This window comes from Oceanobacillus sp. M65, from assembly GCF_052246275.1.
GTDB classification, from domain to species: Bacteria; Bacillota; Bacilli; order Bacillales; family Amphibacillaceae; genus Oceanobacillus_B; species Oceanobacillus_B jordanicus.
On the sequence record NZ_JBQQCJ010000002.1, the window covers coordinates 230,685 to 288,355 of the forward strand.

Below are 57,671 nucleotides of genomic sequence, written 5' to 3' on the forward strand. Positions count from 1 at the left end.
ACTTAAGTAAAATTTTATACACTCAGAAAGACAAACTAAGGAAAATTTTAGAAAATAATAAGAAAAGTATTGAAAATATAAATAAAATCTGCCATAGTATTGTTTAGTATATTTTTACTTATCATGAGAATTATTCTCAATTGATATAGCTAATCATTTCCAAGGAAGTCAGAAAAGGAGTGTTTTTTTAATGGCAATAGAGAAAAGCTTTTATATGACACAAGAGGGGAAAGAAAAGTTAGAACAGGAATTACATCATTTAAAAACAGAGCGTAGACAAGAGGTTGTGGAACGGATTAAAGTTGCTCGTGACTTTGGTGATCTTTCTGAGAACTCCGAGTACGATGCAGCAAAAGACGACCAAGCCTTTGTTGAGTCTAGAATTGCTCAAGTTGAAAAAATGATACGCAATGCTGTTATTATAGAAAATGATAACGATAACCCAGACATTGTTTCACTAGGTAAATCTGTAACGTTTCAAGAACTACCAGATGGTGATGAAGAAACGTATACTATTGTAGGTAGTGCAGAAGCCGACCCGTTTGAAGGGAAGATCTCGAACGATTCTCCGATGGCGAAAAGTCTTTTAGGACATGAAATAGGTACAGAAGTTTCAGTTGCAACACCTGGTGGAGACATTCAGGTTAAAATTACAAAAGTAGAATAGAGAAGAAAGAAAAAGCGGGGTGCATCCCCGCTTTTTTTATGTTTAACAATTATAAATTTATTTAACTATAAATCGAATGCTTTTTCGACACTTGAAGTAATTATAAAATACTCGTTTTCATAAGTATCCAGTTTCCATTGCTCCGCATCCTCATCGTAAACTAACTCTAATTCTCTACTACGCGTATATTCATCTTTCTCCCTGTCAGCTAGCAACCACCCAAGGTTTTCCACTGGTTCATAAAAAATATAGTGGGCTCTCATTGTTATCGTGTAGGCATCTAATTCCTCGTCGAATTCAGGGTTTGAGATTTTAGAGAGGTCATATTCTGCGCGTATAAGTTTACCTTGATATTCAGGATATTTTTTTGCAATATTTTCCTGTCTCTCCTTTAGTGTATCCTTCATTTTATTGGTAACACCAGTTTTCATTATGGATACGTCCTTTTCAGCTAATGCCTGATGGTACTCCGCAATTGTAGTATTAAGTTGTTCCATGATGTTTGTTTGCATTTCAGGCGTTAACGCATTTACAGTATCAAGTCCCACAAAATCGCTTTCCAATGGTTCTTCATCACTACTTACCTCCCCCCATGGAAAATCTTTATGGAATGAATAAGAAACGGACCCATCAGTTGGAAATACTCCGACTGCTTGTATTCCTTCATTAATCTCAATATCAGTTTTCTCCCCGTTGACAGCTAACGTATAGCCATCTAATAAGGATTCAACAGAAATCTCACTTATGGGTAACTTAAAAGACTCCTCTACAGTGTCCTGTCTCATTGTAAAGAGTTCTATTTCTACTTTTTCCTCTACTTGAGAATAATCATTTTCAAAATTGGCCATTGCTTCATAGGATCCAGGCATAAACGGTCCGTATGTATCCGTGAAATCTTCTTCAGTTGATTTTCCTGTCACTTCTCCGTTAATAAGTAATTGAACATCTTTATTTGCTGTATTTAATTTTATAAATGCTGGAACGACTTGTAACTGGTAGCCATCAAATAGGAGCCATTCCTTGCCGTCTTGTCTGATATTAACGGTTCCATACATATCATCTAAGTAGGCTGTTCCATTACTCTTTTCAGGCGTGGACTTGATGAATTCTACCTGGTTATGTAGTCTACTTAAAAGCTCTTCATACGCAGTAGGGTGATCCTTTAGATAGGTTATGAATAGAGCAGTATTTTCTTCCGTGATTTCAAGAGAATCGTGTGCTGGAGTCAACAAATCAGCTAACATGTCAGCATCTTCCTGTTCAACTGCCTCTTCAAACGAAGCTACAGTATTTTCTGGTGTGAATTTCCCCTTCGCTATAAAAAAGAAAACAGAAAGTACCGCAACGAGAACCAGAACGGGGACAATGATGAATAAAATCTTTTTACTTCTTCTTTTTGCCTTTACTTTTTGTTCTGTAAGATCTGCTCCACATTCAGGGCAAAATTTACTCGTATTGCTTTTTAAAGCGGCACCACAATGGTTACATTTCACTTGATAAATCCCTCCTTAAACGAATTGTAATAGTATGTAATTAATCGTAACATATTCAAGTTGATTAATTATGAACCAATTTTACTGTTTAGAAGTTTTTTATCTGGGTATATATTATTAATCTCGAAAACACCTGGCACTTTCTAAAAGGGTAATAGGTAATGCTACTACACATTTTTTATTCTACAACAGGTATAAAACTTCAATTTTTCTCCTTTGAAATATTACATTTTTGTTACAATCCCGGTTTATTTTTACTTTTAAACAAAATTAGATAAAAAGGATCAGGCATATGGTCTCTATACACTTCCATTAAATTACATTCTTGCTTTTTTGATTAATTATTCAAAATTATTAATTATTCAGTTAAAGACGGTTATTAAGTTAAAAACGCTTTTAATCCGAACATTACTCCTTATATTTTATAAAATTATACGTTTTTTGGATTAAATTCTCTAAAATAAGCCAGAAAATTATCTTGAATTTAAGATAATATACTAATGACAATGGGTAAATCGAACTGTTTTTGCTTATAGCTCTTAATTTCATGTTACAAATTTAGTAATATTTAGAAGTGACAAAGACGATAGTGAAATGACGGTGGTGAATGCATGAAAAAGTTACGTGTAGTCATATTGGATGATAATAAAGATTACTTGGAGTCATTATCCGCATTTATGCGGACCTCAGAAGAGACAAATCAGTTTATTGTAACGTGCTTTACGGAAGCTACTAATTTACACACATACATACATCAAGGTCAACAGATCGATATCTTATTGATTAGTACTTCTTTAGTAACAGAAAATCTTCAAGTAAATCCTGGCACAACGATTATGACGTTAGAGGATGATGAAGTTAAAGGAAAAAACGGATTGAATGCTATATATCGATATCAAAGATTAAACCAACTGATATCCTCCATGTTAGCTATTTATTATGAACACAATGAAGTAGCTGGAAAGCTTCTGAGTAGAAGTAAGCAAACAAGGGTTATTGCATCCTATTCAACAAGTGGCGGAGCTGGTAAAACAACCGTTGCAGTAAATCTAAGTAAACAGCTTGCACTTACAGATGCAAAAGTTTTCTATCTGAATCTTGAGTTATTTAATTCAACAAGCCTGTATTTTACATCTGCAGAAGATAGACCATCTTTGCAAATATTTTATTATGTAAAGGCAGAGACAGAGCAACTTCGCTCAAAATTAGAAGCATTAAAAAAATATGATCCCTATTCCATGGTTGATTACTTCGATTTGGAAATAAGTGCTGATGAGATGCTGGAAATGTCCGAAAAGGATGTAGGTACATTAGTGAACGGGATTGTAGAAACTGGTACTTACGATTACGTGGTAGTAGATCTTGACAGTTCATTGCATAAACGCAATATTGCCGTGTTGAAGGAAGCAGATCATGTCATCTGGACAATCGTGAACGATGTACAAAGTCAATTAAAACTTAAAAGCTTCTTTGCAGAGGAAGAGAAATTAGTAGGGAAAGAAAATCTTGTGAAAGATAAGACGCATGTTCTTCTAAACAAACATATAGGAACGCCTGTGCAACATATTGAAGCTGCAGAAATGAGCATTGATGGTTATCTCCCTTACATTGAAACCTGGTCTAGTATGCAGTCAAGCTCCGAGATTTTAGGAAATGAGCTATTTAATCAGGAACTACAGGCCATTATCCAGGACAAAATCATCCCAGTAAGGGAGGGTGTCGTAAGTGGAAACAGAGAAGGTAATTAAAGAACTAATCCAGCATTTACGTGAAACCCTTGATTTAATGCATTCTATCAAAAATGATGAGCTACGAGAATATGTAGAAGCCGCTGTTTTTGACTATGCAAGTGAGCACAAGTTGAAATCGAGTGAGATAAAATATCTTGTAGGTCGAATTTACAATGCATTTAGAGGCTATGATGTTCTTCAACCATTAATAGACGATAGAAGCATTACAGAGATTATGGTCAATAACCATAAAGAAGTATTTATCGAAAAAGATGGTTCTACCTCTCAGGTAGACATACAGTTTGAGAGTGAACAAAAACTGGAGGATATAATCCAGGCAATTGTTTCTAAAGTGGATCGTGTGGTTAATGAATCTTCTCCAATTGTGGATGCAAGGCTTCATGATGGATCGAGGGTGAACGTGGTCTTACCACCAATTGCATTAAAAGGCCCGGTCATGACCATTCGTAAATTCCCGGAAAAACCACTTATGATTGAGGATTTAATTGAGAAGAACTCTATCTCAAAGGAAGCATCCGAGTTTTTACGAAAGCTCGTTGTCTCGAAATACAATATTTTCATTGGTGGAGGTACCGGATCTGGTAAAACGACCTTCCTTAACGTACTATCTAACTTTATTCCACAGGATGAACGGATTATCACAATTGAGGATTCAGCAGAATTGCAAATCAAAAGTGTCCCAAACCTCGTAAGTTTGGAAACTAGAAATGCCAATACAGAAGGAAAGGGCGAAATTTCAATTAGAGATTTGATCAAATCTTCTCTAAGGATGCGTCCTGATCGGATAATTGTTGGGGAGGTCCGTGGTGCCGAGGCATTGGATATGCTTCAGGCCATGAATACAGGCCATGATGGCTCGCTTTCTACGGGTCATGCGAACTCAACGAAAGATATGCTCAGCAGACTGGAAACAATGGTGTTAAGTGGTGCATCTTTACCAGTAGAAGTTATTCGCCAGCAAATCAGCTCTTCTATCGATATTATGGTTCACCTCATGAGACTTAGGGACAATACGAGGAAAGTAGTCGCCATAAGTGAAGTGATTGGGGTAGAAAACGGTGAGGTCCTTCTCAACCCGCTTTATGAATTTGTTGAAGAAGGAGAAACGGATACAGGAAAAGTGATTGGTGAATTGCAGGCAACAGGTAATGACCTTCTGAATGAAACAAAAGCACAGTTGGCTGGAATTTCTGTTAATCAGGAAAGGCTGAGTGGGTGAATACATGACAGATATTATACTAATTCTCCTATTACTTTGTTTGGTCGGAGCCTATTTTTATACCGTTAGAAAAAGAAAAAAACAGGAAGCGGCAATACCGCTAGACAGTAAGCTAGCTGAGGCAAAAAACAAAGAATTGGAACTGCTGAAAAAAAAGCATTTCATGGAAAAACATAAAGAGAAGCAAAACAAAGAAGTAGAAGGCCATCTAGTTAATTACGCTGTTTATCGGCTTTCAGTGAAGGAATTTGTGTTTTACGCCGTTATAGCGGGGGCGTTTTTTGCCTTCGTAGGATATCTTTTTTATGAAAGTATAATCGCTGCTATTGTACTGGGTTCATTAGGGATACTCTATCCAAAAGTCCAACGGAAAACCTTATTAAACAAACGTAAAGAAAAGCTTAAGGTACAGTTCAAAGAAGCCATTGCCTCCTTGTCTTCTTCCCTAGCGGCGGGAAGATCCATCGAGAACAGTTTTCGTGAAGTGGTTACAGATCTATACTTGCTCTACCCCGATCCTAATACATTAATCATTCGCGAGTTTGAGGTTATTAACCGACGGATTGAAAACGGGGAAACGATTGAAAACGCATTGCTTGATTTTAGTAATCGTTCCGACATGGAAGATATACAGAATTTCACTAACGTTTTTATTACATGTAAACGTACTGGCGGGAACCTTGTAGAAGTAATTAGAAGAACATCAGACATTATCAGTGAAAAAATTGATATACAGCAAGAAGTTGCTGTAATGGTGGCACAGAAGAAGTTCGAGTCCCGAATTATGAGTATTGCTCCCATAGGGATGATTCTTTTACTTAAATACAGTGCAGAAGATTACTTGGCCCCCATGTATCAATGGAGTAGCAGAGGTCCGGTATTTATGACCATCTGCCTTGGATTGCTCGTTTTCTCATACTGGTATGGACAGCGAATCATGGATATTAAGGTGTGATAAGTATGGTTATTTACGCAATATTAACGTTTATTATAATCGGTATCTATTTTGGATTATCTTTAAAGGTTGGAAAGCGCTACGATGTTGTGGTAGAAAGCTTTAAGAACCAATATCCACTTTTATTTATGGCTCCCGTTTCTTTATATTTAATTGATCATTTTAAGGTCATGGAGCGATTATATAGTCAAATTGCTAAGATCCAGCAGAAAATGATTAGTCTCTATGGCAATCGTACAGCATTACAGCATACAAGAATGTATGTCGCGCAATTAATTTCCACATCGCTTGTCTGCTTATTGGGAACATTTCTTTTCACATTGCTCTCTGAAGGGGATACGACGATCTTATTTGTCGGAATTATCTTTACGGTCATGATTCCATATGCGATGGTTGCTAAACTGGCCAGTCAGGAAAAGGAAAGAAAAGAGGATATTTTGACAGAGCTTCCTGAGGTGGTAAATAAAGTTATTCTCTTAGTTAACGCAGGGGAAACGGTACAACAGGCACTTATTCGTTGTGTTACCACAACCCAAAATCCAAACTCTCCGCTTATTCGAGAATTAACAGAGACAGTAAATAAGATGGTAAGTAATGAGCCATTCCACCAGGTCCTAAATGACCTAAGTAAAAAGTGTGGTATACAAGAAATTTCTATTTTTACTACAACCATTCTATTAAACTATCGAAAAGGTGGAAATGATTTAATACTTGCACTCCGAGAGTTGTCTCATGATTTATGGGAAAAGCGGAAAAACATTTCCAAAACAAAGGGTGAGGAAGCATCATCCAAAATGGTGTTTCCCTTAATCATTATCTTTGTAGCTGTCATGATCATAGTGGGTTACCCCGCGATTACAATAATGTAATCAGGTTATATATATAAAATTTTAGGAGGAATCATAAATGAAAAAGCTTAAAAACGCTTGTAAGAAGTTTTGGAAGGATGAAGACGGTCTACAGACCTTGGAAATTATGTTGATAATTGCCGTTATTGTCGTTATTGCTTTGTTGTTTAGAGAGAACATTATGGGATGGATAAAAGAATTGTTGGAATTTGGCGACGGAGAAATACAAGATTTCAAAAGCAATGATTAAAAGCTTTTAGTACAAGAAAGGACAGCAAACTATGAAAACAGATAGTCTAAACTTTCGTAAGTTTAAAGAGAGTGAGAAGGGAAGCTTCACTATTGAAGCATCCCTTGTTTTCCCTATCCTTTTGATGCTTACGCTCTGTTTTATATTCTTTGCCCTTGTAATGTACCAGCAATCTGCCTTACATTACAGCGCCAATTCGGTAGCTGAAAAGCTTGCCTTTGTATGGAATAACAGCGACAAAGACATTAATACCGGCGAATTTGACAAATATACTTCATTTGATGGTGGAGATGGGCTCTACTGGCGTGTTACAGATGACCAGTTCCTTTCCCAGTTTGGCATTGATTTCTTTTCAAATGGAGGAGCCAGTATTCCAATTGGATCAGGAGGAGGCGATCTTCCACAGAAAAAGCTAGGAAGAGTTTCGTCTGGTATTCTACCTGCTGGCGCAACTGGGGAAGTTCGGTACGAGAACAATCTGACAGGTAGCCAGATTGTCGTCCATTTAAATAGTCCATTAAATTTCCCTGCCTATGTTACGAACTTATTTGGAATTGATCAAATTGAGGTGGAAGTAAGTCAATCTGTGGTAGACCCCACGGAATTTATTAGAACAACTGATCTTGTTATGTATGCAATTGAATCTCTGCAAGAATACTCAAATTATATTACGCAATTTATGTCTCGCAACTAGGAGGGTGACACTTGAAAGAAAAGTTCAGGGCAGCTTTTCGGCGGTTTGTTATAAAAGAAAATGGAGCTGTTTCGATTTATGTAATTATCGTTACCCTCCTGTTGTTTCTATTCAATGCTGTATTAATAGATTTTGTGCGTATTATGGTAGCAGAATACCAGGTCGACCAGGCTTCTAAATCAGCAATTCGATCCTCGTTTGCTTCTTATAATAAAGATGTACAAAATAAAGGATTATTTGTAATAAACGAAGGAGCAGAATCTCCAGACCAGATTTTTTCTAATGTTTTTGAAAAAAATCTCACTGTTGAGGAAGGCAGCTATTATAAATTCGTTGATACACGCGTAGAAAACGCTACTTTAGAAGTGAATGATCAACGGACCTTTGCCAACACAGAAATTGTAAGGCATCAAATATTAGAAGATATGAAATATACTGCCCCCATTGAATATGGAAAAATAATTGTGGATGGCATACTCCCATACACCTGTACGATGATGGAGGCAGAGATCTATGTTGATATATCAAAAGATATTAATGATTTGATTCAAGATAGAGACGAAGAAATGAAACAGGCTGTAACGCATTTGAAGAATGCTCACAGTGATATAGAATCAGTAAAAGGCAAGGTAAGGAACAATTCATCTTCTACCTATCCAAATTTAGATAATTTGAATGACGCCAAAAAACATTTTCCGGAATACATAGAGGAAGAAGACGGAAAATTTGAAAGGGATTTGGAGGACCTGTTAACCGATATCCGTAAGGAGGCAGGAGATGGAAATGCAGATCTAAAAAAAGCAAGAAAGGCTATTAGAGATGCTCAAACTATTAACCAATCAATTGAAAAAAAAATAAATGATACAAGAAAAGATGTTGAAGACAAGTACGATAATCTTTCTAATGGAAACTGTAGTCAAGGGTCTATGTCAGCAGTGGAAGATGAAATTGATAGTTTGACCCAACAAATTAACGATTACGTTATGGATAATAACTTCTTTAATACTGCACTTAATAAAACGGATGATGCAATGGAATCGGTTGATTGGGGATCTCCGGGAAATTCAGCATCACTCCACCCGTATGTTGATTATCAAATAATTCACTTTGATGAACTTTTGTTAGGGGAATCTATAGCATTCACCCCAGTAATGAACAAAATCCAGTCTCTTTATAGAAGTGCGCTTGATGACACTGAAGAAGCTCGTAAATATGCAGATGATAATTATGAAGAGACAGATACTGGAGATACGGGAGAAGAGGGTGGCCTTTCCGATGCTTTTCAGGCTTTAAATACATTGAAAGATTTAATAAATAAAGGTAATGGTTTTTTGGAAGATGCAGAAAAATATGAGACACTTCAAGGTCTAGTAAATGATTACGGATCAGCTTCAGAAAATAGTGCAGGAGATTTAGATATGGATGATCCAGAAGAAGGGGCCTCTGATGCCTTTGATATGATAGGTAGCCTATTCCATAATCTTGGAGAAATAGCAACAGATATGAGAGATCAAGCATATATAAACGAGTATATTTTAACAAGGTTTACCTCAGATGATAGCCTTGGCATAATGGAGCCTTCAAGCTATCCTGATAATTTTCTCTTTATTAATAGAGAAGTAGAATATATTCTATACGGTCAGCATTTACCAGGAGCAAATTATGTTAGTGCTTTACTAGAGCTCACTGCAACGCGATTTGCGTTTAACTTTATATCTGCGTTTACACAGAATGAAGTTAAGTTAATTCCTCACCCACTACCTAAATTTTTGGCCGCTACTGGGTGGGCCTTTAAGGAAACATTAGAAGATGTAAAGCATTTAACTAATGGAGAAGAAGTACAACTATTGAAGATAATGGGTATAAAACCATTTGATACAGACTACAAGTTTTACTTAAGGTTGTTTTTATTCCTACATCAAGATCCTGATGATCAACGAATTAACCGGATTCAGGCAGTTGTTGATGATAAAACAAATGAGGACATTATAGAGGCTCCAACTTATGCTACAGGAAAAGCAGAAGCATCCATTGATTTATGGTTTATACCAGGCGTAATAGATATGTTAGGAGCATCAGGTATTTTAGAAGGAAAAGTAAGAAATGGCAGGTATTATATCGAAGAACAGATAGATTACTCATATTAAAAATCTAACATAACTATAGGAGGAATGAGATAAATGAAACGTTTAATGTTAAGTATAATTCTAGTCTTAGCACTAGGTTTTCTATTAGTAGCCTGTAATGATGAGGGAGAACAGCAAGATGCTAATAGCAATAATGAAGAGTCTCTAGATAATGAAGATAAAAGTGAAGGTACAAACGAAAATGAAACAGATTCAGAACAGCAGGAGGAAGACAATGGTGATAGCACAAATGCCGAAGATAATAGCAATGAGGAAGAAATCTCTGCTGAGGATCAACTAGGATTGGAAATTGGTGACACTGCAGTGATAGAAAATAATTTCACCGAGTTTGAGATGACGTTGGATGCAGTTGAATTAACACAAGAAGCAGGTGAAACTCCATCAGAACAAGGGAACTATGTCATTGTTGATTTAACTGTTACAAATTTAAGTGATGAGCCGCTGACAGGTGGAGATGCATTTAGCAGTACCAGGTTAGAAACAAAAGAAAACACAAGTGGATTTACATGGTTTTACATCGAGGGTGTAGTGGAAGCGTGGGATAGCGAAATTGCACCAGGAGATACACAATCCGGAAAACTTTTATATGATGTTGAGCAAAGTGAAGAATATACGTTGACAATAGGAAAAAATCTGGAAGGGCTAACGAATCAAGTAACGTATACATTCACGCCTGAGGAAGCCAAGTAGATCGAATAAACGAAGCACTTGAGGAACTATTTAACTGAATAGTTCCCCTTAATTGCTTCTGCTTGGAGGAGCTGAAATTGCATTTTAGAAACGAGAACGGGAGTATCACTTTAGAAGCTGCACTTGTGTTACCTGTATTTATGCTTTTTATTGTATTTATGGCTTCGATAATTCGTATTTCTGTAGCGGAGATTGCCTTAAACAAATCCGTAAATGAAACTTCCAAAATTATAGCAACACATGCTTATCCTGCTACTATATTGGCAGAAGAGGCTAGTGGTTTGGTTGGAGACAAACTTTCTGGTTTGACGTTAGGAGAAGTTAGTTTAACAGATGTGGAAGATTTGGTTGGTACTTCTATTAGGGAATTTTTAGATATAGATGTATCTGGATCCAATTATTTGAACGATTTAGGAACGTCCGCCATAACACCGATTATAAAAGGAAAATTTGCCGAAAATATGAACTCTAATTCAGAGAGTATTAACAATTTAACGGTAGAAGTAGAAATGCCGAATTCGCTTAATGGTGGAGAAGGTTCTTACTTAGGAATTATAGCTAGCTATGATTTAGATTTGACCGTTCCATTTGTAGAAAAAACCATTACCATCAAGAAGCAGGCCTATGAAAGATTGTGGGTGGGAGGATATTAACAGATTTGCACTGCAATCATGACGGTAGGGGGAAGGAATTGAGGGAAATTATTCATTATCTATTATTTATATTTGTTATCGTTGCTTTTATATGGGACGTAAGGCACCAAAAAATTCCTAATTGGTTGACATTAAGTGGGATGTTATTTGGTTTAGTTTTTCATCTAATAAATGGAGCAATTGAAGGATTTTTATTTGCTATAACTGGTTTACTTGCTGCGGGAGTAATTTGCTTAATACTTTATGGATTTAAAGCTGTTGGTGCCGGGGATGTTAAATTGTTCGCAGCCATAGGGGCGTTTACTGGTATAGAAATTGTATTGTATATCTTAATGTATTCCATTGTTTTTGGAGGAATAATTGGAATGCTGTTGTTATTACTGTCAAGAACAAGTCTATACTTATCCTATAACAAACTTGTTATGAAACTAAATAAGCAACTAAAAAAAGAATGGAAACTTTTAGATAAAGAAAAGAAAATCATAACTTTTCCTTTTATGTATGCTGTCCTGCCGGCTATGATTACGGTATATTACTATACTTTTTTTTAACACTTCTACCTGTTTTATGAACTAGGTGAAAAATTCATACCTACTTAATAATCCTTTTAAAAGGAGAATTTTCATGACAGAAATAATAGATTTTTTATCTAATATCTTCTCGAAAATAATGGAATATATCGTTGTGGTCTTTTTCTGGTTAACTGATTTATTGGCCAATTTGCTTGTTTTAACTGGAATAGTCGACAAAGAAAGTAATGCAACCGTCGTAGCTATCATTATTATGGTTATCATCCTTCTTATAATATTGACTACCATTTTTGGCTCAAAGTATAAAGCTTACAGATCATAAGATGCTGGTGGTGAATAAATTACAGTAGAAGAAATCTATATCAATGATAAAACTAATTTTAAAAATTTATTCGATTAGCCAGGAGGGAAAAGAATGAGTGAAATTTATGGCCTTCGCTATGATTATTCGAATCATAACGGTCAATCAATTGTGTTCACAGAACAAAATGGTAAAAGTATTACTTCGGGAGATTTAAATGAGGTTCAACTGAAAATGATTCAGTCTAATTCAATTCCACATTTGCTTTCCCTTTCCGTAGAAAATATGGACTTAAAAACAAAGCTGTTTTACGATCTTACTTCAAAAAGTAAGCTGACATCTTATTTTCAGAAAAAGAATGCAACAATGAATGATTATTATCAAGTGTTCCTGTCTATTATATCTACTTTGGAAAGCTGTTCTTCCTATATGCTAGATCAAGAGAAATTTATCTTAAGACAGGATTTTATTTATATTGGAAAGAACCCCGGTGATATCTATATCGCCTATTTACCTGTGAAAAAACTAGACAAAGAGACCAATGTTACAGAGGATATGAAAAAACTTTTAACTGATGTTGCTGGAGAAGTAGAAGGCCTTCAAGGGAACGAATTTAAAAGCATCTTGAACTATATTAAAAACGATGGTTTTAGTGTAGGTGGTCTGAAAAAGCTTTTGTTAGAGTTAATTTCCTTACGGTCAAATGTGAACCATTCTAGCCAGGTTAGTGGATTTTCGAATGAAGCGGGAATAAATGAGATTCCGGTCCATTCATCGTCCAATACACAGCAGCCGTCCAGCAATAATGGAAGTAAAGTAACTACCTCACAAAATGAACAGTCAACCGTGACTCCAACTCAGTTTAAAACAAAAAAGAAGCTGCCAAAACTAACATCAAGAGAAAAAGTCTATATATTCTCTGGGACGTTATTAGCCTTAGCTTTAATATGGAAGTTATACGATTCAGTGACTACGCAGGCTATGCTGGGAGTAAGCAGTGGACTTTCTATTATCATTGTAGTTGCAGTTGTTACTTACATTAAATGGTGGCGCCCTGGAGTGAAGCCAATAGAAACACAAACTTCGAATCCAGTCAAAAAACAAAAAGGGAATGGCAAACAGTCACAGCCAGAGACGCAACAACCCCAGTCAAAGCCATATAGCCAACAAGCACCTGTTAGTTTCCAACAACAGGCACACTCACAGCAACCAGCATATGCAAGTCAACAGTTAGCCGCTGCAACAGCAATGGATACCACACTATTGACAACCCCATCGGATGATACGGTGTTATTGGAAGATGAAGCTAATCTATCGGCCACATCAACTGCTCCATCAAATGTAACAGCTATATTATCTAAAACTTCCCCTGATGGACAGGAGGAAACAATTGAACTGAATCGAAATAACTTTCTTATTGGTAGAAATGCAGACGCTGTAAGCTATGCGGAGGAAGCAACCGGGGTATCCCGATTACACGCAGAAATTATCCAGATTGATTCCACTTCTTATGGCATAAAGGATTTAGGGTCGAAAAACGGCTCGAAGCTAAATGGAAATACCATGGTCCCATACAAGGTGTATGCACTTCAGGAAGATGATGAAATTATGCTTGGAAAAGCCACTTATATTTTTAAATGGAGTCATTCCTCGTGAGCAGAAGATGGCAAACTGGTAAAGCTACACACAAAGGGACTAGAAAAAATAAGAATGAAGACTCCTATCTGCATCGTCATGCCATTGATAGCGAAGGAAACGAAATTGCGATGTTCGCTGTGGCAGATGGGATGGGTGGCTATGAGGTTGGAGACACCGCCAGCAAATTAGCAATATCTTTTTTTCAAAGATGGTGGGATAAGCGCATCATCAAACTATTAAAAAAGCGAGATATTATGGAACGAATTGCCCGAGAGGGTGCATCGACCATGAAACAGATAAATACTTCAATTAAAGCAACGAGTTTGCATACAGGGAAGAAGATGGGAACGACACTCTCCTTGCTCATTATGTTTAAAGGCCAATATGTTGTTCTCCATGTTGGGGATAGTAGGATTTATCAGATGAGAGGCTGGAATTACGGGTTACAGCAATATTTTCATCATGCTAACCAGGAGGACCTTACTAGTCTCCTGCAAGAACAGAGCACAGAAATTTTGGAATCAAACCCTGAACTAGTGAAGCTAACAGAGGATCATTCATGGGTGGAAAGACAAGTAAAGGATGGAATCTTAACAGATGAGGATGCCCGCAATCACCCGAAGCGAAATGTATTGACACAATGTCTTGGAATAGAGGATGAAATAAACCCGCAAATAAAAAGGGGGCAATATCAATCAAGTGATATGTTTCTTGTATGTTCGGATGGCTTTCATTCCTTGTATTCTAATGAAGAGATCTTAACTATGTTAATAAATCTGGAGAAGGAATACACAAATCTACAAATGATGTGTGAGTACTTAATAAACTTTTGTAATTTTTCCAATGCTGAAGACAACATTACACTCATGCTCATTCGGAACTTATATGTGGAGAAAACAGAAACAAAAGGAAGACGAAATTTGTTATCAATACTGGGAATGAAATGATAGTGGAGGCATGGGGTGTTAACAATGAGTAAACATAATATCTTCGTGAAGCCAGGTGACATTTTACGTGAAAAATACAAGGTAGTAGAGCACATAGCAACTGGTGGTATGTCAGAGGTGTATCGCGTACAAGACATGAACAATTCATTTCAAGAGTGGGCTGTGAAGATCTCAAATATGTCTAGTAAGCTATCGAGAAAGCTGATAGATGAGACAAAGCTATTAAGTGAACTAGATCACCCTATTTTGCCGCGTGTAGCGGACTTTTTTCAGGATGATAATTATTTCTACCTTGTGTTGGAGTATGTGGAAGGTGTATCTTTAACACAATTTCTGGAAGACGACTCTAATGAACTTAAGCTTGAGGATATTGTAAACATTGGGGTACAGCTTTGTGATGTACTATATTACTTACATACTCGCAAACCTCATACGATTATATATCGTGATCTGAAGCCAGGAAATATTTTATTAAAGAAGGATGATCAGATCAAGTTAATTGACTTCGGAATTTCTCGTAAATACCAAGAAAAACAGATGAGGGACACTGTTCAGATTGGAACAGTAGGTTTTGCAGCGCCCGAGCAATTCGAAAAAAAACAGACGGATAAACGTACAGATTTATTCTCTCTTGGAGCATTGCTTTATTATCTTTTATCTAAAGGGAAATATGTGTATATCGCACAAGAGCCAATAAAATCACTCAATTCATCTATCCCGAAAAGTCTTGAGACCTGTGTTGACCAACTTGTTGAATTGGATCCCGAAGACAGACTGCAGGATGTGAGAGAGGCGAAGATACTCTTATTAAAAGCTAGAGAAGAATGGGAACATCGAAAATCAAAGCAGTACTCAAAAAAAAATCTTTTACCATATGTAATTGGTTCTTTAGCAGTAGTTGCAACAATTATATTATTTTCTTTGTAAGGAGGCGAAAAAATGAGTGAGTTTAGTAAGCTACCATATGGTCGGATAATGGAGAACGAAGGGTTGGTTACATATCAGATTTCCAGAGAAGAGACGAACATTCAAGATGTAGAACAACTTGAAGAATTAAAACGCGATGAATCGCTGTTTTTCTCGTGCCAGCATTATCAAGTAAAGGAAGATCTTGTTACCATCTTTTATAAGAAAAAGGCTGGATATGTATGCTTGGCCCAAATTAAGACGATGGACGACAAGAAGAAGAAAAAAGTGACTGATAAACTCTTGCAAACAGAGAGCTTAGTTGGTACACAATTCAGCACTTTTCTGCATCCTGCAAACATTTATGTAAATGAGCGAGGGGATGTAAACTTTGCACATCGAAGTATCCGGTCTGTTTTACCACCTGAGGAATTTACTGAGCAAGGCTTATTAAACGAGCTAAAGCCAATATTAATAGCATTACACAGCAATCATACTTTTGAAGAAATAGTTGAAGATAAGCAGCTTTTGGTGTCAGGAAACAATAGCTTACTGAGTGCAATTAATGTAGCAACTTCTATCGACCAACTTCGAAAGCTCTTTGCCACACATGTTCCAGCTGTCTCTTCAGAAGACAAGAAAGCCCATAAAGATAGTCGCAAAACAACCGAAGTGCAACAACCAAAAAAGATAAAACTATCCCTTATGTCAGGTGTGCTAATTGGTGTTTTAATTGGCATGCTCGGGTTGTACCTTATTAAAGTGGTACCTTTGGCAGATTCAGCCAGCGCTCTTGAAAGTGAAATGAGTGAGCAAGAGAATAGTTTAACGGAAGAAAATCAGGAGCTTCAAGAGCAGGTAGATCAAAACCAACTTATTATAAAAGGATATCAAGAGGCAATGGCAGGCAATACTGAAGCAGCGATTACCAACTTGGAGAAAGTTAATAGTCCTGACAAAAATGCTGAGCAAACGTTAATCCAGCAGTATATCAAGTTGAATACGGTAGATAGTTTGAAAAAAGCTGCTGGAATGGGTGAAGCCTATCAAGCTGAAGTCGTGGAAAAATTAGCTCAGCTTGAAAGTGATGAAGCAAATGACGTCATTCTATCACTAACGTCCAATGCACCAGAAGTATTAATTGAACAAGCATGGCTAGAGAAAGATTATGAAACAGTATTAGAAGTATATAAGCAAATTTCCGACAATGGTCATGCTAAACTCTTAGCAGCTAATAGCTATCTTGAGCTTGATAACAATAAAGAAGCAATGAAGTTAGGAAAAGAGCTTAAAAACAAACAGGTACAAATTGGTAGCTTAGAAATAGAAAAGAAAAAAGCAGAAGATAACAAAGATATGGACAAAGAAGAAAAAGAAGAGAAATTGGATGAATTAAATAAAAAGATAAAAGAATTGAAGGATTAATAGCATATGCTGTGTAGGTTAGTTGAAACTATACAGCATTTTTTCTTAATTGAGACTAGTAGACAAAATTGAAGTATACTAAAAAAAATTTTAGTAAAGAGGTGGTAATAATGAAAAGTAAACTAACGAGTTTTTTAATAATTGTAAGTAGTATATTGATATTGGGTGCCTGTGCAAATGAAGAGGATACGAAAGCCAATGCGGATGAGCAAAATTTAAATGAAACGATCGAAGGAAATAGTAATAAAGGTGAGGATTCTTCAGATAACGATGCGAGTGAAGCTAGTACTGAAGATAACAATAAGTCAGAGGAGGATTCTGAGGAGTCCGAAGAAAACTTAAGTGATGTAGTTCTTGATAATCAGAGCGATTCAGTTGAAATTAGGGAAACAACAGCAGGTTTTGGAATTGAAACACCAGACCAGATAGGACTTAAAGTAGGTGACACAGGGTATTTTGATGACACGATGGGTACTTTTGAGGTGACAGTAAATTCTGCAGAGTTATTAGACGAATTAGATGGAGAGGAATCTCAAGCAGATCATTTCTTTTTAATGAATATAACAATTAAGAACACTGGAGAAGAAACATGGAATGCACAAGATTTTCTATACGGTCTTAGAGTGACAGATGATTTAGAGATGACTGGTTATGGTGATTATGCAGAGAGTTTTGATAGTGTGGAACAGATGACTGATGATATTGCACCAAATGAGGAGTCTACAGGTCAATTTGTAACAGAGGTCTATGATGGAGATACGTATTACTTTAAAATGCGATCAGGTATAACAGAAGGCTCAGGAGAGAGTAACAACGTTGTTTGGGAAATTGCAAAAGAGGAATTACAGTAATTGATTTTGTAAGTTTAACACACTCTAGATAGTTAGTTTAGACTATTTAGAGTGTGTTTTATTATGTGGTTTAAAGTGAAGTGTTTAAATTAATGGTATTGGGGTTGTTATTTTCAAATTTTTGTAAATTAGTTAAAGGGGTATTGGGTCGTTAATAGTGAAAATTGCAATTAAGAGAAGTCAGTATGAGAATGAGACATTTATATTTTAAAGGTAACTATTATTTCACTAAAAAAAGTTGGCAATATTGCTGCGGAGACCAGTAACCAGGTTATCTGGACTATTCATGCAGAAGAAGCAAAGTAGAACCCATACTATTGGAAGTGTAATAAAACACGAATGAAAATTATTGTAATATCCCTATCATATTATTCTATCTTAAAAATATGATACTATAGTAGAGTAAACATAGGGAGGGAAAGCCGTGAGTGATTTTGACAAAGATTCGAGAGTTGATAAATTTGAAAAAAGAAGGAAGAATACAAAATCCATTACTGTTTTAATGATAGGAGGTTCTCTTCTTGTTATAGTTTTGCTTGGTATGTGGATTTTTGGTGGTGGTGACGAGCAAACGTCAGAAGAAGAATCTACCAATACGGAATCAACAAATGAATCAAATAATAACGACACTGAAGAATCAAATGAAGAGCAAGCCGAAACGGGTGAAAACAACTCCTCTAATTCAGATGAACAAGCAAACGAAGCCAACGAAGATGAATCAGATGCTGAAACGGATGAAGAAGAGAATCAGTCTGCAGAAGATATTGAAACAGAACAGGTTGAACCTTCTGGAGATAATGTAAAAGAAGCTTACACTGGAAATTGGGAACCAGTTGGAACAGACCAAGAGGGGCCTCATACTACAAACTATGATAGTGGCTCGCAGGATAGACAGGAAATAGCAAGGGGTGTTGAGCTAGCCACAGGACTTAATGCTAGTACGATGACTACACATTGGGTCGGAAATGGTGGAGATCAAAAAGTAGAAGCTACTGTTTCTAACGAAAGTCAATCAGAAATTTACCGTGTCTATTTATCATGGGTGGAAAATGAAGGCTGGCAGCCAACCAAAGTAGAAGTCTTAAATTCAGTACCTAATAACAACTAATCGCACAAATTGGAGGCATAATCATGACAATAGGTATTATAGGAGCAATGGATGAAGAAGTTGCATTACTTGTACAAAATGTATCAAACCAAAGTGAGGAAACCATCGCCGGATGTAAATTTGTAAAAGGACAAATAAACGGAAAAGAAGTTGTCATTCTTCAATCTGGTATAGGAAAAGTGAACGCAGCAATGGCGACGACCATTATGCATGAAAGATACGAACCCTCGCATATCATCAACACAGGTTCCGCAGGTGGATTTGCTGAAAAAATGGAAGTAGGCGATGTTGTTATTTCCACTCAGGTGGTACATCATGACGTTGATGTAACGGCTTTCCAATATGCATATGGCCAGGTGCCTGGCATGCCGGCTATGTATGATGCCGATACAGATCTTGTATTAAAAACAATCTCTTCAGTAAAAGAAATGGGCTTAAGTTATCAAGAAGGAATCATTGCAACAGGTGATTCCTTCATGCAGGATCCAGAACGAGTAGCGTTCGTTAGAGAGAAATTTCCTGAGATGATCGCAGCAGAAATGGAAGCAGCTGCAATCGCACAGGTTTGCCATCAATACGGAAAGCCATTTGTTGTTATTCGTGCTCTTTCAGATATTGCTGGCAAAGAATCATCTGTTTCCTTTGACCAGTTTCTTGAGAAAGCAGCAAAAAATGCAGCTACTCTAATTATGACCATGCTCAAAAGTATGTAATATGTCCATTATTTACCTTCCAAAAATATGCATAATTTATGTTATGATGCGTTATAGAGGAGGGGACGTATTGGATAAACAAAAGAAATTAGAGTTGAAATGGAAAGATTATCAGCGTTTTACTGCAGTTCTACTAATATTAAGCAGTTACCTATATATGGGTGCCATCATTAATACGTTTATGAAACCCTCAGGCAATGGGGATATACTATTTGTATTGTCACTTGCTGGTATTGTAACGGGAATAATTTTAGCGGTTAAGCAGCTTAATATAAAGAAAGAAATAGAGAATGAGCGCTGATTCAAATCAGCGCTCATTTTTTAACTTCTACGTTCTTTACGGTAATATTCATGAAACACTTTCATGAGGGCCCGTTTTTCAATACGTGATACATAACTTCTTGATATATTCAGCATCTTGGCAATTTCTCTTTGGGTCATTTCTTTATGGTCATTTAAGCCATAACGGTAGATAATGACTTCCTTTTCCCGTTTATCCAAAATTGTAAAGTATTCCTGCATCTTGGCAATTTCCATATTTAACTGGATGTATTCGATAATATTATCGTTTTCAGCCTCTAGAATATCAATAAGGCTGATTTCATTTCCTTCTTTATCCTGCCCGATCGGATCATGGAGGGAAACATCTTTTTTTACTTTCTTTAATGCTCGTAAATGCATTAAAATTTCATTTTCAATACAACGGGCTGCATATGTCGCAAGCTTTGTGCCTTTATCAACAGAAAAACTCTCCACGCCTTTGATTAAACCAATGGTACCTATGGAAATCAAATCTTCTACATCTTCACCTGTATTCTCAAACTTTTTAACGATGTGTGCTACTAAGCGTAAATTATGCTCGATAAGCTTGTTACGAGCAGTCTCACTTCCTTCTTTCATTTCTTTCAAATATTTTATCTCATCTTCTGGGGGGAGTGGCTGGGGGAAGGCATGGTTTTTAACATATGAGACAAAGAAAAGGGTTTCTTTTATTAGAAGAGCAAGCACGCTTAATATTCCGGACAAATATATCCACCTCCTAAAAGTGCCGGCTGGGCTATTGCCTATAATTCGATTTTATGTAGATAAGGGGCTTTTCGTGTCTGTCCTTCTAAAGATAATTAGAAAAACTCGCATTCGCTCGTCTATTAGAGAATGTGTACGTTTTTCTTATACTTGGGACTTCAAAATTTTAACTACGTCGACATTGCTTCCTAGCTGAAATTTTATACTTTTCTAACGTGTAAAAAAAGCACTTCCCGAAAGAAGTACTTGGTATTTCATTTATTATATTTTCGGTTTAAGCACTCTGTTACTACCGTTTCATCACTATGGGGTTGTTTTGTGTTCCCTGTGATTTGATAATGCTCTTTACCTTTCCCCGCAATGATTAGGATGTCACCAGGTTCGCTTATCTCTACTGCATGTTCGATAGCCTCTTTACGATCGGCAATCATACCATAATTCTCGTGTTGCATTCCTTGTTCCATATCTTGAAGGATACTTGTAGCATCTTCGTTCCGTAAATCATTAATAGTTAAAATGACGATGTCTGCAGTGGATGCTTCTTTGGCCATAAGTGGCCGTTTTTCTTTATCTCGGTCGCCGCCTGTTCCAGCTACATAGATGAGGCGATTTCGTTTAAATGTTGAAACGGATGTAATGGAACTTCGGATAGCATCAGGAGTATGCGCATAATCGATAAAAACTTTAAGCGGCGCATTGTGCTTTACTTTCTCCATTCTTCCCTCAATTGGATTAATCGACTTGAGAAGATTCACGGTTGCTGACACCTGGATGCCTTTGACGAATAAAGTAGATAACGCTGCGAGAACATTATAAACATTAAACTCTCCAAGTAATCTAGTCTCTACAGGATAATCTCCTTCAGGGCTTTGGAGGGTAAACAAAGTCTTATCCTCAAAATATTGGATTTGTTTGGCTTGAAAATCGGCTTCTTCTGAAATTCCATATGTTAGGACCTCAGCAGGTGACATGTTTTCATAAATTTTTGACCAGGCATCGTCTTTATTTAGGATGGCATATTTACGTTTTGTTGCATCATTACCTAATTGGGCAAATAATAAGCCTTTGATATATCCATACTGTTCCATACTTTGATGATAATCAAGATGGTCTTGAGTTAGGTTGGTAAAGATAGCTATATTAAAATCAATGCCCCATACTCGGCCCTGCGCTAGCCCATGTGAAGACACTTCCATAACTACATCTTCGACTCCAAGATCCTCTGCCTCTTTTAACAATTTCTGATTCCCTAACACATCACAGGTCGTATTGTCCGTATGTTTGACTCCACCATTAATTGTAATTCCGTTTGTTCCAGCTAGAGCCGTTTTACGCCCAGAATGTTCAAGTAACTTATTTATAAGTGTTGATACACTTGTTTTACCATTTGTTCCAGTAACCCCGATAATATCCATATCTATAGAGGGGTAGGAATAAAATCTATTTGCGAGATGAGCAAGTGCTTTAGTAGTATTTGGTACGATAACGAGTGCTGTGTTGGGTAAATCCATGTCAGGTTTCTCTTCCGCTACTATAATAGTTGCACCACGATCAATAGCATCTTTTATGAAGTGGTGGCCGTCAACGGTATACCCCTTTATGCAAACGAACATCGAACCCTCTTCCACTTTTCTTGAATCTTGCTGAATTGATTGGATGTTTTGCGGAAGGGGACCAACTATTTGTTTGACATGGAGACATTCTAGTAAGTTTTCTGTATTCATTGACCGTCACCTCTAATTCTTCTTATTACTTATTTTATCCGTATGTAACATATTCTATTTATTTATATTTACTGAATTGATACCTTGTATTTTTTTAAGAAAAAAAGCAACTAGTTATAGTCGCTTTTAACTTTTATCTGATGATTGTTGCTTGATATACGCATCCTTCGCTTCCTGATATGCATCTCCGCGATTTTTCAGGACTGGTTTTACCCCATTGGCATGTGCGGCTCTTCCGATCATATGGGCCGACACTGGTGCCGTTAAAAGAATAAATACGATTGCGAGTAATAATTTACCACTCACAATGGAGTGCGCAGCGTAGAGATATAAGAACGCTGCGATTAATATAAAAGCAACGCCTAAAGTGGAGGCTTTGGTAGCAGTATGCAGCCTCGTATAAACATCTGGAAATCGCACAATCCCTATGGAGGAAGACAGGATGAAGAAGGTACCTGCCAACAGGGAGATAATAACAAGAATGTTAATGATAATATTAATCAACGTCTCTATCAATGATAACACCCTTTTCTAAATATTTTGCAATGGAAAGTGTTCCAAGGAATGCAAGAATTCCAACCAATAAAATAACATCATTTAGTTTGGATGTTACCAGATAGACTGCCATGATACCGGCTAAGGCCATAATGTTAATTCCTATTGCATCTAGCGCAACAGCACGGTCCGGTTGGGTTGGACCGACAATGACCTGATAGAGAAGCAATAGAAGTGAAATAGCTATACCTGCAAAACTGATGGTGACAGCTATGTCTAGAATATTTTCGGTCATGGATAAAACCTCCGTCATCTTGACACCTCCAGAATTGCTTTCTCAAATGTATTTTTAATTGAAGAAATGGCTTCCTCACTGTCTTGTATGTGCATTGCATGGATAAATATTTTCGTGTTATCACGAGAAATAGCTACGGATAGGGTACCAGGCGTTAAGGAAATTAGATTTGCTAGCAACGTAATTTCCCAATTGCTTTTCACATCAATTGGCAATGCAAAAATACCTGGCTCAAAGTCCTGCTTCGGTTTGTATACAAGTTTTACAATTTCCCAGTTTGAAGATAACAATTCTTTTATAAAGAGGAGGAGCAAAGCTCCAATCTTATATATTCGCCTCAAATAAAAGGTATCAGGAACAAAACGGCGCAGAAGGAAAAGCAAAAGTATACCTAACAAGTAACCAGCAATAAAGCTGGGAGCAGAATACGATTCACTTAAGAACATCCATAGAAATGCGATGATTAAATTTATAACAATCTGAAATGCCATTAGTTCACTACTCCTTTAACACAGAATCAATATAAATTTGCGGATCCATCAGGTATGCAGCTATTGAGTCTGCAATAGGGTAGAAATATTCAGCTCCGACTCCCATTATGACTGAAAGAGCGAGCAAGAATACAATTGGGGCTACCATCCCTTTGGTAGATTTTTTCTCTATTGGGCCCATTGCATCTTTGTCACCCCAGAAAGCATGGATGAAAATTTTTGCAACAGAATATAGGATAAGTAGACTTGTTAGAAGTCCAATAAGGATGATAATTATATGCTCACCCTCAAACGCTCCTTGTAATAATAGAAGCTTTCCAATAAAACCACTAAACGGTGGAATACCGGCTAGCACAAACGCTGCAATAAATAAGAGCCAACCTAGTAGGGGATAGGTATGAATAAGCCCTCCCATTTTCTTTAAGTCAGATGTACCTGCCACATAGGCGATAACACCAACAAGTAAAAATAATGCTGATTTAATAATCATATCATGTACTAAATAATAGATGGACCCACTTATAGCAGTCTCGTTCATAACTCCTATCCCAAGGAGTATGAACCCAATTGCTGGAATTATATTGTATGCAATAATTAGCTTAATATTGGAAGTTGAGAGAGCTCCGATTATACCGAAGACCATCGACAATCCTGCAAACCAGATAAAAACTTCGTGAGTTAAGTCCACTCGATGGACGAAAATTAGTGTGAAAACACGGAAGATCGAATAAATACCTACTTTTGTTAACAGGGCACCGAATAAAGCAGAAATCACTGGATTCGGAACGACATATGATTTTGGAAGCCAGTAGTAAAGGGGGAATAAAGCCGCCTTTGTAGCAAAAACAAAGAATAGTAGGATACCTACAGTTGTTAATATTCCTTGTTGATCTGCTTCTTGAACGCGCTGCGCTATTTGCGCCATATTAACTGTCCCAACTGCACCATACACGAAGGCCACTGCCGTAACGAAAAGCATGGAGGAAAATAAGTTAATAAGTAAGTACTTTAGTGATTCCCTTAATTGTACTTTGTCACCACCAAGTACAATAAGTGCATAGGAAGCCATTAACAATACTTCAAAGAATACAAATAGGTTAAATAAATCCCCAGTAATGAAAGCCCCTGAGACACCCGTGATTAAGAAAAAGAAAAAGGGATAAAAATAGTAATTTTCTTTTTCTCCAAGCCCGGAAGAAGGGGCGTAAAAAGCACAGGCAACTGCAATGACGTTCGTAGTCATCACAAGGACAGCTGCAAGGGAATCCATTACTAGGACAATGCCGTACGGTGCTACCCAGTCACCTGTCTCCAGTATAATCGTACCATTCTTTAAAACTTCCCACACAATGTATCCACTTAAACCAAGCCCAATTAGAGAAAAAACTTTTGTTAAGGTACGGGAAACGTTCACTTTAGAATTGAAAAATATTAACACAATGGCTGCCACGAGTGGCAGGATGATTGGTAGAACTGCTAAATTACTCATTTGCCTTACCCCTTAATTGTTCCATATTATCTGTTTTATTTTCCTGTGTCGTCCGGTATGCCAGTACGAGAAGCAGACTGGTCACACCAAAGCTGATTACAATGGAAGTTAAAATTAATGCTTGGGGAAGGGGATCCGTATAGTCGGATACCCCATCCGTGAGAATCGGGGGCTGCCCTGTTTTTAGCTTTCCCATTGTTAAAATGAACAGATGGGCACCATGTGATAGAAGAGCAGTCCCGATTACAATTCGTAGTAATTGTTTTTGCAGTAAATTGTAAATAGCCGTTGCAAATAATATACCTGATAAGATAAGGATGATTATTTCCATTATTCTGCCCCCTTGTTTTTCTTAAGTTTAATGAGGCTAAAGATGGCGAGTGCAGCAATACCGAGAACTGCTATTTCGAATAGGGTATCCAGCCCACGCATATCGACTAGGATAACGTTCACGACATTATCTCCGCCTCCTAGTTTGTAGGAGGTTTTTAGGAAGTAATCCGAAATGGAGTCAAACCAGTTCGTGCTATAGGCAGATATACCAATTAAAGTCATCATGGCACCAAACCCAATTGCCAATACAGCATTTAGCGTTTTGGACCCACTTGAATCGTCTGTTTTTCTTAACTTCGGCAAATGGTAAAAGCATAGAATAAACAATGCTACTGTTATGGTTTCTACAACAAACTGTGTTAGTGCTATATCCGGTGCTCGGTAGATAACAAATAGTAGAGCAACCCCATAACCAACCACTCCTAGTATAAGAAGAGCAGCCATATTATGTTTTGTAAATATCGTTGCGATGGCAGCCACTACCATGATAATGACAATAGACACTTCAATAATGGTAATGTCAGCAAGGTTATTTGAGCTAATCGTAAATCCATCTGTTAGCAACATAAAGCCGGTTGTCACGATAATCATCGTGGCGAGAATCAAGGACATGTACAGTTTTAATGAACCAGTCATATATGAATTCGTAATACCTGCAGAGTAGGTATCCAGCTTGTTAACAAGACCGTCATAAACTCGGTTAAAACTTAACTTGCCAGGTAGAACTTTGTACACACCACTCCACTTTTTCCGTGTTAAGAACAACACGATTCCAAGAGCAACAACGATTAGGGACATATGAAGTGGGGTGAAATCCCAACCGTGCCAGAAACCAATTTTATGGTATTCTGCATTACTGTTAACCGCTTCTGCAGCATGTTGAATGAAAGGTGCATTAACCATGTTAGGAAATAATCCAATTAAAATTACACCAAGGACGAGAATAATGGGTGATAGTAACATTCCAACAGGTGCTTCATGTGGTTTCTTCGGTAATTGATTAAGCTTTTTAGGTCCTGTGAAAACACCAAAAAAGAAATACATAGAGTATACAAAGGTGAAGATACTTCCAAGAATAGCTAAATAAGGAATTAGCTCAGTTAATAAGGAAGCACTCTCCAAATCCAAGGTAGCTTCAAAGAATAATTCTTTACTATAAAAACCATTCAGGAATGGGAACGGAACACCTGCCATAGAAAATGTTCCAAATATAGCCAATGTTGCAGAGATAGGAAGAAGTGTAAACAATCCACCTAATTTTCTAATATCCCTTGTGCCTGTTTCATGATCGATAATTCCTGCAATCATAAAGAGGCTTCCCTTAAACGTGGCATGGTTTAAAATATGGAAGACAGCAGCAAAGACCGCCGCAGTTGTACCAAATCCTAGCATTGCCATGATCATACCTAGCTGACTGATGGTTGAAAATGCAAGGATTGCTTTTAGGTCTGTCTGTCTCACTGCCATGTATGAGCCCCAGCAAAGTGTTACGATTCCAACGAGACTAACTGTAATAAAGAAACCTTCATAACCAGAGAATATTGGAGAAAATCTTGCTATCAGGAAGATTCCTGCTTTAACCATGGTAGCCGAGTGAAGATAGGCACTAACCGGAGTAGGTGCTTCCATAGCGTCTGGTAGCCAGATGTGAAATGGAAACTGAGCGGATTTAGTAAAAGCTCCAAGCAGAATTAATGCAAGAATTAATGGAAGATAATCACTTGAAAGTATGACATCTGTTTGGCTGATCATCTCTTGAATACTTGTTGTGCCTGTTATAACGGAGAGCAGAATGAAACCGCCGAACATGCTCAAACCACCAAAAATGGTAATTAGCATTGATTTTAATGCGCCATATCTCGATCTTTCTTTAAAATGCCAATAACCAATTAGCAGGAATGAAGAAATAGATGTTAACTCCCAGAAAGTATATAAGACAAATACATTATCTGAAAGAACAACTCCAAACATTGCCGTCATAAAGAGCAATAAGTAAACGTAAAAATGGCCTAGTCGTTCTTGTTTATCCAAATAGAAGATGGAATAAAGGACAACAAGTGATCCTATCCCGCTTATCAATAGAACAAATAATAAGCTCAACCCATCAAGATAGAAATCCAAATTAATTCCTAGAGAGGGGATCCAATTGTAGGTTTGTCGAATAGGTGTAAAGTCTTTTCCTAAAAATCTAATAAAATACAGAAAGATAAAGAATGGCACAAAGAAAGTGAATATCCCAGTATGTATCTTATTTTTAGCCTTGCTGAGTGTGGGAATAAAACAAGCAACAAGAAGTGGTATTAATACAGCAAATATCATCTAACGGTATTCCTCCTTATAAAATCTTAGTTGTATCTCTATGTGTAAATCCTCTGCTCTTCCATTGAGTAATTGGTTTTAATTCAAAATCTACTAGACCCTTATATTTTCTCCAAACACATTTTTAATACAAAAACGATGGTCTGCTGTAGGCTATGTAGGTTCCAATATTCAAGGATTAGTTTAACACAATATAAATTTAAGAAAAATAAATAACCCCTGTTATTTCGCAAAATAATAGGGGTTAACGCGTTTCTTCATATTTAAATATAAAATTTTTTAGACAGGTCTTTTTTCTGTGATTTTATGGGACAATCTCCTTCTGTGAATTTCCTCTTCAATTAAGTTTAGAAAGTCAGGGCTCAAATTTAATTCATTTGCTGTGTAATAAGATTCAATTAATAGTTCATCTGACAAATGTTCCATCAACTCAGCCCTCCTAAAGTTTGTAATTTTCCCAATTAGGTTATTAATAACTTACCACTTTATATATGGCAGGACAAGGCGAAAGTTATCTACAAACCCTTGTAGATAAGGTGTGTATAATTACTTTTTTATATCGACAAATGTTGTTACAACAACTTTTCTTATGTTAGTAAAGTTATCCACAATTGCGGATTTTAGGGATATTTGTCGAACGATTCTTGGAATATTTATAGCTATCTACAAGATTCAACACAGTTACGTTTCGTTTTTATAATGATAGAAAGACGATTTATGCAAAATTCCATGAAATTCCCCTAAAGAACTTTTTCTTTTAATTCACACTGCATTCTATGCCCAAGTGGTGAGATGAAAAGGGGATCTAACTCCAAGTAATTGTCCGATCCTGTCCAATCCCCTTTTTGGTCATACCCTCCTAGTATTACCAAGCAACCAAAAGAAATCCCCCACAGATTGAAGTTTTACATTATGGAATGTTATTATAGAATGGTTTATAATGGTGATTCGTATGAAGTTCGAACTGATGATTGAGAATATGAGGTGTGAAGGTTGTTAAAAAAGTTTTTGCCGAACGAACATGTGAAAAGCGTTTTTGATATTAATCCAGAAGTTTTAAAAAGCAAAGGTATTAAAGGTATTATTACAGATCTCGACAACACGCTAGTTGCTTGGGATGTGAAGGATGCTACTCCGGAAGTAATCGAATGGTTCAAACAAATGAAAGAAAATGACATTAAAGTAACGATTATTTCAAACAATAAGCAGGAGCGAGTCAAAGTATTTTCTGAGCCATTGGAAACGCCATTCGTTTTTAGTGCAAGAAAGCCTTTGAGCAAAGCCTTTAAGTCGGTAGCAAAACAAATGGGAATGAAGAAAGAAGAAATTGTAGTGATTGGCGATCAGTTGCTAACAGATGTTTTAGGTGGGAACTTTGCTGGTTTCTATACCATTTTAGTTGTACCGATAGTTCAAACAGATGGAAAAATAACGAAGATCAACCGGAAGATTGAACGAAGAATATTACATTATATGAGGAAAAAAGGAAAAATCACCTGGGAGGAATAGGGATGGAAGAATTATATTGTCAAGGTTGTGGTGTCCTTATTCAAACGTCAGACCCACAAGCGCCTGGTTACACACCAGCATCTTCATTGGAAAAGGAGAACATACTCTGTAAACGTTGCTTTCGATTGAAGCATTATAATGAAATTCAGGACGTAGCCATTACAGACGATGATTTTTTGAAGATGGTTAGTTCGATTAGAAGTGCGAATGGGCTGGTAGTACATGTTGTAGATATATTTGATGTGCATGGCAGCCTGATTAAAAGTCTACCAAGAATTGTAGGAGATAATCCCATTGTATTGGTCGGTAATAAGGTAGATCTGCTGCCTAAATCAACAAACAAGCGAAAATTGGAACAATGGCTTCGGTCCTCGGCCAAGGATGCTGGTATTAATGTCAAGGAAGTTTGCTTAATTTCCTCAACAAATGGATACGGTATGAAGCACCTGACTGAAGTTATTGAGGAACAACGTAAAAACCGAGATGTATATATAGTAGGGACGACAAACGTTGGGAAATCCACGTTTATAAATCGCTTGATTAAACAATCGACCGGGTATGGAGAAGTAATTACCACTTCTTATTTCCCTGGCACAACCCTTGGATTCATTGAGATTCCTCTTGATGATGAAACATCATTAATCGACACACCTGGTATTGTAAACAGGCAGCAAATTGCCCATTATGTATCTGAACAAGACTTAAAGCTTATTACACCGAACAAGGAAATTAAGCCAAGAGTGTATCAATTGAACAGTGGGCAAACTCTTTACTTTGGTGGATTGGCAAGATTAGACTTCGTGAAAGGGAAACGAACTTCCTTTGTATGTTATTTCTCTAATCAAGTTCCTATACACCGAACAAAATTAGAAAATGCAGATGAATTATATGAACAACATATTGGGGAGCTACTATCACCACCTGATCAAAAGACATTAGAGGTTCTACCAGAACTAAAAGAGAATGCTTTCCGGCTAACAGGTGGGGAAAAGACGGATATCGTATTTCCTGGCCTGGGTTGGGTAAGTGTGATCGCAGAAGATGTAACAGTTGCGGCTCACAGTCCAAAAGAGGTTTCCGCCTCTATTAGAAAATCATTATTATAGGGGGGGAGCTTATGGTCTATCGTCTTGGGTTAATTGGATATCCGATTGAACATTCTCTTTCTCCATGGATTCATGAGTCCTTTATGAATCAAGTTAGAGTAAATGGTAGCTATAGACGGATAGAAATTTCGCCTGATAAGAACTTTCAGGAAGAGATTTCCATGCTAAAACAGGAAAATTTAAAAGGCTTTAATATTACAGTCCCTTATAAGCAGAAGATTCTTCCCTTTTTAGACCAGGTCGATCCCGGAGCAGCTGATATTGGTGCTGTTAATACAATTTGTGTTGAGGATGGGCAATGGATAGGATATAACACAGATGGCATGGGTTATTTACGGTCGCTTGTAGAAGAATATCCAGAAATAATAAAACAGGATAATGTACATGTTTTACTACTTGGTGCAGGTGGTGCTTGTAGGGGAATCTATCATGCTTTTGTGAATGCAGGTTTTAAAAACGTCGATATTGCAAATCGGACAATAGAAAAGGCAGAGGAAATTGCACTTCTTCAAGGTGAGGGAACCGTGACAGAAGTGTTCACATTAGAAGAGGCAGCAAGACTAACTGGACGGTACGATCTCATTATCCAGACCTCTTCAGTGGGTATGAAACCAGAAACGGATACATCAATTATTCCATTAAACCAAATAAAAAAGGGCGCAATCGTAAGCGATATCGTTTACCAACCGATTAAGACTGCTTTTTTACAGCAGGCTGATGATCTTGGAGCAAAGCTCCACTACGGGCATACCATGTTATTGTACCAGGCACAGTATGCTTTTGAAATTTGGACAGGCAAGCGCGTACCTATTGGTGAGATGGATAGTGAATTAAAAACAATATTGGAAGGATGATACGATGTTAACAGGTAAGCAGAAACGATTTTTGCGAGCTGAAGCAAATCAGCTTAAGCCTATTTTCCAAGTAGGAAAAGATGGGGTAAATGACAACATGATAGAGCAAATAGGAGATGCACTCGAGAAGAGGGAATTACTTAAGGTAAGTATTTTACAAAATTGCCTTGAGGATAAGCATACTGTTGCGGAAAAACTAGCAGAGGGAACGGGAGCGGAAATTGCTCAAATAATTGGAAACAATATTGTGCTTTACCGCGAGTCTGAAGAGAACAAACAGCTTTTACTTCCCTAAAGAAGGGGTGTTTAATATGAAGAAAGTAGGTATCCTAGGTGGCACGTTTGATCCTCCGCATCTCGGTCATCTCATGATTGCTGAGGAAGCGCGTGAAAAACTTGAATTAGAGGAAGTTTGGTTTATTCCTTCCTTTACTCCGCCACATAAAGCGGATCTAGGTACAACTGCAGAAGATCGTATGAAAATGGTTAATTGTGCAATTAGTAATAATCCCTTTTTTAAGCTGAATACAATAGAAATAGATAGGACGGGAAAATCCTATACGATTGATACCATCAAGCGTTTAAAGGAAATGCACCCTGATCATGACTTCTATTTTATTATCGGCGCAGATATGGTGGAATATTTGCCGAAATGGTATCAAATTGAAGAGTTAGTTAACTTAGTACAATTTGTAGGGGTTAAAAGAGCAGGATCGACATTAGACACGGATTACCCTGTAATAATCGTTGATATTCCTAGTGTTGACATTTCTTCAACAGATTTGAGGCAAAGGGTAAAATTAAATCAACAAATCACTTATCTAACCACAGAACGTGTGCAAGCGTATATTAAGGAGAATTATTTATATGGAAATTAGTAAGGCGAAGGAGCTTGTAGAGCCTCACCTAACAGAGGCAAGGTTTGACCATTCACTTCGGGTAGCAGAAACAGCGCGCTATCTAGTTGATCTCTATGGTGGGTCAAAGGAAAAGGCGGAGTTAGCAGGAATTTTACACGATTATGCTAAGTATCGTCCTTTAAAAGAAATGGAACAGCAAATCAAAGCATTTAACTTGCCTAACGATTTATTGGACTTTCATTCTGAGCTATGGCATGCACCAATTGGAGCAATTTTGGTTGAAGAGGAATGTGGCCTAAAAGACGAAGATATTAAGGGCGCTATCAAATACCATACAACTGGAAGAGCCAATATGACGAAGTTAGAAAAGATTATTTTTTTGGCTGACTATATTGAACCAGGAAGAAGCTTTCCTGGCATAGAAGAAGTTAGAGAGTCGGCGAAAACAAATTTGGAGCATGCCTGCTGGCTAGCAGTTCGAAATACAATACAATATTTAATAAGAAAAAATGCTAAAATCTACCCGGATACATTCCATGCTTACAATGATTTAAGCAGTCACATAAACGGAGGTAATGAATGAATGGAAAATAAGGAAATTGTAAAATTAGCAGCAAAGGCTTGTGATGACAAGCGTGCAGAAGATATTACGGCACTTGATATGAATGAGGTGTCATTAGTTGCAGATTACTTTTTAATTTGCCATGCAAACACAGAAAGACAGGTTCAGGCAATAGCGCGAGGTATTAAAGAAGCGATGGATGAGGCAGGTGTAGCTGTTAGTCGAATTGAAGGCCTAGAACAATCCAGATGGGTTCTTGTTGATTTAGGTGACGTTGTATGTCATGTGTTCCATAGAGAAGAGCGTGTTTATTATAATCTTGAAAGACTCTGGGGAGACGCAGAACGCCTTCAGTTTGATCATGAGGGCTAGATAGATGGCCTATAAACAGATGGCTAACGTATACGACCGCCTCATGGAGAGTGCACCGTATGATGCCTGGCTTGAATTTACGCAATACATCTTTAAAGAATATGGAAAATCCGTACAAAAAATCGCTGATTTAGGTTGTGGCACTGGTGAGATAACCAAACGACTTGCGATGGAGGACTATCAGGTGATAGGTGTTGATTATTCCTCTGACATGCTAGCATATGCGGAACAAAAGTGTAGTAATGCAGGCCTTAAAGTCCAGTGGTTAAATCAGGATCTAAAAGAATTACAAGGCCTTGGGGATTTGGATGCAGCTATTAGCTATTGTGATGTAATCAACTATATTACTGAGGAAAATGATTTAACAAGCGTCTTTCAAGGAGTGGCGGATAGCCTTAAAGAAGATGGGCTGTTCATTTTTGATGTGCATTCCATCCATCAAGTCGAAAATAACTACGTAAACCAAACCTTTGCAGATGTACTGGAAGATGCTTCCTATATTTGGTTCTGTCATCAAGGAGAGGTGCCAGGAGAAATGTTTCATGAGTTGACTTTTTTTCAGTCTCAAGAGGACGACACATATGTACGATTTGATGAAAATCATCACCAACGGACATATAAACCGAATTTTTATATAAATTTATTAAAGAGGACAGGCTTTAAAAACATAAAAGTACACGGGGATTTCCAGGAGAATGAAGAAATTGACTTGGAACATGCGGAGAGAATCTTTTTTTCAGCTGAAAAAGGGAAGGATAGTTAAACTATCCTCCTCTTTTTTTGTTTGAAGGAATACGAGAGTTGGTATCGAATATAAAAGATATCCCCTAATTTTAATGAAAGGAGATGGAAAACGTTGTTAAAAACAGTAAAAAAAGCGGGGATCTTTATTGTCGCGGCTGCTGTTATGATCCTGTTTCTGTTTCTCTCAAGAGATAATTCTGCTACAGGTGATAAAAACCTCAATCAAGTAACCCCCTCCCAAACGGATGATCCTCCGGACGATACTGAAGATGCCTTTGTCGAGGATGTTTCAATTTATGTCGATATTAAAGGAGAGGTAAACAATCCTGGTGTCTTTGAAGCTACTCCAGAGGAACGAGTCCATGATATGATCCAAAGAGCTGGTGGCTTCACAAATGAAGCTGATCAAACTCAAGTAAATCTTGCACAAAAGGTACATGATGAGATGAGTATTACTGTCCCGACAACCGGAGACGTTATTGAAAATGTGTCCAATAACGAGATAGGCTCAGAAAAGGTACATCTTAATTCGGCTAGCAAAGAAGAAATTGAGACACTGAGTGGGATTGGGCCGAGTAAAGCAGAGGCAATTATTGCTTATCGAGAAGAAAATGGACTTTTTCAATCGTTGGAAGATTTACTTAATGTTTCGGGAATTGGTGAAAAAACAATCGAACAGTTACAAGATTCTATTCAAGTGCCATAACCACTTTATTCCGGTGCAACCGTCCGTAAAACTCTCACTTCCAAACATGAAGTGAAACTGTAAGTTTATAGTGGGAATAAACGGACGCTAACACCCCGATTCGTTCAAATAAAAATCAGTGGGGGAAATGAAAACCCCCGCTGATTGAAGTTTGACTTTATTGACGAACAGAAATAACGAAAGGTAAACTACTAATAGCATATTGAAAAAGGGGACTTAATAATGGAAAGAATATCGTGGGATCAGTATTTTATGGCACAAAGTCAGCTACTCGCATTGAGAAGTACCTGTACTAGATTGATGGTAGGTGCGTCCATTGTAAGAGATAAGCGAATTATTGCTGGTGGCTATAATGGGAGTGTCTCCGGAAGTATCCACTGTATTGATGAAGGCTGTTATGTAGTGGATGGTCATTGCGTACGAACCGTGCATGCAGAAGCAAATGCATTATTACAATGTGCTAAATTTGGGGTACCAACGCAAGATGCGGATGTCTACGTGACTCATTTCCCATGCCTCCAATGTTCTAAGCAATTAATTCAAGCAGGTATTAAAACGATCTATTATAAAGAAGATTATCGAAACAATGAATATGCCATTCAGTTATTTAAAGAAGCTGGCGTTTCTGTGAAAAAGGTTGCCTTGGATTACTTAGCTGTAGATTTAAATTATCAAGAAAAACAAAACTATGTTGACGAGTTGCTTGCTATGTTGTCGGATAGTACCGAGCATAAGGAATTTGAAAAACTAAAAGAGAAAGCGGATGCCTTATTTTCCGCAACAACTAGTAGGGGTTAAGCTTGAAAGGAAACTGGCATATCGTAGCGATGGCTGTCACGGTTAGTATTATCACCGTTCTGACATCGAATTATCTCTTTGTTACCTGCTATATTATATGGCTTGGATACTTATTATTTCAAAGAAGGCTGAGAAAGGTTACGTTACTTCTGGCTTCAGCCTTCCTTTGCTTTTTCCTCCTCTACATTCCAAAGATCCAAGATTCCCAACCTGGATTCTCAGGAACCTCGCTTCCTGAACAAAGCTTTATTGGTCAAATTAACGGGCCGATCGAAAAGAACCCAACACACATCCAATTCACCTTTGAAGATAACGCCACTAATCAACGTTACCTCGTTATGTACTTCCAAAATGATGCTTCAGAAACATTAACCTCATCTCATTTAAAGTCTGGCGCTACTTGCGAATTCCAGGGGGTTCCAGAACGCCCTAATCCGAGTACGAATCCTGGAGAATTTAACTATCGGGACTATTTAGCTTCGAAGAAAATAACGTATCAAGTAAATTTAAACGCTTTACATGACGTTACCTGTACAGGCCAAGACTTATTTCACCGCTTTTACACCTTACGTGAAAATTTATCCACCTATATAGATAAACGAGTATCTTCAAATACGAGTGCCTGGATGAAGGGCTTAGTACTGGGAGATGATTCCGCAATCCCCGAAGATACCATTGAACTTTTTCAACGATGGAGTCTATCTCATCTTTTGGCAATTTCAGGTTTACATGTTGGTTTATTTGTGGCTTTTTTGTATTTCGCCCTACTAAAACTCAATTTGCTTACAAAAGAAAAAGCACAGTGGCTTATACTATTTTTACTTCCTGCCTATGCAGTTGTAGCTGGAGGAGAGCCTTCGATTTGGCGTGCAAGCATGATGGTACTATGTTTTATCCTCTTAAGAAAATTTAAGAGAGCCTTTAGTTACACCGACGTCCTTAGTTTTGTGTTTCTACTATTTGTTTTAATCAATCCTTATATGGTTTACCATGTTGGGTTTCAACTTTCATTTCTCGTTACGCTAGGATTACTTCTCTCACAAAAATGGCTTTCTAATTCAAATTCACTGATAGAACAAGGGTTAAAGATTAGCTTTGTAGCCCAAATGATGATCCTTCCATTGTTGTTCCATCATTTCTACATTTTTCAGCCACTCTCTGTCTTGGTCAACACGCTTGTCGTTCCATATTTCTCTATTCTGATCATTCCCTCCATGTTCCTTTTTCTTCTCATTTCTCCTTTCCCGATTATCAATCTCTTCGATAAGTTATTTTCAATGGCGCAAAATGTACTTTTAACTTTGCTTACGTTCTTTGACGAGCATGTTAATTATCCATGGACAATGGACGGAATGGCAATTGAGTTTGTTGCTGTCTATTACGGGTTATTTTTTGTTTTTATGTATTATGTACAAAACAAAGACAACAAAAATGCATTTGTCGCCGGCTCAACTATCGTGATTTTTGTTTCGTACTTTGTAGCTATACCCTATTTCTCGCCGTATGGAGTGGTTACAATGCTTGATATTGGGCAGGGAGATGCCTATGTTGTTGAATTGCCATACCGCAAAGGAGTTTTTTTAATAGATGCGGGCGCTGGTGTATCGTTTCCTGAACGAACACCAACCAACTCGAAATATAAACAAATTATTCAGCCCTATTTAAAATCGAGAGGGGTTACCAAGCTTGATGCCATTATAATAACGCATAAGGATATTGATCATTCCGGTAGTGTCCAATATTTGGCAGAGGAGTATAAGACAGATCAGATTATAGTGAGTGATTATTATGAGATTGATCAGAGGTCAAAAGAATTATGGAATCAAAAAAATATTGCAGTTCAGCGTGTTAAACAGGGGGATCAACTTAATTTGGGCGGACAACAGCTACATGTGCTGGCACCAATGAATGATAAAGGATCTCCAAATGAAAATTCAATCGTACTACTAGCAGAACTTGGTGGACAATCATGGCTATTCACCGGTGATATTGGCAGAGAGGAAGAAAAGGAGCTTATGCGTTCTTACGAGCATTTATCTATTGATGTATTAAAAGTTGCGCATCATGGTAGTAGTTCATCATCGGATGATGCATTTTTAGACCATATCGAGCCAGAAATTGGGTTGATATCAGCTGGAAGGAATAATAGGTATGGCCATCCAACTGAGGAAGTCATTGCTGGATTGGAGAATATTGAAGCCACGATTTTACGAACAGATAAAGATGGAGCGGTACAGTTTGTATTTACCCAAGAAGCAGGAACCTTTTATAAATTTCTACCATAGGATAACGTATGACCAAAAGCGCAGTGTTAGGTTAAGAAGCAAAGCTAGCCTGATGGTGCTACTTTCATTAAAGAATGCTACGTGCTCATTTTATAACTCCAAGAAAAAAGAGACTGTATCGGAGCAGTCTCTTGGTTAATCAGCACGGCATATTGCTGACTACTTATTACTTTATTCACGTCTAACGGCCGGCTACGCTGATAATGACACCGATCGCAAAAATTAAAGTGAAGAAAATAAATGAAAAAGCAAAGCCTTTAATGGAATCAACTACATCATTGTTTTTGGATTGTACATTCTTTTCAAAATCATTCACTTTTACCCCTCCTATATCACCATTTAGTATAAATTAAAAACGTTAAAAAATCCACTTATGGCTAAATATTTGTTACAGACAATTTATACGTCTCCAATTATAGAAAGACTTAACAACCATACTTTAAGACATGATGGATACTCTATAAAGGAGAACAAATATCGTTTTGCTGATAGTTCCTAGGCCTTGAAGCAAAGCGTTTATATAGATATCGGAGGGAAATAATGAAGTTTATTTCCCTCTAAAAATTCCTTGCTATTCCACCTTTGAAGACGTACCATTATGGTATACATAGTAGTGGAGTGAGTGGAATGAGTTATCTGGAAGTCATGAAAAGTTTGAAAAAAGAAGTTGCTCCGGTTTATATGATTTACGGAACGGAAACATATTTTATCGAGAAACTTAAAAAGGAACTAATAAAGCAGGTGTTAGGTCAGGAGAAGGAAAATCTTTCGATATATGAATTAGATGAGACACCAATTCAAGAGGTCGTTACGGATACGGAAACCTATCCTTTTTTTGGTGGTAGGAAGTTAGTTTTTGCAAATAACCCAGTCTTTTTAAAAGCTAAGCCTGATAAATTATCCTTTGAACATGAGGTAAGTACATTAGAAACATACCTTTCTAATCCTGTTGATTACACGGTCCTTGTGTTGATAGCACCATATGAAAAAATCGATGAACGAAAGAAAGTAAGCAAGCTACTTAAAAAGCAAGCAACAGTGGCAGTATGTAACCCGGTAAAAGAATATGAAGTCAATAAATGGATTAAAGACTTAGCTGTTCAATTTAAAGTGAGCATTGCTCCTGATGCATTGGAAATTTTTGAATCAGAGTTGTCAACTAACCTGCAGATGTTAGAGAATGAATTGATGAAGTTGGCATTATATGTAGGAGAGGATGGAGTTATCACAAGGGAGATAGCAGAACAGTTAATTGCACATACTGCAGATAACTCATCGCTTCGTTTGGTTGATGCTGTAATAGAGGGAGATTTGTATAAGGCAATCTCTATCTCCAAAGATTTGCAGAAATTGAAGGAAGAACCAATTGCCCTAATTGGATTGCTTAGTTTTCAGTTTCGCACCATCTTAAGAGTAAAACTGTTAAAACAGAAGGGTTATACACAGTCCCAGATGCAAAAGCAACTTGGTGTACACCCTTATGTTATTAAAATTGCCTTAAGCAGGGAGAAGAAATTTCAGCTTCATGTGTTGCAACATATAATGGACAAGCTTGCTAATGCCGATGCAGCAATGAAAGTTGGCGGAATGGAAAAAGAGCTTACACTGGAACTTTTGCTTTATGATTTAGTCCAGATAAGATGATGTGGGTCATTGGAGGATTTTGGTCTAAGTAACGAAATTAGTTATTGGTAAGTAAAAAAACGATCCTTAGGGGATCGTTTTTTATTTGGTCTATTAAGCACCGATTGTATTAACTTTTTTAGTCAAACGGGATTTTTGACGATCACCGTTGTTTTGATGAATAATTCCTTTTTGAACAGCTTTGTCAATATGCTTGATTGTTGACTGTAAAGCAGCTTGTGCGTTTTCCGCATCATTTGCTTCTACAAGACGTTCAACACGTTTAATTTGAGAACGCATTTCTGATTTCTGAGCGTTATTTTGCAAGCGTTTTTTGCTGCTTGTTTCTACGCGCTTCATTGCAGATTTAATATTAGCCATTATTTCACCTCCTAAAAGAACTTCAACTTACATTCCAATTCTAATGTATCCCAATCTAATTTAAGCAAAGGCAATGCCTTCATTACTTTGTTAGTGGACAAGAGACATTTTACCAAAGGAACCGATTGTTTTCAATAGCTTTGTTGTCTTCTTCGGCAAATTGTATGTTTTAGGTGAATTTGTCAATTCTAATTACTAATGAGTTCTGAAAGGATGAGAGACATGAATGAGCAACAAGATAAGGTATTTCAAGTCCGTACAGACCTTGCTATTGAAGCAAAGGATATGTACGTGGAAAAGGATCAATCTGATGAAAGAAAGCTAACAGGGGTGACCATTAAAGAGAGAGAGCAAGACAACATAAAGATATCCTATGTTGATATAGACGAAGAGGGAGCCAAAATGCTTGGAAAGAAACCTGGTTCATACATTACCATTTATGCTGATGGTGTAAAAAAACAGGATACAGCCAGGCAGGAAGCAGCGGCTAAAATTTTGGCGAAGGAGTTAGAAGAACTAATCGCCAAAAATAATATAGGACCAGACAGTACTGGTTTAATTGTGGGGTTAGGAAATTGGAATGTTACCCCAGATGCACTAGGACCGATGACGGTTGAGAAAATACTTGTGACGAGTCACTTGTTTAAGCTTCAACAGGAAACGGTCTCTGAAGGATATCGCCCTGTTGCTGCAGTTACTCCAGGAGTGATGGGTGTAACAGGTATAGAAACGAGTGATATCATCTTTGGGATTGTGGAGAAATTAAAACCGGATTTTGTTTTAGCAATTGATGCATTAGCTTCACGCTCTATTGAAAGAGTAAACGAGACAATACAGCTATCTGATACTGGGATTCATCCAGGTTCAGGGGTAGGGAACAAAAGGAAAGAACTAAGTAAAGATACACTTGGTGTTCCGGTAATGGCAATAGGTGTTCCAACAGTAGTAGATGCCGTAACTATTACTAGTGATACAATCGATTATATTTTAAAGCATTTTGGTAGGGAATGGAACGAGAAAGACAGACCATCTAAGGCGCTCGCACCGGCAAGTATGAATTTTGGCGCCAAAAAATTTACAGAGGAAGACCTTCCAGATGATGAAAAGAGACAAACCTTTCTTGGTATTGTCGGCACACTATCTGATGAAGAAAAGCGGAAATTAATTACAGAAGTGCTGACACCGATTGGTCATAATCTAATGGTAACACCAAAAGAAGTAGATGGATTTATGATTGATATGGCAAGTGTTATTTCTAATGGTATTAATGCAGCACTTCATGAAAAAGTAAATGTCGACAATTTTGCTTCCTATTCGAGATAGTAAATGACTCTCTATTAAAGTCATAGCATTCTAAAAGAATTAGTTCTACTTCCGAAACACAGCTCATAGAGTTAACTATAGAGTTGGATTTCGGGAGGTTAGATGTATGCTGCGGAGAAATAAAGGGATACAGACTTTATATAAAAGAGGTGGGCTATACTTGCTCGGTATCATCGTACTATTTATTGGTATCGGGATACTCACCACCATAAAGCCAGCTTACCGATTATCATCAGAAGTCATTACCAATTTGACCAGTGATATCGATAGCTCTACCTTCCTCTATCTACTTGGAATGGAAAATAGAGTCTATAGAGAAGCATATCCAGAGGACAAAAGGATGCCAAAAATATCTTCAGCATTATTACAAGTTGCAACTAGTGTAAAGCCAAATGATCCACGAAGCCTTCTCGGCAATGAATTACCTGGATTTTCGGAGTTTGACAGTCGTATTCTGATCGCTGGAGAAGGCACTAACTATACAAATTTACCAATGGAATCATCTCCCCCTTTAGAGGATGTTCTAAAAGATCGTAATGCAGTAGTCAAAGAAAGCGAAGGCAATGTAGAAGAGGATAAGGAGAAAATTGAGGAGACAGAAGATACGCCTACCACAGGTGATCGAGATGTCGTTTATATATACAACACACACAATAGAGAGTCCTTTTTGCCGCACCTTCCTGGTGTGACAGATCCAAATCAGGCGAGTCACAAAGAAGTTAATATAACAATGGTGAGTGATCGTCTTGCTGAATCATTAGAGAAAAATGGTATTGGTACCAGTGTAGATGATAGTGACATTATGAGTATACTGAATGGCAAGGGTTGGGGCTATGGAAAGTCATACGACGCTTCTCGGGAAGTCGCAGCTGAGGCACTGGCAACAAATAAGGAAATCCAGTATGTCTTTGATTTGCATCGTGATTCGATTGCAAGGGAAAAAACAACCAAAAAGCTAAATGGAGAGAATTACGCCCGGATCATGTTTGTAGTGGGATTAGAGCACCCAAATCATGAAAAGAATCTAAAAGTCGCCACGGAACTTCATCATCTAATAGAGAAAAAGTACCCTGGTCTGAGCCGTGGGGTAATAACGAAAGCTGGCGCTGGTGTGAATGGTATTTATAATCAAGATCTTACGGAAAATGCGTTATTAGTAGAGGTTGGTGGAGTGGGAAATAATATGGATGAGCTTTACCGATCAGCCGATGCAATTGCAGATGTGTTTAGTGAATTTTATTGGGATGCCGAGAAAGTTGATGCCAATGCGGAAGGGGAGTAATCGATGTTACGTTCAATCGTTGTCTTGTTATTGCTCGCTGTCTTTTTCCTGACGGGGATGCTATATGGCCTCAATAAGGACGAAGCAATGATCCTTGAAGAACCGAAAGCAGAACAGCTTGATGAATCGAAGGAAGAGCTACCTGTTTCGGGGAATGAGAAAGAGACAGAAGAGTCACCTGATAATTCTGCTACCTCTCTCCAAATGGAAGAACCAACAAATCTTACCCAAAAGACGGCTTCTATAATGGAGGCCGGTGTTAAAGGCTTTTATGAAGCAATTGTACAGATTATGTACCAAATCTCACAGATCTTTTTTTAGGGGGGGAGCAAGGATGCTTATAACATCTTTGCTTTTTTTCGTTCTATGAAAGGATGCGTTCACACATGCTACCTTTCAATACTAGCGAGATTTTCTCAACTTAACAAAGAAGATTTGCTATAGATTTCAGCCAGAGACTTTCTTTCTATCTCATAAGTCAGGTGGTGACGCTTTATTCGTATTTCGATATTTCTTGAATATAAGGCAGGCTATTGCTATAATCAATGCTAGCCCTTATCGTTGTTAGAAGTAGGAGTTTTTAAGAGGTTGCTCCACCCGAGTTATAGATTATTATTTGATAGTGAACTTAAAGGGGATTCATAATCCTTATATAAAGTGAAACTTCAATCAGTGGGGGTTTTCATTCTTCCCCCACTGATTGTTAGTTGAGCGAATCGGGATGTTAGCGTCCGTTTACTCCTACTAACGGTTTCACCTCATGTTTGAAGTGGGAGTCTTACGGACGGTTACACCGGGATAAATTACAACGATAAATTTGGAACTTTTATCTAATTTAAGATAAAAGGCGTGTAGGAGTGAACACCAATAATGGCAAAAAAACAGAGAAATGTCCGTAACTTTTCAATTATCGCCCATATTGACCACGGCAAATCTACGTTGGCCGATCGGATTTTGGAAAACACCAAAGCGATAACACAACGCGAAATGAAGGATCAGTTACTGGACGCAATGGACCTTGAAAGAGAACGCGGTATTACAATTAAATTAAATGCAGTTCAGTTGGAATACACAAGTAAAAGTGGAGAAGAATTTATATTTCATCTAATTGACACACCGGGACATGTGGATTTTACATATGAAGTTTCTAGAAGTTTGGCTGCCTGCGAAGGAGCAATCCTAGTAGTGGATGCAGCCCAAGGGATTGAAGCACAGACGTTGGCCAATGTTTATCTAGCATTAGATAATGAACTAGAAATAATTCCAGTAATTAATAAAATTGACCTCCCGAGTGCGGATCCAGAACGTGTGAAGCAGGAATTGGAAGATGTTATTGGCATTGATCAGGATGACGTTATTCTAGCAAGCGCCAAATCGAATATCGGTATTGAAGACATTTTGGAACGGATTACCGAAGCGGTCCCTGCGCCAGCGGGAGATGTTGAAAAGCCCCTTCAAGCATTAATTTTCGATTCATTATACGATTCTTATCGTGGGGTTGTTGCCTATGTATGTATTAAAGAAGGATCTGTAAAAGTTGGAGACAAAATACAGATGATGGCAACCGGAAAAACATTCGAAGTGAATGAGCTAGGTGTTTTCGGACCGAAGCCTATTAGTAAAAAGGAACTTACAGTAGGAGATGTAGGTTTCCTAACAGCCTCCATTAAAAATGTTGGGGATTCTAGAGTTGGGGATACCATTACACTTGCTAATAGACCTGCTACAGAGCCGTTACCAGGCTACCGCAGACTGAATCCTATGGTATTCTGTGGTCTTTATCCTGTCGATTCGAATGACTATAATGATCTTAGAGAGGCGCTTGAACGACTTGAATTAAATGATTCTTCTCTACAATACGAACCTGAAACATCACAGGCATTAGGCTTTGGTTTCCGCTGTGGTTTTCTTGGTCTATTGCATATGGAAATTATTCAGGAACGAGTTGAGAGAGAATTTAATATTGATTTAATAACTACTGCTCCTAGTGTAATCTACGAAGTTGAGCAAACGAATGGAGAACTGATGGAGATAGATAATCCATCATTAATGCCAGATCCTCAACAAATAAGTCAAATTCGAGAGCCATTCGTCAAGGCTACGATAATGGTACCTAATGAGTACGTGGGTGCGGTTATGGAAATAACGCAGAAAAAGCGCGGGCAATTTATTGATATGGAATATTTAGATGACATTCGCGTTAATGTAGTATATAACATTCCTTTATCAGAAATAGTGTATGATTTCTTTGATCAACTAAAATCTCAAACAAAAGGGTATGCATCTTTTGATTATGAGTTAATTGGTTATAGAGAATCTACATTAGTTAAAATGGATATTCTTCTAAATGCAGAAACGATTGATGCGCTTTCCTTTATTGTTCATCGTGATTTTGCTTATGAAAGAGGAAAGCAAATTGTCGACAAATTAAAAGAACTTATTCCACGCCAGCAATTTGAGGTCCCTGTTCAAGCGGCGATTGGGAATAAAATCGTAGCCCGTTCCACTATTAAAGCAATGCGTAAAAATGTGCTAGCTAAATGTTACGGTGGGGACATATCACGGAAACGTAAATTATTAGAGAAACAAAAAGAGGGTAAAAAACGAATGAAGATGGTAGGCTCTGTTGAAGTGCCACAAGAAGCATTTATGGCCGTCTTACAAATGAATGATGATTAATCGTAAAGGGAGGGAGAACTTGTGGGTGTTAAAGCCTGCAGGTTTCCCTTTTCCTTTTACACTGGAGGATTTACATTGAAAAACGAAATTCAATCGGTTTATGTTCATATTCCGTTCTGTGAGCAGATCTGTCACTATTGTGATTTCACCAAGTTTTTCTTTAATGAAAAGCTGGCTACAGAGTATATAGAGGCATTAGCAAATGAAATTAATACGAATGTACCAGGTGAGAAAAACAAAATCAAAACAATTTTTATCGGCGGAGGAACCCCTACTGCATTGACTTTAACGCAGCTTACATCCCTTTTAAAAATTATTGATACAAAATTTGATGTTTCAAGTTGCGAAGAATATACGATTGAAGCAAATCCAGGTGATTTTGATGAACAAAAGATACAGCTTCTTGCAGCATATGGTGTCAATCGAATCTCTCTAGGAGTACAGGTGTTTGATGACCAAAAGTTAGAAGAACTGGGGCGACTGCATAAGATTAAAGATGTTTATCAAACTGTAGATAGATTAAAACAACATGGTTTCTCAAATATAAGTCTTGATTTGATTTATGCTTTGCCGAACCAGACGGTAGACCAGTTCAAGGGATCATTAGAAGAAGCTATGTCTTTTGGACTTCCGCATTTGTCTACCTATGCATTGCAAATCGAACCAAAGACAGTATTTTATCAGAAGCATAAAAAAGGGAAACTTCATCGCCCAGCACAGGAAGAAGAAGTAGACATGTACCATTTACTAAGGGAGACGACGAAAGCTTATGGGATTGAGCAATACGAAATAAGTAATTTTGCGAAACCAGGCTACGAAAGTAAGCATAATTTAACTTACTGGGGTAATGAATATTATTACGGCTTTGGGGCTGGTGCATATGGCTATTTACCAGGTAAACGTTACGGGAATATCAAACCACTTCCAGCTTATACAAAGCAAGCAATGAAAGATGGCCACCCAATTCTTCATGTAGATACTATTACTAGGAAAGAAAGAATTGAAGAAGAAATGTTCCTAGGTCTTCGTAGAACGAAAGGGGTAAGTAAGAAGCATTTTCAAAATAAGTTTGGCATTGCCCCAGCAGATCTTTACAGTAATTCGATTGAGGAGCTTATTCGTAGAGATTGGTTGGCTGAAGATAAAGAATGGGTGCGTCTAACAGATGACGGGCTTCTTCTTGCAAACGAAGTATTTGAACGTTTCTTACTTGATGATCCGGTTACGATATAAGAAATGAAGAAAACCAATCTTTTTTTAATGTTGGTTCTTATGTGGAATTTTCAATTTGTGAGGCATGGTCGTTGACAAAAAAAATATGATTTGATAATTTAATATTAGAATTAGCACTCGCTGCTAGAGAGTGCTAACAGGGGTGATCATCATGTTAACGGAAAGGCAGTTATTAATACTACAAGTCATTGTTGATGATTTCATCGAGTCAGCTCATCCTGTTGGGTCTAGAGCTATTTCAAAGAAAGAGCATATACCATTTAGTGCTGCAACAATTCGCAACGAAATGGCAGATTTAGAAGAGCAAGGCTACCTGGAAAAGACACATTCTTCCTCTGGGAGAGTCCCGTCTGAAAAGGGCTATCGCTATTATGTTGATCATTTGATTTCTCCTGCGGGGCAAACTCACAAGGGGAATGTGATCAGCCATATGTTAAAGGATGGGTTTTTCGAATTTGAACAGATTGTTCAAATGTCAGCTGAAGTACTGTCTGAATTAACCAACTATACATCCATTATTTTGGGGCCGGAATTATTCGAAACGAAGTTGAAGCAAGTACAGTTGATTACGTTATCGACACATACAGCTGTAGCTATCCTTGTTACGAATACAGGTCATGTTGAACACAGATCGTTTTCCATTCCGGCTGAAGTAAACCCATCAGACTTGGAAAGAATGGTAAACATCTTGAATAATCGGCTGCATGATGTTCCTATTTTGAAGCTGCAAGAGATTTTCAACACAGAAGTTGCAGCTATGATGAAGATGTATGTAGAGGATTTTGATCGATCCTATGATTACCTTAAAGCAGCATTTTTGTCAGATCACCCGGTCAAACTTTATATTGGTGGTAAATCTAATATTTTAAGACAGCCTGAATTTAACGATGTGGATAAAATCCGCTCTTTCTTTACCATGATGGATAAAGAAGAAGAAATAATTAGCCTGCTCAAACATACAGACCATGGTATTAATGTCTCGATCGGGAAAGAAAACGAAGTAGATGCAATTAAAGATTTCAGCTTAATTACCTCCTCCTACCAGTTAGGGGATGGGCAGCTTGGAACGATTGCATTACTAGGTCCGATGAGAATGGAATACAAAAAGGTCATTTCGCTGCTGAACATTGTATCGAATGAAATGACAGATGCATTGTACATGTGGTATAAAAACAATGAGTAAACAGTTGAAGGCAGACCATTTTATCTACAGTACATGAAGTGGTATAGTTTAACAGGATGATTTAATAGGAGGTGGCACATAGTGGAAAACGAAGATAAAAACGTTATAAATGAAAATGAAACAGAAAATAATGAATCAGAACATATAGAAGTGATTGATTCAGAAGAAAGCATCATGGAAGAAGCTGGAAACGCAGGAGAGAGTCCGGACCCCTTACAACAAGAAGTGGACAAACTAAAGCAAGAAAAAGATGAAGTATACGGACGCTTTTTGCGATTGCAGGCTGAATTCGATAATTTTAAGAAAAGAACACAAAAACAAAAAGAAGCTGATCGCAAGTACAAATCACAAGACTTGGTAAATGATTTGTTACCTGCGGTTGATAACTTTGAAAGAGCCCTTCAGGTAGAAAGTTCTGAAGAAAATGCGGGGCTGGTTGAGGGAATTACAATGGTTTACCGTCAACTTAAGGATGCATTGAAGTCAGCTGGTGTGGAAGAAATTGAAACCACTGGCAAGGAATTCGATCCTAATCTTCATCACGCTGTAATGCAAATTGAAGATGCTGAATTAGAAGCGAACACCGTAGTAGAAGAGCTGCAAAAAGGTTATATGCTTAAAGATCGTGTTATTCGACCAGCAATGGTTAAAGTGAATAAATAAAGAGAAGCGCAGTTAAGGAGGAAATGGAAGATGAGTAAAATTATTGGAATTGACTTAGGTACTACTAACTCATGTGTGTCTGTAATGGAAGGTGGAGAAGCAGTTGTTATCCCTAACCCGGAAGGCAACCGTACTACACCATCTGTTGTAGCTTTTAAAAATGGTGAACGTCAAGTAGGGGAGGTTGCGAAACGTCAAGCAATTACTAACCCTAATACGATTCAATCTGTTAAGCGTCATATGGGAACAGATTATAAAGTTAAAATTGAAGACAAAGAGTATACACCACAGGAAGTATCAGCGATTATTCTTCAACATATTAAATCCTATGCAGAAGATTATATTGGTGAAAAGGTAGAAAAAGCTGTAATTACTGTACCTGCTTACTTTAATGACGCAGAGCGTCAAGCAACAAAAGATGCTGGTAAGATTGCTGGATTAGAAGTAGAGCGTATTATCAATGAACCAACTGCGGCAGCACTTGCATATGGTATTGATAAAGAAGATCAAGATCAAACTATCCTAGTTTATGACCTTGGTGGCGGTACGTTTGACGTATCCATTCTTGATATTGGTGATGGTACATTTGAGGTTGTTTCAACAGCAGGTGATAACAGACTTGGTGGGGATGACTTTGATAATGTAATTATTGATTACATGGTTCAAGAATTCAAAAAAGAAAACGGCATCGATCTTTCTAAAGATAAAATGGCGACACAACGTCTTAAAGATGCAGCTGAAAAAGCAAAAAAAGATCTTTCTGGTGTATCTCAAACACAAATTTCACTACCATTTATTACAGCTGGTGAAGCAGGACCACTTCATTTAGAAATGAACATGACGCGTGCTAAATTTGAAGAGCTTTCTTCAGAATTAGTTGAACGTACAATGGTTCCAACAAGAAAAGCATTGCGAGATGCAGATCTTTCTTCAAATGATATTGATAAAGTTATTCTTGTTGGTGGTTCCACACGTATTCCAGCGGTACAAGAAGCAATTAAACGAGAAATCGGGCAGGATCCTTCAAAAGGTGTTAACCCTGATGAGGTTGTAGCACTAGGTGCAGCAATTCAAGGTGGAGTGCTTCAAGGTGATGTGAAAGATGTTGTTTTACTTGATGTAACACCACTATCTCTTGGTATTGAAACAATGGGATCTGTCTTTACTAAATTAATCGAGCGTAATACAACCATTCCAACTAGTCATTCACAGGTATTCTCAACTGCTGCTGACAACCAAACAGCTGTTGATATTCATGTTATGCAAGGTGAACGTGAAATGGCGGCAGATAACAAAACACTTGGCCGTTTCCAACTAACAGATATCCCACCAGCACCAAGAGGAGTACCTCAAATCGAAGTATCCTTTGATATTGATGCTAATGGTATCGTAAATGTACGTGCTAAAGACATGGGTACGAACAAAGAGCAATCTATTACCATTAAATCTTCTTCTGGTCTATCTGACGAGGAAGTAGAAAAAATGGTTCAAGAAGCAGAAGAAAATGCTGATGCAGATAAAAAGCGTCGTGAAGAAGTAGAACTGCGCAATGAAGCAGATCAGCTTGTCTTTACTACTGATAAGACTATTAAAGATCTTGGAGACAATGTATCTGACGAAGAAAAACAAAAAGCAGAAGCTGCAAAAGAAGAATTAAAATCTGCAATCGAGTCTGATGACCTTGATCAAATTAAAGAGAAAAAAGATGCATTGCAAGAACAAGTTCAACAGCTGTCTGTTAAGATGTATGAACAAATGCAAAAAGATGCAGAAGCTCAACAAGGTCAAGAAGGCCAAGAAAACAGTGGCGATGATGTAGTCGATGCTGACTATCAAGAAGTAGATGACGAAGAAGGTAAAGAAAATAAATAATGCAGGATATCTCGCTATAATATAAATATAGTGGGGAGAGATCTTACCCTGTAATCCAAAGTCAAAGTCAGGATTCTCTTGGCTTTGACTTTTTTACACATTGTGAAAGTAAAAAAATCACCTATATAGGATTTTGTTGTTTCAAGTGTTCAAATTCATTTTGTTGAGTGGTTGTGGTTTTTACAGAAAGCTAAAACCGATTTGCCATGCGAGTTAACTTGATGATATGATAAAATTTATGCAATAGTGTGTGTCGGGAGAGTGATGGAGTTGAGTAAGCGAGATTATTATGACGTTCTTGGGGTAAGTAAAGAGGCTCCAAAAGAAGAAATAAAGAAAGCTTATCGTAAATTGGCAAGAAAATATCATCCAGACGTGAATAAAGAAGCAGATGCATCAGAAAAATTTAAAGAAGCAAAAGAAGCTTATGAGGTGCTTAGTAACGAGCAGAAACGTGCTCAATATGATCAATTTGGTCATGCAGATCCTCAAGGACAGGGATTCGGTGGATTTGGCGGCGGAGCTCAAGACTTCGGTGGTTTCGGAGATATCTTTGATATGTTCTTCGGCGGCGGGGGTAGACGAAGAGACCCCAATGCACCGCAACAAGGCGCTGATTTACAATATACTATGGTTCTCGATTTTAAAGAGGCCATATTTGGCAAGGAAACAGATATTACAATTCCTAAAGAAGAAAACTGTGATACATGTGATGGGTCTGGAGCTAAACCTGGGACTAAAACAAAAACATGTTCGCACTGTAACGGTTCTGGACAGTTAAATATGGAACAGAACACTCCTTTCGGTAGGGTTGTAAACAAACGAGTTTGTAATTACTGTAGCGGTACCGGTAAAATAATTCCTGAAAAGTGTAATACTTGTGGAGGAAATGGAAAAGTCAAGAAGCATAAAAAAATCCATATTACCATACCAGCCGGAATAGATGAAGGACAGCAAATTCGAGTTACTGGTAAGGGTGAAGCAGGCGTAAACGGAGGACCTCCAGGCGATTTATATGTCGTGGTTCAGGTGAGAAGAGATGAATTCTTTGAACGTGAAGGAGATCATATTTTCTGTGAATTGCCACTAACCTTTGCACAGGCTGCACTTGGTGATGAAGTAGAAGTTCCGACGGTTCATGGAAATGTAATGCTTAAAATACCAGCCGGAACCCAAACAGGCAAAACTTTCCGTATGAAAGGGAAAGGGGCACCCAATGTTCGTGGTTATGGACAAGGTGACCAACATATTAAAGTCAAAATAGTTACACCTACCAAGTTAACTGAGAAACAAAAAGAATTATTAAGGGAATTTAATGATATAGCTGGGAATGAAGCTACAGATGAGCAGGAGAGTTCTCTGTTCCAGCGATTTAAAAAAGCTTTTAAAAGTGAATAAGCGGTGCGTTAAGCACCGTGTACATATTATGAGAATAGGAAAGATTGAAAGCTGGTGCTTTAGATAAATAGTTTCTTAATTTCTCAAGAGAAATGGGTGAGCGGTAATGAAATGGTCAGAGGTCTGTATTCATACAACAAATGAAGCAATTGAGCCAATATCTAACATTCTTCATGAAACAGGGGCAAGTGGCCTGGTGATTGAAGACCCAATGGACTTAGTGAAAGCACATGCGACTCCATTTGGTGAAGTATTTGAACTTGACCCTTCTGAATATCCTGAGGAAGGAGTCTATATTAAGGCATACCTTCCAGTTAATAGCTTTTTTGGAGAGACAGTTGAAGAGATTAAACAGGCGATTAATGAATTAATGCTTTATGATATTGACCTCGGAAAGAACCAAATCTCTCTAAGTGAAGTAAATGAGGAAGAGTGGGCTACTGCTTGGAAAAAGTATTACAAGCCTGTTAAGATCTCAAAAAGAATTACGATTACACCAACTTGGGAAGAGTATGAGCCCGTAACAAGTGATGAGATTATCATTGAGTTAGACCCAGGTATGGCATTTGGTACAGGTACCCACCCAACTACGGTTTTAAGTATCCAAGCCTTAGAGCAATTTTTGGCAGTAGGAGATAACGTAATCGACGTCGGTTCAGGTTCAGGTGTGTTGAGTATTGCAGCTGCTTTGTTAGGCGCAGAAAAAGTAGATGCCTTTGATTTAGATGACGTAGCTGTGACGAGTACACGATTAAATGCCAAGCTAAACAAATTAGGTGAGAAGATACATACAAAGCAAAATAATCTTCTTGACCATGTGAACGACCAGGCTGACGTCATTGTATCGAATATACTCGCTGAAATCATTGTACGCTTTGTTGATGACGCGTGGAGAAACTTGAAGTCAGGTGGCTACTTTATTACTTCAGGAATAATTCAAAATAAAAAACAACTTGTAAAAGATAAATTAGAGGAACAAGGCTTCACGATTATCCAAGTCAATGAGCTAGAAGACTGGGTCTCCATTGTAGCAAGAAAAGCATAGAGCGCCGCATGGAGTCGTCAAATATAAGTAGATATTAATAGTAATATGGAGGTAGGTGTGTGAGGCGTGCAGCAATACTTTGTACCTGAGGAAAATTGGCAAGCCGAATCCGTGACGATTTCCGGTGATGATGTCCATCATATTAACCGTGTTGTTCGACTAAAAGCAGAAGATGAAATAATTTGCAGCCACCCAGCTGGGCATGCCGCACGCTGCATTATAGCTTCTATTGAGTCAGACGCAGTTCATGCTACCGTGATAGAGTGGCTAGACAATTCTGTTGAACTACCAGTTGATGTTACCATTGCGCAAGGCTTACCCAAAGGGGATAAATTAGACCTTATCATTCAGAAGGGAACCGAGCTAGGTGCCAAAGCTTTTATACCTGTTCAGGCTAAGCGTTCTGTAGTAAAGTGGGACGATAAAAAACGCCACAAGAAAAAAGAGCGATTTGAAAAAATAGCGAAAGAAGCAAGCGAGCAAAGCCATCGAAACCTTATTCCACAGATAAAAACAATTATGTCATTATCAGAGTTAATCGACGAAAGTAACCAATATGATGTGAAAATTTTTGCCTATGAAGAAGAAGCAAAAACAACCAACTATCAATCGTTTAGTACGATTTTGCAGGGGATGAAAGAAGGACAAAAATTGTTAGTGCTCATTGGTCCTGAAGGCGGTATTTCGGAAGATGAAGCAGCACAGTTAAAAGAAAGTGAATTTAGTCCCGTTCGTTTAGGGCCACGTATTTTACGTACTGAAACAGCTGCCCTGTATATGCTTGCGAGTGTTTCTTATCATTTTGAAGAATTGAGGTGGAATGAATGCCAACAGTAGCATTTCATACATTAGGGTGTAAAGTGAATCATTATGAAACAGAGGGGATTTGGCGAATGTTCATGGATAACGGCTATGAGCGAGTGGATTTCGACCATGACTCTGATGTTTATGTAATTAATACTTGTACTGTAACCAATACAGGAGACAAAAAAAGCAGACAGGTAATCAGACGTGCAATTCGGAAAAATCCGGAAGCCATTGTTTGTGTAACAGGTTGTTATGCGCAAACTTCCCCTGGTGAAATCATGGAAATACCTGGAGTCGATGTTGTTGTCGGCACACAGGACCGTAAGAACATGATTAAATACATTGAAGAACATAAACAGACTCGTGAACCAATTAATGGTGTAACCAACATAATGAAAAACCGTGTTTTTGAAGAAATGGATGTTCCTGAATTCACTGATAGAACACGTGCCTCACTGAAGATTCAAGAGGGCTGTAATAATTTCTGTACCTTCTGTATTATTCCTTGGTCTCGAGGCTTACTTCGTTCAAGAGATCCTGAAAGTGTAATTAAACAGGCACAGAACTTAGTGGACGCTGGTTACAAAGAAATTGTCCTAACAGGAATTCACACAGCAGGGTATGGGGAAGACCGTAAAGATTATAACTTTGCAATGTTGCTTAAGGATCTGGAAACAAAAGTAGAAGGGTTAAAGCGTATCCGCATTTCTTCAATTGAAGCCAGTCAAATTACAGACGAAGTAATTGAAGTGTTAGATCAATCCGAAAAAATTGTTCGCCATTTGCATATTCCCTTACAATCAGGCTCAGATACTGTTCTTGCCAGAATGCGTCGGAAATATTCTAGCGATTTTTATAAAGAGAAGGTTATGAAAATACGTAAAGCCTTGCCAGGACTTGCAATTACATCAGATGTTATTGTTGGGTTCCCAGGTGAAACGGATGAAGAGTTCCAAGAGACCTATGCGTTTATTAAAGAAATTGGATATTCTGAGTTACACGTATTTCCTTTTTCCAGAAGAACGGGGACACCTGCCGCAAGAATGGACATCCAAGTGGAAGAGGATGTTAAAAATGACCGTGTCCACAAACTTATTGAGCTATCTGATCAACTTGCAAAAGAATATGCTTCAGATTTTGAGAATCAGGTACTTGAAGTAATACCGGAAGAGCGAGTCCATGATGAAAACAATCCGGAAATGCTTGTAGGTTATACTGACAATTATCTTAAAGTACGTTTTGAAGGAACACACGATATGATAGGAAAGCTTGTTCGAGTAAAAATTAACCAGGCCGGCTACCCATATAACGAGGGAACATTTGTTAGGGTGATGGAAGATGCTCCAGCAGTAGCAGCGAAATAAAATTAGATTTCTACTATGCTACATGATATTATGGAAGAAAAGCACGTGCTGCAAAAGAGGAAGGATGACACGATGAGTAAAAATTTAGCAAGCTATATAGATCATACCCTATTAAAACCCGCTACAACACAAGAACAAATTGAAAAAATTGTGGAAGAAGCAAAAGAATACCACTTTGCATCTGTTTGCGTAAACCCATATTGGGTTCCGCTTTGTTATAAACATCTAAAAGACACGGATGTAAAGGTTTGTACTGTAATTGGCTTCCCACTTGGTGCTAATTCCACACAGACAAAAGTCTTTGAAACAAAACAAGCTGTTAGCGATGGGGCTACAGAGGTAGATATGGTAATCAATGTTGGTGAACTAAAAGCTAAACATGATGACCTGGTAAAAGCAGATATTCAAGCAGTTGTTGAAGAAGCTAAAGGACAAGCGTTAACGAAAGTTATTATTGAAACATCATTGCTAAACGACGAAGAAAAAGTACGTGCATGTAAGCTTGCAAAACAGGCCGGAGCTGATTTTGTTAAAACATCCACTGGTTTTTCTGGGGGTGGAGCATCAGTAGAGGATATTAAACTTATGCGCGAAACGGTTGGCCCAGATATGGGTGTGAAAGCTTCCGGTGGTGTTAGAGACCTAGCTTCCACAGAGGCGATGATAGATGCTGGTGCAACTAGAATAGGCGCAAGCGCTGGGATTGATATCATTAACGGCAATACTGGAGCTTCCGATTATTAAAGTTTTTATGCAAAACTTTAACAGAATGTAAATAATTTGTTGACCAATAACTAGGAATATATTATACTTTAACAAGGCATGTGATAGCAGATTACATATGCCGGTACAATTCTTTTTTGTGCTTCGGAGGGAGGGAAATTAGCATGTCAAATACAACTCGCGTTCGTAAAAACGAGTCTCTTGAGGATGCTCTTCGTCGCTTCAAGCGTAGTGTGTCAAAAAGTGGTACACTGCAGGAATATCGCAAGCGTGAACATTATGAAAAACCTAGTGTTAAGCGTAAGAAGAAATCTGAAGCTGCTAGAAAGCGTAAATTCTAAAGTGGGTGCAAGAGCATGGGATTACTTGAACAGCTGAATCAAGATATGAAGCAGGCAATGAAGCAGAAGGATAAAGAAAAACTAAGCGTTATCCGTATGGTTAAATCTTCATTGCAAAATGAATCAATTAAGCTTGGTAAAGACTCAATTAGTGAGGATGAAGAATTAACAATCCTTTCAAGAGAGTTAAAGCAAAGAAAAGATTCCCTCCAAGAATTCAAATCAGCTGGACGCGAAGATCTTGTTAAAAAACTTGAAGTTGAAATCAATATTTTGCAAGAATATATGCCGAAACAGCTTACAGAAGAAGAGCTTGAGGTAATTGTTCAGTCAACGATTCGGGAAGTTAACGCAACATCTAAGAAAGATATGGGTAAAGTGATGAGTGCTGTCATGCCAAAGGTTAAAGGTAAGGCAGATGGCTCTCGGATAAACAAACTCGTACAACAGCATTTGGACTAATCTAAATATAAAAAATCCCTGCTAGCAATAGCGGGGATTTTTTATATACGAACTTTTCTTCTCAACCATATTTTTTGTAACTTGTATCAATTATTATAGTCTAAGTAAGTTTGTTTAAAATTTACAAACAGTCTCGAATGTATGATACTATTTAGAGGAGTATAAAGAAAAATGAAACTTTACGCCTTACTATTCCGTATATAAAGAGGAACCGTTTAGAGGAGGTGAATCCTATATTGTCAAGAAAGAGGCTGCTACCATACATAGTACTAATATTTACCGTTTTATTTTTATGTAGCCCTTTTATAAAAAGCATTGCTCATGCTGATAATGGGGCAGGTAAAACAGTTTATGTGATTCCTATTGAAAAGGAAGTAGAACGGGGTCTGGAAGCTTTTTTGAAAAGAACGACAGATGAAGCTGTTGAACAGGGTGCAGATCGTATCATCTTTGAAATAAATACACCAGGAGGTCGAGTGGATTCTGCTGGACAGATAGCAGGCCATTTACAGGCGTTGGAAATTCCAACTACATCATTCGTAGTAAATGAAGCATTGTCCGCCGGCTCATACATCGCATTAAATACGGATACAATATACATGCGTCCACAAGCGACCATGGGTGCAAGTGGTGTTATTACTTCAGATGGAAATGCTGCAGATAAAAAAGCACAATCTGCGTGGCTTGCATCGATGCGAAGTGCTGCGGAGTCTAAAGGCAGAGATCCGCTATATGCAGCTGCCATGGCAGATCCAAGTATTGATCTACCCGAGTATGGTGCAGGAGAGGGAGAGTATTTAACCTTAACTCCAAGTATTGCAACAGAAGTTGATTATTCAGAGGGTACGGTTGATGACAGAGTAGAACTATTAAATGAGCTTGGTCTTTCTGACGCTACTATTGTTGAAAAAGAAACAACAATAGCTGAGGAGGTAGCTAGATTTCTGACCAATCCAATTGTCATTCCGATCCTACTATCAGTAGCCAGTCTCGGCTTGATTGTAGAACTTTATTCTCCAGGTTTTGGTGTGCCAGGATCCATGGGCATTATCGCGTTAATCTTATTTTTCTATGGCCACTTTGTAGCAGGTTTGGCAGGTATGGAAGCCATGATCCTTCTCCTACTAGGAGTTGTGCTACTAATTGTAGAATTTTTTGTCCCAGGGGGGATTCTTGGGTTATTGGGAATTGGCGCTATCATTGGATCTCTGCTGATGTCTGGGTATGACATTGGCCATATGTCTATGAGTATCGCAATAGCCTTTATGGTCGCTGTTATTGCCTCCGTCATTTTATTTAGAAGAATTGGCCTAGACAAAGGGGTCTTTCGCCATATCATTCTAAGAGACCAAACAACTACTGATCTGGGATATGTGTCAACAGCAAATCGCTTAGAGCTATTAGGGCTGGAAGGTAAGACGGTTACGCCACTTCGTCCTGCCGGTACAGCAGTGTTTGACAATGAGCGTCTCGATGTAGTGTCAGAAGGTAGTTTCATTGAAACAGACCGTAACGTGAAGATCGTTAAGGTAGAAGGA

General features: G+C 37.9%; 61 protein-coding genes (2 of these 61 cut by a window edge). 49 read left to right on the top strand and 12 right to left on the bottom strand.

Annotated features, from left to right (window positions below):
• Both udk and greA read left to right on the top strand, forming a co-directional pair.
• Positions 1–10, top strand: the end of a protein-coding gene (gene udk / locus ACTWPF_RS08675) for a uridine kinase (protein ID WP_058949349.1). It extends 629 nt beyond the left edge of the window; the window shows 10 of its 639 coding nt (coding positions 630–639); its start codon lies off the left edge, out of view; the stop codon is at positions 8–10.
• A gap of 180 nt (positions 11–190) precedes the next feature.
• Positions 191–667 (top strand): transcription elongation factor GreA, encoded by a 477-nt coding sequence (gene greA, locus ACTWPF_RS08680; RefSeq protein WP_036572387.1) that lies wholly within the window; start codon positions 191–193, stop codon positions 665–667.
• A 65-nt stretch (positions 668–732) separates the two neighbouring features.
• On the opposite strand, the gene ACTWPF_RS08685 is transcribed toward greA, so the two are convergent.
• Positions 733–2,160 (bottom strand): zinc ribbon domain-containing protein, encoded by a 1,428-nt coding sequence (locus ACTWPF_RS08685; RefSeq protein WP_443148971.1) that lies wholly within the window; start codon positions 2,158–2,160, stop codon positions 733–735.
• A gap of 611 nt (positions 2,161–2,771) precedes the next feature.
• Here ACTWPF_RS08685 and ACTWPF_RS08690 point away from each other — a divergent pair.
• From ACTWPF_RS08690 to ACTWPF_RS08780, 19 genes are all read left to right on the top strand, one after another.
• Entirely contained in the window at positions 2,772–3,908 is a 1,137-nt protein-coding gene (locus ACTWPF_RS08690) for an AAA family ATPase (protein WP_443148972.1), read from the top strand.
• A complete protein-coding gene (locus ACTWPF_RS08695) occupies positions 3,886–5,130 on the top strand; it encodes a CpaF family protein (protein ID WP_443148973.1) in 1,245 nt (414 codons plus the stop codon). The genes ACTWPF_RS08690 and ACTWPF_RS08695 overlap by 23 nt, the downstream gene beginning before the upstream one ends.
• Positions 5,131–5,134: 4 nt before the next feature.
• On the top strand, positions 5,135–6,085 hold the full coding sequence (locus tag ACTWPF_RS08700; protein ID WP_443148974.1) for a type II secretion system F family protein: 951 nt from the start codon (positions 5,135–5,137) through the stop codon (positions 6,083–6,085).
• Positions 6,086–6,090: 5 nt separating this feature from the next.
• The gene (locus ACTWPF_RS08705; RefSeq protein WP_443148975.1) at positions 6,091–6,954 is read left to right on the top strand and encodes a type II secretion system F family protein; all 864 of its coding nucleotides are present in this window, start codon (positions 6,091–6,093) and stop codon (positions 6,952–6,954) included.
• A 37-nt stretch (positions 6,955–6,991) separates the two neighbouring features.
• Positions 6,992–7,183: a Flp1 family type IVb pilin gene (locus tag ACTWPF_RS08710; RefSeq protein ID WP_443148976.1), complete on the top strand. Its 192-nt coding sequence runs from the start codon at positions 6,992–6,994 to the stop codon at positions 7,181–7,183.
• Between the two features lie 31 nt (positions 7,184–7,214).
• Positions 7,215–7,877, top strand: coding sequence for a TadE/TadG family type IV pilus assembly protein (locus ACTWPF_RS08715; protein ID WP_443148977.1), 663 nt, complete (start codon positions 7,215–7,217; stop codon positions 7,875–7,877).
• Between the two features lie 11 nt (positions 7,878–7,888).
• Complete coding sequence (locus ACTWPF_RS08720) at positions 7,889–10,024, top strand: DUF5702 domain-containing protein (protein WP_443148978.1); 2,136 nt, start codon at positions 7,889–7,891, stop codon at positions 10,022–10,024.
• A gap of 33 nt (positions 10,025–10,057) precedes the next feature.
• A complete protein-coding gene (locus tag ACTWPF_RS08725; RefSeq protein WP_443148979.1) occupies positions 10,058–10,714 on the top strand; it encodes a DUF4352 domain-containing protein in 657 nt (218 codons plus the stop codon).
• A 77-nt stretch (positions 10,715–10,791) separates the two neighbouring features.
• Positions 10,792–11,367, top strand: coding sequence for a TadE/TadG family type IV pilus assembly protein (locus tag ACTWPF_RS08730; RefSeq protein ID WP_443148980.1), 576 nt, complete (start codon positions 10,792–10,794; stop codon positions 11,365–11,367).
• Between the two features lie 38 nt (positions 11,368–11,405).
• Positions 11,406–11,918: an A24 family peptidase gene (locus ACTWPF_RS08735; RefSeq protein ID WP_443148981.1), complete on the top strand. Its 513-nt coding sequence runs from the start codon at positions 11,406–11,408 to the stop codon at positions 11,916–11,918.
• Between the two features lie 73 nt (positions 11,919–11,991).
• Entirely contained in the window at positions 11,992–12,219 is a 228-nt protein-coding gene (locus ACTWPF_RS08740; protein WP_443148982.1) for a hypothetical protein, read from the top strand.
• A 93-nt stretch (positions 12,220–12,312) separates the two neighbouring features.
• Positions 12,313–13,854, top strand: a complete 1,542-nt coding sequence (locus tag ACTWPF_RS08745; protein ID WP_443148983.1) for a DUF6382 domain-containing protein — start codon at positions 12,313–12,315, stop codon at positions 13,852–13,854.
• Complete coding sequence (locus ACTWPF_RS08750) at positions 13,851–14,783, top strand: PP2C family protein-serine/threonine phosphatase (RefSeq protein WP_443148984.1); 933 nt, start codon at positions 13,851–13,853, stop codon at positions 14,781–14,783. Before ACTWPF_RS08745 ends, ACTWPF_RS08750 begins: the two co-directional genes overlap by 4 nt.
• A gap of 24 nt (positions 14,784–14,807) precedes the next feature.
• Positions 14,808–15,710, top strand: a complete 903-nt coding sequence (locus ACTWPF_RS08755; RefSeq protein WP_443148985.1) for a serine/threonine protein kinase — start codon at positions 14,808–14,810, stop codon at positions 15,708–15,710.
• 12 nt (positions 15,711–15,722) lie between these two features.
• Complete coding sequence (locus tag ACTWPF_RS08760) at positions 15,723–17,114, top strand: type VII secretion protein EssB/YukC (RefSeq protein ID WP_443148986.1); 1,392 nt, start codon at positions 15,723–15,725, stop codon at positions 17,112–17,114.
• Between the two features lie 110 nt (positions 17,115–17,224).
• A complete protein-coding gene (locus tag ACTWPF_RS08765; RefSeq protein WP_443148987.1) occupies positions 17,225–17,965 on the top strand; it encodes a DUF4352 domain-containing protein in 741 nt (246 codons plus the stop codon).
• Between the two features lie 424 nt (positions 17,966–18,389).
• Positions 18,390–19,073, top strand: coding sequence for a DUF1510 family protein (locus ACTWPF_RS08770; RefSeq protein ID WP_443148988.1), 684 nt, complete (start codon positions 18,390–18,392; stop codon positions 19,071–19,073).
• Positions 19,074–19,096: 23 nt separating this feature from the next.
• The gene (mtnN, locus tag ACTWPF_RS08775; RefSeq protein WP_443148989.1) at positions 19,097–19,786 is read left to right on the top strand and encodes a 5'-methylthioadenosine/S-adenosylhomocysteine nucleosidase; all 690 of its coding nucleotides are present in this window, start codon (positions 19,097–19,099) and stop codon (positions 19,784–19,786) included.
• A gap of 70 nt (positions 19,787–19,856) precedes the next feature.
• A complete protein-coding gene (locus ACTWPF_RS08780) occupies positions 19,857–20,087 on the top strand; it encodes a YrhC family protein (RefSeq protein ID WP_443148990.1) in 231 nt (76 codons plus the stop codon).
• 20 nt (positions 20,088–20,107) lie between these two features.
• Here ACTWPF_RS08780 and sigK read toward each other — a convergent pair whose 3' ends face one another.
• The 9 genes from sigK to ACTWPF_RS08825 form a co-directional block, all read right to left on the bottom strand.
• Entirely contained in the window at positions 20,108–20,812 is a 705-nt protein-coding gene (gene sigK / locus ACTWPF_RS08785; RefSeq protein ID WP_036572438.1) for an RNA polymerase sporulation sigma factor SigK, read from the bottom strand.
• Positions 20,813–21,066: 254 nt separating this feature from the next.
• The gene (locus tag ACTWPF_RS08790) at positions 21,067–22,536 is read right to left on the bottom strand and encodes a UDP-N-acetylmuramoyl-L-alanyl-D-glutamate--2,6-diaminopimelate ligase (protein ID WP_443148991.1); all 1,470 of its coding nucleotides are present in this window, start codon (positions 22,534–22,536) and stop codon (positions 21,067–21,069) included.
• 126 nt (positions 22,537–22,662) lie between these two features.
• Positions 22,663–23,052, bottom strand: coding sequence for a monovalent cation/H(+) antiporter subunit G (gene mnhG / locus ACTWPF_RS08795; protein WP_443148992.1), 390 nt, complete (start codon positions 23,050–23,052; stop codon positions 22,663–22,665).
• A complete protein-coding gene (locus ACTWPF_RS08800) occupies positions 23,033–23,344 on the bottom strand; it encodes a Na(+)/H(+) antiporter subunit F1 (protein ID WP_443148993.1) in 312 nt (103 codons plus the stop codon). The genes mnhG and ACTWPF_RS08800 overlap by 20 nt, the downstream gene beginning before the upstream one ends.
• Positions 23,341–23,817, bottom strand: coding sequence for a Na+/H+ antiporter subunit E (locus ACTWPF_RS08805; protein ID WP_106896994.1), 477 nt, complete (start codon positions 23,815–23,817; stop codon positions 23,341–23,343). Before ACTWPF_RS08805 ends, ACTWPF_RS08800 begins: the two co-directional genes overlap by 4 nt.
• A 7-nt stretch (positions 23,818–23,824) precedes the next feature.
• Positions 23,825–25,306, bottom strand: coding sequence for a Na+/H+ antiporter subunit D (locus ACTWPF_RS08810; protein WP_443148994.1), 1,482 nt, complete (start codon positions 25,304–25,306; stop codon positions 23,825–23,827).
• On the bottom strand, positions 25,299–25,637 hold the full coding sequence (locus tag ACTWPF_RS08815; protein WP_106896992.1) for a Na(+)/H(+) antiporter subunit C: 339 nt from the start codon (positions 25,635–25,637) through the stop codon (positions 25,299–25,301). The genes ACTWPF_RS08810 and ACTWPF_RS08815 overlap by 8 nt, the downstream gene beginning before the upstream one ends.
• The gene (locus tag ACTWPF_RS08820; protein ID WP_443148995.1) at positions 25,637–27,958 is read right to left on the bottom strand and encodes a Na+/H+ antiporter subunit A; all 2,322 of its coding nucleotides are present in this window, start codon (positions 27,956–27,958) and stop codon (positions 25,637–25,639) included. The genes ACTWPF_RS08815 and ACTWPF_RS08820 overlap by 1 nt, the downstream gene beginning before the upstream one ends.
• Positions 27,959–28,237: 279 nt before the next feature.
• Positions 28,238–28,384 (bottom strand): sporulation histidine kinase inhibitor Sda, encoded by a 147-nt coding sequence (locus tag ACTWPF_RS08825; protein WP_036572456.1) that lies wholly within the window; start codon positions 28,382–28,384, stop codon positions 28,238–28,240.
• Between the two features lie 567 nt (positions 28,385–28,951).
• Between ACTWPF_RS08825 and ACTWPF_RS08830 the strand changes: the two genes are divergently transcribed.
• From ACTWPF_RS08830 to ACTWPF_RS08880, 11 genes are all read left to right on the top strand, one after another.
• On the top strand, positions 28,952–29,467 hold the full coding sequence (locus tag ACTWPF_RS08830; protein ID WP_036572458.1) for a YqeG family HAD IIIA-type phosphatase: 516 nt from the start codon (positions 28,952–28,954) through the stop codon (positions 29,465–29,467).
• Positions 29,468–29,469: 2 nt separating this feature from the next.
• Positions 29,470–30,573: a ribosome biogenesis GTPase YqeH gene (yqeH, locus tag ACTWPF_RS08835; protein WP_443148996.1), complete on the top strand. Its 1,104-nt coding sequence runs from the start codon at positions 29,470–29,472 to the stop codon at positions 30,571–30,573.
• A gap of 11 nt (positions 30,574–30,584) precedes the next feature.
• Complete coding sequence (gene aroE, locus ACTWPF_RS08840; protein ID WP_238019035.1) at positions 30,585–31,427, top strand: shikimate dehydrogenase; 843 nt, start codon at positions 30,585–30,587, stop codon at positions 31,425–31,427.
• 4 nt (positions 31,428–31,431) lie between these two features.
• Positions 31,432–31,722 (top strand): ribosome assembly RNA-binding protein YhbY, encoded by a 291-nt coding sequence (gene yhbY, locus ACTWPF_RS08845; RefSeq protein WP_106896987.1) that lies wholly within the window; start codon positions 31,432–31,434, stop codon positions 31,720–31,722.
• A 16-nt stretch (positions 31,723–31,738) separates the two neighbouring features.
• Positions 31,739–32,305 (top strand): nicotinate-nucleotide adenylyltransferase, encoded by a 567-nt coding sequence (locus tag ACTWPF_RS08850; RefSeq protein ID WP_106896986.1) that lies wholly within the window; start codon positions 31,739–31,741, stop codon positions 32,303–32,305.
• Positions 32,295–32,870: a bis(5'-nucleosyl)-tetraphosphatase (symmetrical) YqeK gene (gene yqeK / locus ACTWPF_RS08855; protein ID WP_238018789.1), complete on the top strand. Its 576-nt coding sequence runs from the start codon at positions 32,295–32,297 to the stop codon at positions 32,868–32,870. Before ACTWPF_RS08850 ends, yqeK begins: the two co-directional genes overlap by 11 nt.
• Positions 32,871–33,221, top strand: a complete 351-nt coding sequence (gene rsfS / locus ACTWPF_RS08860) for a ribosome silencing factor (RefSeq protein ID WP_036572473.1) — start codon at positions 32,871–32,873, stop codon at positions 33,219–33,221.
• Positions 33,222–33,225: 4 nt separating this feature from the next.
• Positions 33,226–33,984: a class I SAM-dependent DNA methyltransferase gene (locus ACTWPF_RS08865; RefSeq protein ID WP_443148997.1), complete on the top strand. Its 759-nt coding sequence runs from the start codon at positions 33,226–33,228 to the stop codon at positions 33,982–33,984.
• A 93-nt stretch (positions 33,985–34,077) separates the two neighbouring features.
• Entirely contained in the window at positions 34,078–34,671 is a 594-nt protein-coding gene (locus tag ACTWPF_RS08870; RefSeq protein WP_443148998.1) for a helix-hairpin-helix domain-containing protein, read from the top strand.
• A 222-nt stretch (positions 34,672–34,893) separates the two neighbouring features.
• A complete protein-coding gene (locus tag ACTWPF_RS08875; protein WP_106896982.1) occupies positions 34,894–35,469 on the top strand; it encodes a ComE operon protein 2 in 576 nt (191 codons plus the stop codon).
• 2 nt (positions 35,470–35,471) lie between these two features.
• On the top strand, positions 35,472–37,754 hold the full coding sequence (locus ACTWPF_RS08880; protein ID WP_443148999.1) for a DNA internalization-related competence protein ComEC/Rec2: 2,283 nt from the start codon (positions 35,472–35,474) through the stop codon (positions 37,752–37,754).
• A 181-nt stretch (positions 37,755–37,935) separates the two neighbouring features.
• On the opposite strand, the gene ACTWPF_RS08885 is transcribed toward ACTWPF_RS08880, so the two are convergent.
• Positions 37,936–38,070, bottom strand: coding sequence for a YqzM family protein (locus ACTWPF_RS08885; RefSeq protein WP_036572483.1), 135 nt, complete (start codon positions 38,068–38,070; stop codon positions 37,936–37,938).
• 311 nt (positions 38,071–38,381) lie between these two features.
• Between ACTWPF_RS08885 and holA the strand changes: the two genes are divergently transcribed.
• Complete coding sequence (holA, locus tag ACTWPF_RS08890) at positions 38,382–39,398, top strand: DNA polymerase III subunit delta (protein WP_238018797.1); 1,017 nt, start codon at positions 38,382–38,384, stop codon at positions 39,396–39,398.
• 93 nt (positions 39,399–39,491) lie between these two features.
• On the opposite strand, the gene rpsT is transcribed toward holA, so the two are convergent.
• The gene (gene rpsT, locus ACTWPF_RS08895) at positions 39,492–39,758 is read right to left on the bottom strand and encodes a 30S ribosomal protein S20 (protein ID WP_106896979.1); all 267 of its coding nucleotides are present in this window, start codon (positions 39,756–39,758) and stop codon (positions 39,492–39,494) included.
• Positions 39,759–39,980: 222 nt separating this feature from the next.
• Between rpsT and gpr the strand changes: the two genes are divergently transcribed.
• The 16 genes from gpr to ACTWPF_RS08975 all read left to right on the top strand — a co-directional run.
• Positions 39,981–41,081, top strand: a complete 1,101-nt coding sequence (gene gpr / locus ACTWPF_RS08900; RefSeq protein WP_443149000.1) for a GPR endopeptidase — start codon at positions 39,981–39,983, stop codon at positions 41,079–41,081.
• 106 nt (positions 41,082–41,187) lie between these two features.
• Entirely contained in the window at positions 41,188–42,363 is a 1,176-nt protein-coding gene (gene spoIIP / locus ACTWPF_RS08905) for a stage II sporulation protein P (RefSeq protein ID WP_238018801.1), read from the top strand.
• 3 nt (positions 42,364–42,366) lie between these two features.
• A complete protein-coding gene (locus tag ACTWPF_RS08910; protein ID WP_238018803.1) occupies positions 42,367–42,684 on the top strand; it encodes a hypothetical protein in 318 nt (105 codons plus the stop codon).
• Positions 42,685–43,233: 549 nt separating this feature from the next.
• Positions 43,234–45,042: a translation elongation factor 4 gene (lepA, locus tag ACTWPF_RS08915; RefSeq protein WP_106896975.1), complete on the top strand. Its 1,809-nt coding sequence runs from the start codon at positions 43,234–43,236 to the stop codon at positions 45,040–45,042.
• A gap of 75 nt (positions 45,043–45,117) precedes the next feature.
• Entirely contained in the window at positions 45,118–46,275 is a 1,158-nt protein-coding gene (hemW, locus tag ACTWPF_RS08920) for a radical SAM family heme chaperone HemW (protein WP_443149001.1), read from the top strand.
• A 151-nt stretch (positions 46,276–46,426) separates the two neighbouring features.
• Positions 46,427–47,458 carry a heat-inducible transcriptional repressor HrcA gene (gene hrcA / locus ACTWPF_RS08925; protein WP_443149002.1) on the top strand — a complete coding sequence of 344 codons (1,032 nt, stop codon included), beginning with the start codon at positions 46,427–46,429 and terminating at the stop codon, positions 47,456–47,458.
• Between the two features lie 81 nt (positions 47,459–47,539).
• Complete coding sequence (gene grpE / locus ACTWPF_RS08930; protein ID WP_106896973.1) at positions 47,540–48,121, top strand: nucleotide exchange factor GrpE; 582 nt, start codon at positions 47,540–47,542, stop codon at positions 48,119–48,121.
• Between the two features lie 30 nt (positions 48,122–48,151).
• A complete protein-coding gene (gene dnaK, locus ACTWPF_RS08935) occupies positions 48,152–49,993 on the top strand; it encodes a molecular chaperone DnaK (protein WP_238018815.1) in 1,842 nt (613 codons plus the stop codon).
• Between the two features lie 270 nt (positions 49,994–50,263).
• The gene (gene dnaJ, locus ACTWPF_RS08940) at positions 50,264–51,391 is read left to right on the top strand and encodes a molecular chaperone DnaJ (RefSeq protein ID WP_443149003.1); all 1,128 of its coding nucleotides are present in this window, start codon (positions 50,264–50,266) and stop codon (positions 51,389–51,391) included.
• 106 nt (positions 51,392–51,497) lie between these two features.
• Positions 51,498–52,436 (top strand): 50S ribosomal protein L11 methyltransferase, encoded by a 939-nt coding sequence (gene prmA / locus ACTWPF_RS08945; RefSeq protein WP_443149004.1) that lies wholly within the window; start codon positions 51,498–51,500, stop codon positions 52,434–52,436.
• Positions 52,437–52,502: 66 nt separating this feature from the next.
• On the top strand, positions 52,503–53,273 hold the full coding sequence (locus ACTWPF_RS08950; RefSeq protein ID WP_443149005.1) for a 16S rRNA (uracil(1498)-N(3))-methyltransferase: 771 nt from the start codon (positions 52,503–52,505) through the stop codon (positions 53,271–53,273).
• Positions 53,261–54,607: a tRNA (N(6)-L-threonylcarbamoyladenosine(37)-C(2))-methylthiotransferase MtaB gene (mtaB, locus tag ACTWPF_RS08955; RefSeq protein WP_443149006.1), complete on the top strand. Its 1,347-nt coding sequence runs from the start codon at positions 53,261–53,263 to the stop codon at positions 54,605–54,607. The genes ACTWPF_RS08950 and mtaB overlap by 13 nt, the downstream gene beginning before the upstream one ends.
• Before the next feature lie 72 nt (positions 54,608–54,679).
• Entirely contained in the window at positions 54,680–55,351 is a 672-nt protein-coding gene (gene deoC / locus ACTWPF_RS08960; RefSeq protein WP_443149007.1) for a deoxyribose-phosphate aldolase, read from the top strand.
• Between the two features lie 143 nt (positions 55,352–55,494).
• Positions 55,495–55,671 (top strand): 30S ribosomal protein S21, encoded by a 177-nt coding sequence (rpsU, locus tag ACTWPF_RS08965; RefSeq protein ID WP_010650937.1) that lies wholly within the window; start codon positions 55,495–55,497, stop codon positions 55,669–55,671.
• Positions 55,672–55,686: 15 nt separating this feature from the next.
• Entirely contained in the window at positions 55,687–56,133 is a 447-nt protein-coding gene (locus tag ACTWPF_RS08970; protein WP_036572509.1) for a GatB/YqeY domain-containing protein, read from the top strand.
• A gap of 236 nt (positions 56,134–56,369) precedes the next feature.
• Positions 56,370–57,671, top strand: the 5' portion of a protein-coding gene (locus ACTWPF_RS08975; RefSeq protein WP_443149008.1) for an NfeD family protein. The gene runs 27 nt beyond the window's last position; 1,302 of the gene's 1,329 nt are visible here — the first part of the coding sequence; the start codon lies at positions 56,370–56,372; its stop codon lies beyond the right edge, outside the window.

Bases quoted from the DNA above. Each gene is read 5' to 3' on its own strand.
- ACTWPF_RS08725 (WP_443148979.1), top strand. From the start codon at position 10,058: ATGAAACGTTTAATGTTAAGTATAATTCTAGTCTTAGCACTAGGTTTT.
- ACTWPF_RS08705 (WP_443148975.1), top strand. From the start codon at position 6,091: ATGGTTATTTACGCAATATTAACGTTTATTATAATCGGTATCTATTTT.
- ACTWPF_RS08790 (WP_443148991.1), bottom strand. From the start codon at position 22,536: ATGAATACAGAAAACTTACTAGAATGTCTCCATGTCAAACAAATAGTT.
- ACTWPF_RS08755 (WP_443148985.1), top strand. From the start codon at position 14,808: ATGAGTAAACATAATATCTTCGTGAAGCCAGGTGACATTTTACGTGAA.
- aroE (WP_238019035.1), top strand. From the start codon at position 30,585: ATGGTCTATCGTCTTGGGTTAATTGGATATCCGATTGAACATTCTCTT.
- ACTWPF_RS08910 (WP_238018803.1), top strand. From the start codon at position 42,367: ATGTTACGTTCAATCGTTGTCTTGTTATTGCTCGCTGTCTTTTTCCTG.
- ACTWPF_RS08970 (WP_036572509.1), top strand. From the start codon at position 55,687: ATGGGATTACTTGAACAGCTGAATCAAGATATGAAGCAGGCAATGAAG.
- mtnN (WP_443148989.1), top strand. From the start codon at position 19,097: ATGACAATAGGTATTATAGGAGCAATGGATGAAGAAGTTGCATTACTT.
- holA (WP_238018797.1), top strand. From the start codon at position 38,382: ATGAGTTATCTGGAAGTCATGAAAAGTTTGAAAAAAGAAGTTGCTCCG.
- greA (WP_036572387.1), top strand. From the start codon at position 191: ATGGCAATAGAGAAAAGCTTTTATATGACACAAGAGGGGAAAGAAAAG.
- ACTWPF_RS08815 (WP_106896992.1), bottom strand. From the start codon at position 25,637: ATGGAAATAATCATCCTTATCTTATCAGGTATATTATTTGCAACGGCT.
- ACTWPF_RS08875 (WP_106896982.1), top strand. From the start codon at position 34,894: ATGGAAAGAATATCGTGGGATCAGTATTTTATGGCACAAAGTCAGCTA.
- ACTWPF_RS08825 (WP_036572456.1), bottom strand. From the start codon at position 28,384: ATGGAACATTTGTCAGATGAACTATTAATTGAATCTTATTACACAGCA.
- ACTWPF_RS08765 (WP_443148987.1), top strand. From the start codon at position 17,225: ATGAAAAGTAAACTAACGAGTTTTTTAATAATTGTAAGTAGTATATTG.
- lepA (WP_106896975.1), top strand. From the start codon at position 43,234: ATGGCAAAAAAACAGAGAAATGTCCGTAACTTTTCAATTATCGCCCAT.
- yqeH (WP_443148996.1), top strand. From the start codon at position 29,470: ATGGAAGAATTATATTGTCAAGGTTGTGGTGTCCTTATTCAAACGTCA.
- ACTWPF_RS08805 (WP_106896994.1), bottom strand. From the start codon at position 23,817: ATGGCATTTCAGATTGTTATAAATTTAATCATCGCATTTCTATGGATG.
- ACTWPF_RS08740 (WP_443148982.1), top strand. From the start codon at position 11,992: ATGACAGAAATAATAGATTTTTTATCTAATATCTTCTCGAAAATAATG.
- ACTWPF_RS08850 (WP_106896986.1), top strand. From the start codon at position 31,739: ATGAAGAAAGTAGGTATCCTAGGTGGCACGTTTGATCCTCCGCATCTC.
- ACTWPF_RS08760 (WP_443148986.1), top strand. From the start codon at position 15,723: ATGAGTGAGTTTAGTAAGCTACCATATGGTCGGATAATGGAGAACGAA.
- yqeK (WP_238018789.1), top strand. From the start codon at position 32,295: ATGGAAATTAGTAAGGCGAAGGAGCTTGTAGAGCCTCACCTAACAGAG.
- ACTWPF_RS08690 (WP_443148972.1), top strand. From the start codon at position 2,772: ATGAAAAAGTTACGTGTAGTCATATTGGATGATAATAAAGATTACTTG.
- ACTWPF_RS08800 (WP_443148993.1), bottom strand. From the start codon at position 23,344: ATGACGGAGGTTTTATCCATGACCGAAAATATTCTAGACATAGCTGTC.
- ACTWPF_RS08865 (WP_443148997.1), top strand. From the start codon at position 33,226: ATGGCCTATAAACAGATGGCTAACGTATACGACCGCCTCATGGAGAGT.
- ACTWPF_RS08810 (WP_443148994.1), bottom strand. From the start codon at position 25,306: ATGAGTAATTTAGCAGTTCTACCAATCATCCTGCCACTCGTGGCAGCC.
- rpsT (WP_106896979.1), bottom strand. From the start codon at position 39,758: ATGGCTAATATTAAATCTGCAATGAAGCGCGTAGAAACAAGCAGCAAA.
- gpr (WP_443149000.1), top strand. From the start codon at position 39,981: ATGAATGAGCAACAAGATAAGGTATTTCAAGTCCGTACAGACCTTGCT.
- rsfS (WP_036572473.1), top strand. From the start codon at position 32,871: ATGGAAAATAAGGAAATTGTAAAATTAGCAGCAAAGGCTTGTGATGAC.
- dnaK (WP_238018815.1), top strand. From the start codon at position 48,152: ATGAGTAAAATTATTGGAATTGACTTAGGTACTACTAACTCATGTGTG.
- ACTWPF_RS08700 (WP_443148974.1), top strand. From the start codon at position 5,135: ATGACAGATATTATACTAATTCTCCTATTACTTTGTTTGGTCGGAGCC.
- ACTWPF_RS08745 (WP_443148983.1), top strand. From the start codon at position 12,313: ATGAGTGAAATTTATGGCCTTCGCTATGATTATTCGAATCATAACGGT.
- hrcA (WP_443149002.1), top strand. From the start codon at position 46,427: ATGTTAACGGAAAGGCAGTTATTAATACTACAAGTCATTGTTGATGAT.
- ACTWPF_RS08820 (WP_443148995.1), bottom strand. From the start codon at position 27,958: ATGATATTTGCTGTATTAATACCACTTCTTGTTGCTTGTTTTATTCCC.
- ACTWPF_RS08710 (WP_443148976.1), top strand. From the start codon at position 6,992: ATGAAAAAGCTTAAAAACGCTTGTAAGAAGTTTTGGAAGGATGAAGAC.
- ACTWPF_RS08715 (WP_443148977.1), top strand. From the start codon at position 7,215: ATGAAAACAGATAGTCTAAACTTTCGTAAGTTTAAAGAGAGTGAGAAG.
- yhbY (WP_106896987.1), top strand. From the start codon at position 31,432: ATGTTAACAGGTAAGCAGAAACGATTTTTGCGAGCTGAAGCAAATCAG.
- spoIIP (WP_238018801.1), top strand. From the start codon at position 41,188: ATGCTGCGGAGAAATAAAGGGATACAGACTTTATATAAAAGAGGTGGG.
- prmA (WP_443149004.1), top strand. From the start codon at position 51,498: ATGAAATGGTCAGAGGTCTGTATTCATACAACAAATGAAGCAATTGAG.
- mtaB (WP_443149006.1), top strand. From the start codon at position 53,261: ATGCCAACAGTAGCATTTCATACATTAGGGTGTAAAGTGAATCATTAT.
- rpsU (WP_010650937.1), top strand. From the start codon at position 55,495: ATGTCAAATACAACTCGCGTTCGTAAAAACGAGTCTCTTGAGGATGCT.
- deoC (WP_443149007.1), top strand. From the start codon at position 54,680: ATGAGTAAAAATTTAGCAAGCTATATAGATCATACCCTATTAAAACCC.